The sequence below is a fragment of the Cupriavidus sp. 05N40 genome, from assembly GCF_056397305.1.
In genome coordinates, this window is sequence record NZ_JBFTND010000023.1 from 1 (window position 1) to 50,948 (window position 50,948).

The following is a 50,948-nucleotide window of genomic DNA, read 5'->3' on the forward strand; positions in this document are numbered from 1 at the left end:
CATGAATTGTGGCTTTTTGATATTTAGCGGTTTTCCGGTATGTGAGGCCGCCACTATAAGATCGGTTTGTCGTGCCAGGAATGCCGGAATCTGTAGGATATCGACGTGCTTTGCGACGACCTCGGCTTGCGCAGGTTCATGGATATCCGTAATTATGGGAACGGCGAATTCATCTTTTACCCTGTCAAATATGCGCATGCCCTCCAACAATCCCGGTCCGCGATAAGAGTGTATGGAGGAGCGGTTGGCCTTGTCGAATGACGCCTTGAAGACAAATGGGATTCCGATGGCAGTCGTGACCTTCATGAATCGCTCGCACGCAAAAAGCGTGCTGTCGAGATCCTCCAGAACGTTCAAGCCACCAATAAGGACAAGGGGAAGTTGGTTTGATAGGCGAATATCGGGCGAAATATCAATCTGCATGTTAAGTTCCTATTTCCAGTCGTCCGGGCATAGCGTTTGCCAATCTTGAAACGCACCGGCCAGGTCATACTTGAATGAGTAGCCCGAGGCAAGCAAGTATCCAGGCGTTATATAGTTAGGGCGGACGAGTTTGCGTACCCGAACAGGACTAAATGGCTGTTTCAGGCCGATCAAGCCGGCGAGCAAGCTGATGCTGTGAGATGCCAAAAGTAGAAGAGAAAATGGCACCTCCGGTACATGACGTTTAATTCCGGCAGTCAGGCACACAGCATTCACATAGTCACGAATTGCAGGCGCGGGTTCCATCGACATATTAAATAGCGCATATGCGTCTTTGCTGTCGATCTGTTGCTGATGTACCCACTGCATTGCGTCAACCAATTCTTTTACATAGACGCCGGCCTTCCGCGTTTCCTTATTCCCCATATAAAAGAAATAACGCCGCATGACGGCATGGATGAGCCGAGATACGTTCCCGCTTTCGCCAGGCCCGAAAACTACACCGGGGCGAACGATTGTTAGTACTCTTTGTGAGCGATCTTCGTTGAGCCACGAAAGATGAATTTTTTCGGCGACTAGCTTAGATCCGCCGTAGGCAGAAGCCGGGACCGGCAATGAATTCTCGTCACGTCGTTCATCGCTTACGCCGTAAGGTGCAATCGAACTTGTGAAAATAATATTCGTCGCATTGACTCGTCTAGCCCAATCGCACACGTTCTCCGCACCGAGGATATTGGTCTCGTAGTACTCATGCGGGAGGTGGCCGGGTTCGCGATGCACTGCAGCTAGATTCGCGACGAAGTCGACTCTCTCATCCGGTGCCCATGTGATTGGATGCCGCACGTCCCCAAGTAGCTCAATGGCACCGCTGGATCGCACCATTTCAAGTCGAAACTGATTTTGCTTTTCCTCGATACTTTCTCGGTCAAAAAGGTATACCTTGCGATATTTTTTGCTGGATGCGAGGCTGTATGCCAGAAATGCACCAATAAAACCATTTCCGCCGAAGATAACCGCGCAGTTGCCGTCCCCGATTTCCTCCATAATGAGTTTCTCCTAGTGAGCACCAACCCGGGAAGGCTGGATGTAAATTTGTTCGAGTTGGTGAAGGAACCTGCTTTGGGCAAAGCGCCCGCGAGCGGCCTGCTCCCCTTGGTGCGCGATCTGGGTACGCAGGTCAGTATTCAGATATAGACGTTCGAGTTGGCCAACGGCCTCACTTGCGCCAGAGAACAGAACCCCATTGACTTCATCGTCAACGACGTCCACGTTCCCCGGGCATCGATTTGCAAGAACGGGCAACCCGGATGCCATTGCCTCGATGACTGAGACAGGCATGCCTTCCCAAGCCGCGGTTGAGAGGTACACGTCTGCGGAATGAAGCATGTCGCGTACTTCTTGGCGAGTACGCCATCCAGTTACGCGAACACCTGCATCTGTGAGGGCTGCTTTGCTGGTGAGGTCGCCGTCTCCGATCCAAACAAATTCGAAGCCTCGGTGAGAAAGAAGTCTCGAAATGTCTGAGAAGAGGTCGAAACCCTTCTGACGGCGAATCCCACCTACGGTGACAACTGTGAGGCGCTTGTCTGGTCGGTGCGCTCGAAGCGGGGTGTCGGTGTTTGGCCTGGTAAAGAAGCCGACGTCAACAGCATTTTCAAGTATGAGCGCGGGAAGTCCCAACGAATCTTCAATGGCTAGCGCTTCGCTGCGCGAGCAGGCGATATAGGTTCCATGGCGTTTAGCAGCAATGGCTTCTAGCAGCGTAAAGATTCGCTTCTTGAGATCCGAAATATCGGTTCTCATAAAGGAGATACAGTGCGGGCTGTAAAATGATTTTAGATCTGATTTCCACCCAATTGTCGCTAGGCGACCCACGAACCCTGCGAAGGACGAATGCATGTGCAGCACATCTGGATTGAGTTCCTTCAGTTTCCTGCGAGCTTCGAGGATGCCGCCAGGAAGATCCCGTGGGCCCATCGGAAGGGCATGCAGGACGACATCGCGGTGAAACAGTGATTCGAGATCAGTTGGCGTTTCCGGTCGGGGGGAGTAGACGACGCTTACTTGGTGTCCGTTCGCGGCGAAGTAGTTGGCGGCAAGGCAAACCATCGACAAAGTACCTGTCGCAGTGGACTCGATGAGGTGCGTGATCTTCATAGACTTGCTTTTAACTCGACTGTAAGCTTCGGCTATCGCTAGATAATTCGAGGTTAATTGTTCAGGATTCTTATGGATGTAATGTAACTTGCAATCACAGTGTGTTTTGTCAGATTATTAATAGAATTCACTATCGTAGCGTTGCTTGCAATTCATCGGTGATTTCTGAATGATTCTTTTGATGTGAGTCAGCTGAGACTCTAAAGATAACGAAAAGTCCAAAAAGAAGAACCAGCGAGCCACCGATGGAGAATGCAAGCGACGTACCCAGCAACGTGAACTTACTTATCTTTGAAATTATCAATGCGCTGGCGAGGCTTATTGCACTAACCAGCTGGATTAGTAGGTCGATGCGCTGAGATTTTGTTGCCAGGAAGACCTGCGACAGCGGTATGTATATCAATTGAAGGGCCGTAGGACAGTGAGCAGCGGCGCCCCCTTTGCCACGGCAGAAACCGCGTCGCGGCGGAGTACGCCGCCAATGCTTTGTGCGATGAGTGATACTGGGAAGGCGCCGAAGCGATAGGCGGCGGCGAAATAACCAGCAGCTATGGCGTCAAACCAGCGTGGCACCAGGATCGAGAGTGCATAGAGAGAGACTGAAGCCAACAGGGTGGCGGGGAGTGTGTAGCTGGCGAAACGAAGATTTTCGTGGATGAAACGGTAGAAAGAAATCGTGTTTCGACACTTCCTATTGAAAAATAGGATGAGAAATACTGAGGCCGTCGAAAGAGTCAACGTGACAAACGCAAATTCATAAAAAGGGTTGATCTCGACAGAGCCAAATATTTTCGGCGCGGTGATCAGCGAAGCTAGAAGGAGCGCGTTAACAAGGACGCGGAGAAAAGCGATGGCTACGTAATGACGTAGGGAATTTAGATAGTGGGCGACGGCTTGTTGCGCAAAGAAAGACATTGCGAATACGACCACCGTGTACTTGCTGAAAAGAAAGTACAGTAATATCCCTAATGCGATTGTGCTCGCGCTGGCGAGTGTCAGAGCATGTCGAAGCGAGGTGAGCGAGATTGCACGGGAGTCGCTGACGCAGGCCAACTCGTATCGGAATGCCAATATGGTGCCGAGAAACATTCCGAGCGCCACGTCGCCGTTGAAGACGCCAAGCGCCTCTGGGCCGTAGGAGCGCGCGATCACCGCAACGCATGCGAAGAAGAGTAGCTGCGCGGTGACCGTCGAGCCCAGTGCGACGGCTGAGTCCTTGATGCGGAACATCCTACTGCTCACAACGTGCCAGGAAGGGCTGCGAACCGGAATCGACTAATACGCATTTTTTCCCGTCCAGCCTTTGAAAGCAGTGAAGAAGATTATCCGCAGGTCCATCCAGAATGACCAGTTTCGGATATAGAAGATGTCGTGCTCCACGCGCTTGGCCATCTTGTCCAGCGTGTCGGTCTCGCCGCGGTAGCCGTTGATCTGGGCCCAGCCGGTAATGCCGGGCTTGACCCGGTGACGCAGCATGTAGAAGTCCAGCTGCTCTTTGTAGAGGTTGTTGTGCGCCATGGCGTGCGGGCGGGGGCCTACCACGCTCATTTCGCCGCGCAGCACGTTGATGAACTGGGGCAGCTCGTCCAGGCTGGTGCGGCGCAGGAAGGCGCCGATGGGTGTGATGCGGTTGTCGCCCTTGGTGGCCTGGGTGACCACGCCGTGCTCGGCGTGTACCTGCATGCTGCGGAACTTGTAGACGTGGATCTCGCGGCCGTCCAGGCCCAGGCGTTCTTGCTTGAAAAAGACCGGGCCGGGCGAGCTGCGCTTGATCAGGATGCCGATCAGCAGGAACAGCGGCGAAAGGGCGATGAGGACCAGCGCGGCAAAGGCGCGGTCGAAGATGGCCTTGRCGGTGCCGCGCACGCCTAGCGATGGCGGGCGGTTCATTTCCACCGCGGGCATGCCCAGGAAGTTGCCGAGCTTGTGGTTGAGCAGGTCGAAGTCCAGCACGCTGGGCATCCACTTGATGTCGATGAAGTCGTTGCGCAGGGAGAAGGCGATTTCCTGCATCTGCAGGGATTCGCTCAGGGGCAGGGTGAGCCAGACTTCGTCAATGCCGTGCGAGCGTGAGAATTCGGCAATGTCGGCGGTGTCGGTGATGCGCGGGCGGCCTTCGGGCGTGGCTTCGCCTTCGGGGGCGTAGATGCCGCTGACCTTGTAGCCGGTGCGGTGGCTGACGGTGGCGCGGCGGTACATCTCCTGGCCGGTGCGGCCGTAGCCCACGATCAGCACGCGCTTGTGGTTGGCGCCGGCACTGCGCACGATGCCCAGCACGGAGCGGCTGGCCAGGTGGACGATGAACAGGCCAGCCAGGGAGAGGCCGTACCAGTAGGCCATCCACAGGCGCGAGAGTGCGTCTGCCTGATGAATGAAGTAGCACATCAGCAGGCTGATCAGCCAGACCAGCGTCCAGGCGGAGATCACGCGCGTGGCCATCGCGGCAAGGCTGCGGCCGCGCCAGGAGGCGTAGAGGTCGAACGCCGGCATGACGATGAAGGCCACCGCGCAGGCAAAGTACTGGATGAACTGGTGAACGGGCGCGGCTGGCCCGAGGTCAGGCGCGAAGCGTAGTGCGGCCGCCAGGTAGCCGGCGATCAAGATGGCCCCGATGTCGAACAGGCGCACCATCAGCGCTAGCTGATCGTGATGCCTGGCGAACATGTCGCGATAGACTCCCATGACTTCTCCCGAAGCGTTCGCGTAGCAGGTGCACCTTGTGCACCGTACTGTTCCTCCCCGCCGGTTAATTGGCTATGCGGGCGGCCGGTGTTGCCGGCGCCATGCACAGTGCCGCGGCGCTGGCCACGGCAAGACAAAGCAAAGTCGTGCGGACTGCTTCCGCGGCAGTCGGGTCCCATGGCATGGCTGCGCGATGGTGGCTGACCTTGCCACCTGCGGCGTCCTTTGCGGACTGCCCATTGGAATTGCAACGCTTGGTTTCTGCCCGCCGGCATAAGCCGCGCGGTGTACTTCGTCTTTACGATGGTGCGGATAATGCGGTGCAGCGAGAATCCCGGGTACCCTGCGTGAGAAGGGATAGAGTGGGGATCGTCGGCGCTTATTGCGCGCGGCGCTTGCGGGCTGCCGTATCGCGCGGCAAGGTTCGCCACGGTCTGCATTGACAGTGGGTCATATGATTTTTTTAAATAACCTGCGTCATCCGTTGCGCCTTATCTTTTATCCCTGCTTTGGTAGGGGGTGCTTGGATTGATGGAGCCGGGGAGAGGTGGCGTGGCGCGTGATTCGGCTGCTTACACCGGCTCTGCGGGATTGCGCGGGCGCGGTCATTGCCGGCCGGCGGCTCTTGCGAGGCTGAAAATTTTCCCATCCGACGAGGGGAAAAGTGAGACAGACGGTCAAGCGATGCGCGTGCGCCGGCCTATGCTGTGGGTCTGAACTGATCCACGCCTCGTACCCGTTGCAAGGCGACCAACCGTTGGAAAGATGGAAATGGATGGGAATGGCTTCACGCGTGAGCAGCTCGATAGTTACTTTGCGTCTTATGTGGGCATGGAGGGGGGCAATCTGGCGGGCGCAGTCTGGTTCTGCGATTACATGCCGATGACAGATGCGGAATCATTGCCGGTGACGTTGTCACCGCGCCGCACGGTGCCGGCCTGGGACGCGGATTTCCGTCTGCGCCACGCGCGGCAGATAGCTAAGTGGCAGACGCACCAGCGCATTGCCCGCATCATGGCCGCGGCCCGGGAGATGGTGTTGTTCGGGCGGGACGATAGCGGCGACTGGCAGCGTTACCTGGCGGAGTACCTTTACCGGCCGCGCGGTTGGGATTTCAAGCTGAGCTTGTTTCCCTTGTCGGTGCGGGCCGAGAACGGGCTGCCCTGGAAGCGGCTGCACGGCGCACAGGCGGAACTGAACCCCAAGGGCAAGTACCTGGCGCTTTGCCGCACCGGCACGCGCTTCCGCTTTATCGCGGCAATGCGCCGGCGCGCGCGGCCCAAGGTGGTGGTATGCCTTGGCGAGCGCCACGAAAGTGACTATCTCCACGCCTTCGGCATGCGCGGCCTGCCCTATACGGAGCACACGCTGCAGCCGGCCGACCAGGCAAGGGTCCTGCGGATCTACGCAGACCAGGGCACGCACCTGGTGATCTGCCCGGCCGTGGCGGGTGCCGCCGGGCTGGCTTCGGATGTCCTTCTGAATGCGATGGGCGGGTTCATCAGCCAGTGGCTGACGCTGGCCGACTTCCAGACGCGGCCAGACGCGCCTGGCCAGCCGGATCCGGCGGCTCTGCGCCTCGCGGCGTGATGCGGCCCTGCGGGTGCGCTGTGTGGCTCAGGCTTGCTGCCGGTGCAGCCACCGGCGGAATTCTTCGCCCTGGAGGGCCAGGGCGGCCTGCCTGAGCCCGGTGTTGCCGGCGTCGGTGGCGTAGGCACGCAGGTCGCTGGGCGACATGCCTAGCGTGCGGCGAAAGGCGCGGGTGAAATCAGACGCGCTGTTGAAGCCCAGGCCGTAGGCGATGTCGTTGACGGCAAGCCGCGGATACCGCACCAGCTCCAGGGCGGCGGCGCGCAGCCGGCTYTTGCGGATATACGCCTGCACACCACCCTCGTCCTCGAACAGCCGGTACAGGGTCGGGCGCGAGATTTCCATCTTTGCCAGCAGGTTTGCCGGGGACAGGCCGGCCTCGCCGGGATCGGCGTCGATCAGGCGGCGTGCGCGCGCCAGCATGGCGCTGCGGGCCGCGGACCTGGCGCTGCCTTCGAGCTTCGCGCCACGGCGAAACGCCGCGACCAGCAGTTCCACACCGATTTGCATGGCATCCGCGGCGGCTTCGGGCGCCATGCGGGGAAGCTCGCGTTCGAGCATCCTGGCATGGTCCACCGCCAGGCGGGTCAGCGGGGTATCGGTCTCGACAATGCGCCCGTGCGCGGCTTCGGCTTCAGCAAAGACGGTGTCCATCATGGCGCGGGGCACGAAGATCGAGAGCGCGCGCGTGGTGCCACGCTGCATCTGGATAGGCTGGCCGAGATCGGTGAGCAGGATCCCGCCGTGGCGCGGCACCGGGTTGCGTTGCATTCCCTCCACCTCGCCGGCGCTGCCTTCCACAAATACCTGTAGCACATGGTGTCGCATCGTATCGGTTGAGATACGTGCGAGGCTGCGCTGCAGCGTCACGCCGTCGCAACGGCTGTCGGTGAAGAGCATGTCGCCGACCAGATAGCGGTCGATGGCGCCGTGAAAGGGGGCGATCAGGCTGTCGCGGCTCACATGCAGGTCCATGACATGACCCACGCGCTGCCGCCAAGTGAGTATCTGGCCGCTTACATTGGGGTTCGCGCTGGCGTGCGCCGGCCCGCCGACTTCGAAACGGCTGTGCTGCAGGCGGCTGGCCTGCGGCGATGCGTTAGCGGAGGAAAGGGCGAGGGGCAGGGGGGACACGGTTGCCGCGCCGTCCTGAGAGAAGAGGAGCGGTGCGCCTGCCCTACTGTATAGAAGAATGGCCGTGCGCGCCGTGGCCGTACCCTACCGCTTTTATGGGATTGCTTTTCGCGCGCGAATTTGCCCTGTGCCGGCATCGGGCGTTACCCCGCTCAAGAAGGGAAACAAGAGTGCAACGAATCCCTCGAAAGGGGGGCGCGCATCGCTCGATTCTCGCGCAAAATCTCGGTCCGCCTAGTTAGTGTTTCGCGCAAACGCGATCAGGTTTCCTTAAGGCGGGGTTCGGCGGCACGCGGGTCATCATGACAAAGACGCCGGACAGCATCTTCCAAAGGGAAAGACTGATCCAGATTGGTTGCAGGAAGGTCAAATCCGTCGGGGCCGGTGTGGCGTCGGGCTGGCAGGTCTCCGATACGAAGCGGGATGAGAGGCGCGGGATTTCCAGCGCGTTGTCCATCCCCATTCAGCGGGTTGTCTCCAGGTTCTATTAGAGATTTGCCGATGCATTCGGGGCGTCTCGTTGCCTTTCGTACAGGTGTGTATTGCCTCTGCGTGTGGCATCTTTAACTCCACCAAGCGGTAGAGGCATGGAAATAGAGCAGAAGACAGTATTTTCGCGTGAGCAGTTGGACGCGTATTTCGCGTCGTACGTTGGTATGGAAGGGGGAAATCCGGGGGCAGCGGTGTGGTTTTGCGACAGCACGCCGCACCCGTGGGTCGAGTCGCTGGTAGCGCCGCTGGTGCCGCGCGAGCAGCCGGGCGCCTGGGATGCCGGATACCGCGACAAGCACCGCGCCAGCATGGAACGCTGGCAATCCCACCAGAAGATCGCAAGGATCATGGCGGCCGCGCGCGCACACACGTTTGGGAGCGCGCCGAGCGAGTGCGACTGGAAGCATTACTTCGACCATCTTCYCTACGCGCCGCGTGGCGCGGAGTTCAAGCTCAGCCTGTTCCCGCTGCCGGCCCATCTGATCGGGCAGACGCCGTGGTCGAAGGCGTTCCGCGGGCAGCCTGCGCTGGTGCCCAAGCAGCGCTACCTTGACCTGTGCCGCAGCGGCCAGCGCTTCGGCTTCATCGATGGCATCCGCCGGCACTGGAAGCCGAAGGTGGTGGTCTGCCTTGGTGAGCGTCATCTCGCGGACTACGTGCAGGCGTTTGCGCTGGAGGATGCGCGCGCTGCCGACTACATCCTGCAGCCCGCCGACCTGGCCAAGACACTGCGCGTGCTGGAGCGCGACGGTACCACCTGGATCATCTGCCCGGCACTGGCCGGCGCGTCGGGACTGACCTCGGATGTGTTGCTCGAGGCCATGGGGCGCTACGTGGCGGGATGGCTCAACCCGGATGATTTCCCGGCGCTGCAGGTACTGCAGCCGGTGTAGCTGCCGCATCTGCACTGTAGCGGGGCTCGGGCGTGTGCATGGGCACCGGCATGTGCTGGTGCTTGCCTGCGCGCGCCTGCGTGTTGCGCCAGAAGCGAGCGCAATGGCCCGGCCCGGGTGCATGGATGCAGGTGGCGCGGCCGCTGCGGCAGGGTCGCGCCATCACGCCACGCGGGCTCCCGGATAACGCCTTGCGTGCAAGCCAATGCTTTCCCCCGCCTAGTAGGGGTGACACGGTAGTTGGGATTGTTTATCTAGTGTGCTGGCAAGACGCAGCATCGGACCGTTGCTGCTGAATCCGCTTGCGAGAGCCAGCAAGGGTATCCGTGATGCGCAGCAGGAGAGGGCAGCGAAGGGCGCCGGCAACGGCGTGCTGCTGTCGTCCGGCGCGCTGGGCCACAGACCATCATCGAAGTATTGAAGTGTTGATTTCAGGAGCGAGAAGCGTGCAAACCAATTTCAGGAATATCTTTACCCTCGGCATCATGGCGTCTGCCGCGGTTGCGCTGGTAGCGTGCGGGGGCGGGTCGGATTCTTCGTCGCCATCCACGCCGGCAGCGGTTACCGTGAGCGGCAAGGCGGTCGACTTCTACCTGTCGGGCGCCACCGTGACCTTTGTCGATTGCGCAAACCAGACGGCAACGACCAGCGCAACCGGCGACTTCACCTTCCCGGCTGGCTGCAGCACGAGCGCGCTGAAAGTCTCCGGCGGTACCGACATCGGTACCAAGCAGCCGTTCACCGGCGTGCTGCAGGCGCCCGCTGTCACCTACAAGGCTGGCGTGACGCCGGTGGTCACGCCGCTGACCACGCTGGTGGCGCAGCTCGGGCCTACCCAGGCCGCCGCGCTGGCTACCAAGCTTGGCCTGTCCGGCAAGGACCTGGCCACGCTGGACCCGATGCAGGACGCAGCGGTGCTCAAGGCAGCCGTGGTGGTGCAGCAACTGATTGACCAGGTTGCCAAGACGCTGACGGGCCTGGCCAAGGGCGGCGGCACGCTGAGCGCGGCCGATGCCGCTGCGGCAGCTGCCAAGGCGGTGGCCACCGCGGTGAACGCCGCCTCGGGCACGGCTGACCTGGGCAGCGCCACGCTGGTGACGTCGGTGGTGACGTCCGCAGTGCAGAACGCCAAGGCAGGCCTGCCGGCAAACCTGCAGGCGAACATCGATACGGTGGCGGCAAACGTGGGCGCGCTGGCCGGCCCCGTCGTCGCAAACCAGGTCGCCAACGTGAGCGCCGCACTGGGCACCATCGTGCTGGGCACCGATCCGGCCGCGACGGTGGCGGCACTGCAGTCGGGCGGCTCGCTCAACGCGGTGATCGATAGCGCCAAGTCCACCACGACGAGCACCCTGATGTCGGCGGTCACGCCCGCGGCGCTGGTCGATGCATCCATCACGGCCAACCTGAAGACGCTCGGCAACGCCGTGGCCACGGGCAATGCCGGCGCGATCCAGAGCGCCGCGACCGCCCTCGGTGGCTCGGTGGTCTCCACCGTCATCACCACCGTGACCGATGCCGTCAAGCCGACCAACTTCATCCAGCTGGCGACCATGACCATCAACGGCCAGACGTTCCCGGTCGGCGATGCGGTCACGGTCACCGGCGGTGGCGCGCTCAGCTCGATCAAGGTGGCGGTGTCGCAGAGCGGCGATGCCTTCGCCGGTGGTGCGGCTGACGTGCGTGCCGGCCTGAGCTACACCTACAACGGCAGCACCGTGAACGTGATCATCGAGAAGGTGTCGCTGACCTTCAGCGGTTCGGCGCTGACCAATGTGCAGGTGCCTGCCAACACGACGTACTCGTTCAGCATCTCGGGTGCCACCTCGGCCAATGTCAGCCTGACCAATGCCGTGGCCGACAACCTGTTCGACAGCGCCAGCGGCGGYTCGCTGAACCTGCCGTTCACCACCTTCCTCGGCAAGCTCAAGAACGCCGGGGCGCTGAGCCAGACGCAGATCGATGCGCTCACGCCGAAGGCAACCACCACCTTCCCGGTGACGTTTGCCGTGGCGGGCCAGGGCGGCAAGTCGGTGAGCGTGGGTGCGCTGGTCGGCGGCAGCCCGCAGAAGACCTCGGTCCAGTCGGTGCAGACCGGCTCGGCAGTCGTCAGCGGCAACRGCATCAAGACCTCGGTCACGCTGAACCCCTGACCGGTGCGTAGCCAGGCCCTCCGCCCGCACGGGGAGGGCATGCCCGGTCATCCGTCGCGCGCCGGCAGGCGCCGCGGCGGATGACTGGCTTTTTTTTGCGTGCAGCGCGCCGGGCCACGACCCGGTGCGCGCCGTGCATGAGGCACGCTCCCCGGGCCTCGGAGTCTCTCTATGGTGTTGTATCCCACGCGCCGGCTCGGCAAGGCCGGCGCCCTGTTGCTGGGCTTGTCATGCGCGGGCGCGGCCAGCGCGGCGCCAGACGATGTGTTCATGCTGGCAGAGCCTGCCACCGGCGAATTCAATACCGTGCGTGTGGAGGCCAGCTATGACATGGTCAACCACACGGTCGATGTCTTCAACCTGCGCGAGAGCCAGGGCAGCGTGCCGGACAACGCCGGCGATTATCGCGGCGGGCGGCTCATGCTGGGCTACAAGTTCTCGCCGAAGTGGTCGGCCTCGGCGACCTACTGGCGGCGCGGTATCGATTACGGTCCGGACAACAACCAGATCGATAGCTGGATGCTGGCCTTGCATTACGATCCGCTGGCCGAACCCGGCGCGCGTGACCGCATCATGATGCGCTTCTCGCTGTGGGGCGACCGCGCCGGCAGCCTGGACCGCTCTTCCGCGCTCAAGGTCAGGAACGCCACCTTCAGCAGCATCACGGTCCAGGACGCCAACGATATCCAGGCCCAGGCAGACGTGATCTTTTCCGGCGAACTCACCGAGCGCAACCAGCTGACCGGCTTCTTTGGCCTGGGCGCCAGCCGCGTCACCATCGGCGGCATCAATACGCGCCTGCAGCAGGGCGGCTGCACGTTCAATGTCTCCATCGGCTCGGACAATATTGCCAACGGCGCGCTGGCCGCGCCATGCCGCGTGGGCAATACCAACCTGCAGTCGGCCTCCTTCTCCACGGACGCCGGGCAGTACGGTCTGAATTTCAATGACGATTTCAACTACGTGGCGGGCTACCTGAACCTGGGTGGCGCATGGCGCTGGAAGTACCAGAACTTCAGCGCGCGGCTGGGCTACCAGTTCCAGTATTTGCTGCGCAGCAACGTCGACAACCGCGCGAGCACTTATGGCTATTCGCCGATCCGCTCGAACCACACGCTGGGGCTGGAGCTGTCGTACGCGGTGGTGAAGAACGTGGAAGTGTTCCTGCGCGGGCAGGCGTCGCTGCACAACTTTGTGGGCACCATCCCGTTCCTCTATAACGCCGCAACGGCAGGAAAGCTCGACCGTTACTACGGCTACGGCTCGATTGGCTTGCGTGTGGGATTCTGATGCCGAGGGGGGAGCGCGCCGTGAGGCCGGCGTGGTATCGCGCGGGCGTTGCCGCCGGCGAAAAAGAGGGGTGCAGGTGCAGGGCGCCCCTGCACCCCTTGAGTGTTTAGCAAGGGRTCAGTCTTGCTGAGATACATTGTGGTCCTCGCTGCATTGCAGCAGTACCCTGCGTTAGAGGGTGGTCCTGCTAACGAGGGGAACTGAAATCGCCCGTAGCCGGCCGCGGACTGAAAGAATGGGGTCGGTGGTATTGCAGTTCGGAAGGTGAACGCGAAGAACAAGAAAAACGATAAAAACGATAAAAACAAGAAAAAACCACAAGAACAATAAAAACCAAAAACCAAGGCGAGATTGGCGTGGTCAGGGAATGGCAGTAAGGATTGGCTTCCGGGAGCTTGAATTGCATATCGCGTTAATCAGTAGCGAGGCGGGCGCCTGGCCGGCAGCACCGCCGCAATCCGCACCCGCAGCGGCAACGGAGGGCAGCCGCTACGATGCCATGGTCCAGCGCATGGCGCGGCTGCGGCAAAGGATGGCCCAGCCCACGCTTGCGCAGCCGGACGCGGACACGGACGCGCAAGGGCGCAGCCTGCAGAGCGACGAGCTGCTCGCGCTCTCCAGGGCCGATCTGGTCGGCGCGATCGAGCTGGGGCATATCTATCCGGTGTTCCAGCCGCAGATCAGTGCGCTGCACGGTGGCATCGTCGGGCTCGAGGTGCTGGCGCGCTGGTCGGACAAGGGCCGCGTGCACGCGCCGGACAAGTTCGTGGAAAACCTCGCCGGACATGGCGTGGAGAACCTGCTGCTGGATCATTTCCTGCGTGCCTGCGCGCGCGTGCAGGCGCGCTTCCCATGCTACTGCGGCCGCTTCTCGCTCAACGTCAACCCGTGCACGGCGGCCGCCGCCGGCTTTATCCCGGCCATGTTACGCATGAGCATGTCGCACGGCCTGGATATCGCGCGCGTGGTGCTCGAGCTCACGGAGCAGACGCGGTTGTCCCGCGAGGGCGAGATGCGCCTGCTGGAAAACCTCAGCGCATTGTCGGCGCGCGGCATGGTGATCTCGCAGGACGATTTCGGTGCCGGCTACGCTTCGCTGCAGGCACTGGGCCTGCTGCCCTTCAAGCAGGTCAAGATCGACAAGACCATGCTGCACCGGGCGCGCCATGCCGAACGCGCGCGGCGGCTGCTGTCGCTGTCGATGGAGCTGGCACGCGCGCTGGAACTGCAGACCGTGGCCGAAGGGGTGGAGAACGACGAGGATATGGCGCTGGCCAGGTCGCTTGGCGCGGACCTGTTGCAGGGCTATGCCATCTCGGCGCCGGTGCCGTTCGAGGGCCTGGACCAGCTGACGCTCTGATCCTGGATTCCGGCTGGCTCCGGTAATACGTGCGGATGGGCGGTGATGGGTGTGGATCGGCGGTGATAAGGCAGGACTGAGCCGCGAAACGCGTGCGGAGTGCGCAGCGCCAGACCCGTGGCGGCAGGTTTGACTGTCGTTATATACGCCGCTATATTTCGGTCACTGGACTACCGCATCTTCCGCATCGACTGCATCTACCGCATCCGGCAGCCTGTGGCCGCAGGTTGCTGATCGCTCTGATCGCGCAGATTGCCTGGCGTGCGGGGTCCGTCTTCACAAGGCCGTGCCGTGAACCAGTCCTTACTGATCCTCGATGCGTTTTCACTCTCCCCGGGTGAGCCGGCGGCGCGCGCGCTGGCCGGGGTGCTGGAAAGCGCCAACGCCGGCAAGCTGCCCCGCTTCGCGCAATGGCTTGGCCTGGCGGAAGCCGAATTCTGGGAGATGCTCGGGCACTGCTTTCCCGGCGCCCGGGAGGCGGGATGGGCACCCGAGTCCGCGCCCGTGGATGCCGCGGCGCTGCCCTGCGAGTTTCCCGACCTGGTGGAGATGCTCATTTCCTGCGGCGAGGCCGCCCGCCCCGAGATGCGCTGGGCTGCGCACGCGCTGGCCAGCGGCTGCTTCGGCGGCTCGCATCTGTGGCATGACATGGGGCTGTCCGGCAGGCACGACGTGTCGCGCCTGCTGCAGGAGTACTTTCCCTCTCTATACGCTGCCAACACCATGGACATGAAGTGGAAGAAGTTCTTCTACCATGCGCTATGCCTGCGGCTTGACCTGCATCCCTGTCCCGAACCGGCTTGCGCCGGCTGCGAGAACTATGCGGCGTGTCATGGGGCGCAGACGGTGGCGGTGGTCTGGCGTTAGTCCGGCGGTTTTCCGCTCCCCGGCCCCGCTCCCGTATGCGGGAGCGAAGGCGCGCGGAGAGGACCGGCGCCGCTACGAAGCGCTGACGCTCGCCGGGCGCTCAGCCAGGCCAGCGGCGCCAGCGCCCGCCGCACCGGCCTGCATCGACAGCGGCGCCTGCTGCCCCGGCGCCACATAAGCCGCCTCCAGCAGCGCCCGCGTATAGGCGTGCTGCGGCCGGTCGAAGATATCGGCCACGCTGCCCTGCTCGACGATACGCCCCTGGTGCATGACGACGATGCGGTCCGCCACCTCGGACACCGCGGCCAGGTTGTGCGAGACGAAGAAGCAGGCAAAGCCGTGCTGCGCCTGCAGTTGCCGGAACAGCGTCAGCACTTGCTTCTGGATCGTCATGTCCAGCGCCGAGACCGGTTCGTCCGCCACCACAAGCGCGGGCCGCCGGATCAACGCGCGGGCAATCGCCACGCGCTGGCGCTGGCCGCCCGAGAGCGCATGCGGAAAGCGCTCGCCCAATCCATCCAGGCCCACTTCGGCCAGCATGGCGTCGACCCGCTCGCGGCGCTGCGCGCGGGTCAGCGGCTCGCCGTGGTTGAGCGGCTCGGCCACGATCTCGCCGATGCGCTGGCGCGGATCGAGCGAGGAGTACGGATCCTGGAACACCATCTGGCAGGCCAGGCGGAATTCGCGCCGGGCGTGCCTGTCGCCCGCGCCGACCGGCTGCCCGCGGAACCGGATCTCGCCGCCCTCGAGCGGCAGCAGGCCGATCATGGCGCGCCCCAGCGTGGTCTTGCCCGAGCCCGAGCCGCCCACCACCGCCACCACCTCGCCCGGCCGGATCGCCAGCGAGACCTGGTCCACCGCCAGCTTGGCGGCGGTGCGCGAGAACAGGCGCTGGGTGCCGGGATAGCCGATCGAGACGTTGCGCGCCTCGATCACGGGCGGGGCGTCGGCCACGGCGGGGCGGTTGTCGTCGCGCTGCGGCAGCGCGGCGATCAGGCTGCGCGTATAGGCCTCGCGCGGATTGCGCAGCACGTCGCAGGCGGCGCCGGACTCGACCTGGTCGCCGCGCTTGAGCACCAGCACCGAATCCGCGTAGTGCGCCACCAGTTGCAGGTCGTGCGTGACCAGAAGCACGGCGGTGCCGCTGGTGCGGGTGAGGTCCGCCATGATCTGCATGACTTCGCGCTGGCTGAGCGCGTCCAGCGCGGTGGTGGGCTCGTCGGCGATCAGCAGGCGCGGCTTGAGCAGCATCACCGAGGCCAGCATGATGCGCTGGCGCATGCCGCCCGAGAACACATGCGGATAGGCCGCCATGCAGCCTTCCGGGTCGGCGATCTGCACGCGCGCCAGCATGTCCACGGCGCGCTCGCGCGCGGCCTGCGCCGGGATCTTCTCATGCAGCATCAGGCCTTCGCACAATTGCGCGCCGACCGTCATGGCGGGGTTGAGCGAGACCATCGGCTCCTGGAACACCATGCCCGCCACCTGCCCGCGCAGCGAGCGCATGGTCCGGTCCGGCACGGCGGCGATATCGTTGCCGGCAAGCGTGATGGTGCCGCCGGTGTGGCGCACCTGCGAAGGCAGCAGCCGCATCACGGCGCGCCCGGCCATGGTCTTGCCGCTGCCGGATTCGCCCACCAGCGCAAGCACCTCGCCCTGGGCGATATCGAAGGAGATGCCGTTGAGGATGCGCGCGCCGGCGGCGCTGCGCAGCGTCAGGCCGCGCACGCTCAGCAGCGGGGCGCCCTGGTCGCCGGCGGCGGCCGTGGGGCCGGGCGCCGGACGTTCGTCAGGCGTGGGGGGATTCATCCTGGAGTTCATCCTTGCTCCATGCGGGGGTCGAGCCAGTCGCGCAGTGCGTCGCCCAGCAGGTTGATGCCGAGCAGCGTCAGCGCGATGCACACGCCCGGGGCAATGCCCAGCCATGCGGCGGATTCGATATAGGGGCGCCCGGAGGACAGCATGTTGCCCCAGGTGGGCGCCGGCGGCGGCACGCCCAGGCCGAGGAAGCTGAGCGCGCTTTCGGCCAGCACGACCCAGCCGAACATCGACGTGCCCAGCACCATCAGCGGCGCGGCGCAGTTGGGCAGGATGTGGCGCAGCATGGTGGTCAGCTCGCTGTTGCCGATCACGCGCGAGGCCTCCACGTATTCCTTCTCGCGCAGCGACAGCACGGTGCCGCGCACCAGCCGCACCGCCGTGGGCGTGTAGGCCAGCCCCAGCGCCAGCACGATGCCGTATTTGTTGGCGCCGGTGATGACCATGATGCCGAGCGCCAGCAGGATGCCCGGGAAGGCGAGCAGCGCATCGTTCATCACCATCATCAGGCGGTCGGTCTTGCCGCGGAAATAGCCGGCCACCAGCCCCAGCAGCGTGCCCAGCAGCAGCGCCACCAGCACGGTCAGCGCGGCCACCATCAGGCTGGCGCCGGCGCCAGCCAGCAGGCGCGAGAGGATGTCGCGCCCGAACTCGTCGGTGCCCAGCCAGTGCAGGCCGGAAGGCGGCTTGAGCCGCATGCGCAGGTTCAGGCGCAGGGGGTTGTAGGGCGTCCAGACCACGGAGAGCAGCGCCATCGCCGTCACCGAGGCCACCAGCAGGCCGCCCACCAGTGCATTGGTGCGTAGTTTCATGATGTCGCGACCCGCGGATCGAACAGAGGATAGAAGAGGTCCACCACCAGGTTGACCAGCACGTAGATAGCCGCGGTAAACAGCAGGCAGCCCTGCACCACGGGGTAGTCGCGCGCGAAGATCGCGTCCACCAGCAACCGCCCCAGGCCGGGCAGCGTGAACACGGTTTCGAGCACCGCGATGCCGCCCAGCAGGTTGCCCAGCACCAGCCCGATCAAGGTCCAGGTGGGGGCGAAGGCGTTGGGCAGCACGTGGCGCAGCAGCACGCGCAGCTCCGACAGGCCCTTGGCGCGGGCGTGGGTCACGTACTCCAGGCGCAGCGTCTCGATCGCGCTGGAGCGCGCCATGCGGGTGAGCACGCCCATCTCGATCAGGGTCAGGGTCACCACGGGCAGCACCAGGAAGCTTGCGGCGGCTCGCCAGTCCTGGCTGAAGGTGACGTAGCCCACCACCGGCACCCAGCCCAGCTTGAGGCCGACGAACAGCAGCAACAGCAGGCCCAGCCAGAAGCTGGGGATCGACAGGAAGAAGGTGGCGCCGGCCACGATCACCGTATCGGTCAGCGAGTTCTGCTTCCACGCGGCGATCAGCCCGGCCGGCACGGCCAGCGCGGTGGCCGCGCCCACCGCCACCAGCACGATGGCGGCGCTGACCTGGAAGCGTTCGAGCAACAGCGGCAGCACGGCCTCGCCGCTGCTCAGCGAGTGGCCCAGGTCGCCGCTGGCCATATGCGAGAGCCACAGGCCGAACTGCAGCAGGATGGGTTTGTCGAGGCCGAACTGGGTGCGCAGGTCGGCAAGTTGCTCGGGCGTGCCGGCATCGCCCAGGATGAGCTGGGCCGGGTCGCCCGGGATCAGCCGCATCAGGACGAATACCAGCGCCGCCACCAGCAGCAGCGTGGGCAGCGTCCACAGCACGCGCCTGAGCAGGTAGAGCAGGAAGGACGAAGACAAGGGGTGGCTCCGGTTATTGACAGTGTGCAGTGAGGCGGGCCATCAAGCGCGCCGCCAGGCGCTCAGCGGCCCGCCATCGACACGCCCCAGGCACGCGGCTGGCCCAGAGGCCAGCCCTTGTAGCCCTTCACGTAATCGCGCGCGGCGCTGGTGCGCATTTCCGAGTAGAAGAACACTGCCGGCACGTCTTCGCGCAGGCGGGCGTCGAGGCCGTCGAACATGGCCTGGCGCTGCGTGCGGTCCGACAGGCTCATGCTGTTGTTGAGCAGGCGGATGGCGTCGGCGGTGTCCCACACCTTGCGCGGCTGCTTGTCCTTCGGGCCGATGATCATGTCGTAGGACAGCGACGCGTCCAGCCGCGCGGAATAGCTGAAGGCCATGGCCTGGTAGTCGCCGCGGTTATAGCGGTCGAGCAGGGTGGCCCAGTCCAGCACTTCCACGTCCACGCGCAGGCCGGCCTCGCTGGCCATGGCCTGGGTCAGCACCGCCATGTCGAACAGCGAGTTGTAGCGCTTGGTGGTCAGGATCTTGATGGGCTGGCCACGGTAGCCCGCTTCGGCCAGCAGCTTGCGCGCGGCTTCGATGTCGCGCCCCGGCATGCCGGCCTGCGCGCGGCCGTAGTAAGGGCTGGGGCGCGGGATGGCGGAGCGGCTGGGCTGCGAGCCGCCTTCGGTGATGGCACCGACCATCTCGGGCACATCCATCGACAGCGCCAGCGCGCGGCGGATGCGCACGTCCTTGAGCAGCGGGTCGCGGGTCTGGAACAGCAGGCCGTTGAGGCCCATGGTGGGCACGCTCTCCAGCACCAGGTCGCGGCGCTTGCGGTATTCGGGCAGGTCGTTGTCTTCCACGTCGAAGATCATGTCGACGCCGCCCGACAGAAGCGCGGCCTTGGCCGCCGCCACGTCGGGGATGACGATGAAGCGTACCTTGCCCACCTCGGCGGTCTTGTTGCCGGTGGCGCCGTCGCGCTTGCCGGGCAGCGCCGCGTAGGACGGGTTGCGCACCAGTTCCATGTACTGGCCGCGCTTCCACTCCGAGAACCTGAACGGCCCGGTGCCGACCGGCTCGCGCCACTTGCCGTCGGGGCCGACGGAGCTGCGGTGGTAGATGCCGGTGCCGCCGCAGTCGGGACGCGCGAGCGTCTGGAGGAACAGCGCGGAAGGGCGGTCCAGCGTGTAGACCACGGTAGACGCGTCCTTCGCTTCGACCTTCAGCACCTTGGCCTGGCCGCGCCCGTCGAACTCCGACAGGCAGCGCCAGTTGTTGCCCGGCGTCATGTAGCGGTTCCACGAATACACCACGTCGTCGGCCGTGACCGGCGCGCCGTTGTGGAATTTCAGCCCGGGGCGCAGCACGAAGGTGTAGGTGGTGCCGTCGGCCGAGGGTGTCACGCTCTGCGCCAGCAGCGGCCCCACGGTGGTGTCTTCGCGGAACGCGACCAGGCCTTCGAGCATGTGCGCGACCACCGCATCGCTGTTGGCGTCGCGGTTCACGCCCGGGTCGGTCGAGCGCACGTCGGCGTTCAGGCGGATGCGCAGGGTGTCCTGCGCGGGCTGGGCGTGCAGGCCCGGCGCGGCCAGCGCCAGGCATGCCGCCAGGGTGGATATGGCCGTCAGCAGCCGGGTCAGCGGCCGCGCGGCGGTGGTTCGTCTCGTCTCCATGGCTCCTCCGCGCCGCGTCAGGCCGCCACTGCCCGTGCGTGGGCCGGGGCGGCGGCGCCGCTCCGCTGGATCTCCATATCCAGGCGGAAGGTGGCGAAGGTGGGGTGCAGCGCCGGCAGCATCGAGACTTCCATCACGCCCAGTTCCGGCTCCATCACGATCATCGCCACGGTGGCCGACAGGTTGTTGCTCGAGTTCGGGCGCGGCGGGCGGCAAACCGAATACGGCGTCTCGAAGTCGTCGAACAGCGCGCGCTTGATGGTGTCCACGGTGATGTTGCCGATATGCGGCTGCACCAGCTGGCGCACGCGCTCGTCGCGGTACAGCGAATCCGGCATCTTCTGGATGCCCAGGTCGCGCAGCTTGGTCAGCGCCACCGGGCTCAGCCAGTGGTTGGCATGCACGAGCACGCCGCGCTCGGGCAGCACCTGGAAGGTTTCATCGGGCGCGCATTCGAAGTTGATGGCCACGCCGTCGGCGTGCGCCACCATCATATTGTTGGCGGCGGACTTGGCGGTCACGTACACCGACTGCATGGCAAAGGCCAGGCGCCGCTGCTCCAGCACCTTGCGGCGGATCAGCGCCAGCGGCACGCCCAGCGTGCGGTAATCCCGCTCGCACTCCAGGTAGTTGGCCGTGATCGAGATGCCGGCCGCGTTCATGCCCGAGCGCGCCAGCGCGCCGGCTTCGGTGAAGGTCAGGAAATCGGGGCCGTCGTCGCGCCTGACCTTCAGCACCACGGACGATTCCGCGCACTCCGCCTTCCAGTCCCAGTTCTGCGCGTGGATCACGCGGCCGCTGGCGGTGGCGCCGGGCAGCGCCAGCACGCCGGTGCAGCCGTCCGGGTCCAGCGGCACCGGCTGCTGGTTGCGCATGCGGTCGGCCAGCTTGAGCACTTCGGTGCGCGCGTTGAGCATCACCACGRCGGCGTACTCCACCTGCGCGCCTTCGGCGATGCCTTTCATTTCCTCGATATAGTTCGGGTCGAACGCGGCAATGGTGGGCTCGAAGGTGGCCACGATCTTGCGCAGCTCCGGCCAGCCCAGCTGGTTGCTCTCGAGTTGTCGCGCATAGTGCTCGATGCCGCGCTTGATGCGCACGACGGCCTGTTCGCCGTATTGCCGGCCACGCTCGCGCGGCGCGCCGCTGACTTCGATCAGCGGGCAGTGGGGAACGGTGTCATGGATGGCGGTTTGGTCCGGGGAAGCGGGATGGCTGGTCATGGGAGCGTTTTCGGCGTCAAATAATTGCGTAACTTGCGGAAAGTCTGCGTAAGGGTCTGCGGAAAGTCTGCGTAAAGGCCTGCATAAAGGCGGTAACGGCGCGCTGTCTTGATGGCGTCACGGCAGTGTGCCGTCAGGTGTGCTATAAATAGTGTATTTTGTGAGTACAAAAAAATCAATGGATACTTCACCGGAGATCCCCGAGTCGACTGGACGCGTGCGCCTGGCGCTGGGCTACCGCATTGCGCAGTGGATTCGCGACGAGTCGCTGCAGGCCGGCGACCGCCTCAACGAGCAGCGCCTGGCCGAGCACCTGGGCGTGTCGCGCACACCGATCCGCGCCGCGCTGGATCACCTGGAGGCGCAGGGTTTCGTGCAGCGGCGCCGCAACAAGGGGGTGGAACTGCTGGCGCATCCGCCGCTGGAGGCGCCGACAGAGGCGGCCGGCGAAGGCGGGGATGAATTGCTGGTGCGCATCGCGCACGACCGCCGGCGGGAGATCCTGCCCGACGAGGTTTCCGAGCGCGACCTGATGGAGCGCTACGGCGAGACGCGCGCCACCATCAAGCAGGCGCTGGTGCGCCTGGCCGACCTGGGCCTGGCCGAGCGCCGCCTGGGCTACCGCTGGAAATTCCAGGACTCGGCCTGGTACAACGAGGCGCGGCTGGAGAGCTACCGCTTCCGCATGGCGATCGAGCCGGCGGCCATCCTGGAGCCCGGGTTTGCGCTGTCGCCCGAATGGGCCGCGCGCATGCGCATCGAGCATTCCGCCTTTCTCACGCAGCCGTGGACCGAGGCCTCCAGCGTGGCCTTCTTCGAGACCAACGCGGCCTTCCACGAAGGGCTGGCGCTGGCCTCCGGCAACCGTTTCTACGCCGATGCAGTCCGGCGCATGAACCGGCTGCGGCGCCTGTCCAACTACGACTGGAAGCACGGCCACGGCCGCGTGGAAGTGAGCTGCCACGAGCACCTGGGCATTCTTGCCGCGCTCGAATCGGGCAACCGCGAAGGCGCGGCCGAACTGATGCGCAAGCACCTGGACGTCGCCAGCAGGCTGACGTCGGGCGTGCGCTCCGGCGAAGACTGAGCGCGTCAGGAGAGCTTGTAGCTCTGCAGGTGGATGCTGGTTTCCGTGGCGCTGATGCCCTTGATCAGCCGCACGCGTTCCAGCACGTTGGCCAGTCCTTCCAGGGTCGAGGCGCGCACCTCGGCCAGCAGGTCCCACCTGCCATTGGTGTCATGCAGCGCCGCGATGCCGGGCTCCCCCAGCAGCGTGGCGATCACCTCGCGCGTCTGGTTGCCGTCCACGGCAACGCTCATCCATGCGGCAATCGCATCCGGCCGCGCCTCGGGGCGCAGCTGCACCGTATAGCCCACGATCACCCCGGATTTTTCCAGCCGCGCCATGCGGTTGGTGATGGTCGTGCGCGCCACGCCGAGCCGGTGCGCGAGCAGGGCCACGCTGGCGCGGGCGTCGGCGCGCAGCAGCGCCAGCAGTTGGTGGTCGAAGGCGTCCATGTGGGTCCATATGGGTCGATGTGTCGAAACGAAAGTCGTTGTGGTCATTCTGATGCGATGATAGTATTTTGTTGACACAATAACCACTTCATTTTGGCTTTGCCGGCTGGAAGAATGGGTGTGTTCCGCATAGGCGCCAATACGCACCAAGGCGCACCCATGCGCGCCGACATGCACCCACCAATTCCACCGGAGACCCACATGACCTTGTTCCTTTCACCCAGCCACGTATCGCGCATCGTCGCCGAGCGCGGCCTCGGCCACGCCCTGCGCGGCATGGCCGCCTATATCCGCGAGGATTTCCTGCGCTGGCAGGACTTCGACAAATCCGCCCGTGTGGCCACGCATTCGGCGCTCGGCGTGATCGAACTGATGCCGATCGCCGATGCCCGCCTCTACAGCTTCAAGTACGTCAACGGCCACCCGGCCAACACCCGCGCCGGCCTGCCCACCGTGATGGCCTTCGGCGTGCTGGCCGACGTGGACACCGGTGAGCCGGTCCTGCTCAGCGAGCTGACCCTGACCACCGCGCTGCGCACTGCGGCCACGTCCGCGGTGGCCGCCAGCCAGCTCGCGCGGGCCGGCGCCACCACCATGGCGCTGGTCGGCAACGGTGCGCAGAGCGAGTTCCAGGCGCTGGCCTTCTATCACCTGCTGGGCATCCGGCGCATCCAGGCCTTTGACGTCGATCCCGCCGCCACCGCCAAGCTGCGCCGCAACCTGGCCGATGTGCCCGGGCTGGAAGTGCGCGCCTGCGCCAGCACGGCCGAAGCCGTGCGCGGCGCCGACATCGTCACCACGGTCACCGCCGACAAGGCGCTCGCCACCATCCTCACGCCCGGCATGATCGAGCCGGGCATGCACCTGAACGCCGTGGGCGGCGATTGCCCCGGCAAGACCGAGCTGCATCCGGACATCCTGCGTGGCGCCAGCGTGTTCGTCGAGTTCGAGCCGCAGAGCCGCATCGAGGGCGACGTGCAGCAGATGCCGGCCGATTTCCCCGTCACCGAGCTGTGGTCGGTGCTGGCCGGCCGCGTGCCGGGCCGGCGCGATGCGGGCGAGGTCACCGTGTTCGATTCGGTCGGTTTCGCGCTGGAAGATTACTCGGCGCTGCGCTACCTGCGCGACCAGGCCATCGCGCTGGGGCTGGGCGAGGACGCGGCGCTGATCCCGCGCCTGCCCGATCCCAAGGACCTGTTCGCGCAGCTCGCCAGCCCGTGCGTGCCGCCCGCACCGCCGCGGGCCGCGCCGCTCGCGCAGCCCGTCAACTAAGCCAGGCCCCCCGAGGGCAAGACCCACTAGCGAAGACACACACCATGCAAAGCCAGATCCATCCCCTGATCTCCCCTGCGCCCGGGCTTGCCCTGCAGCTCACCAGCCACCATTTCGGCGACGCTGCCGCCGGGCGCAAGATCTACCTGCAGGCCGGCCTGCACGCCGACGAGATCCCCGCCATGCTGGTGGCCGTCACGCTCAAGGCGCGCCTGCGCGAGCTGGAGGCGCAGGGCCGGCTGCGCGCGCAGGTGGTGCTGGTCAGCGCCGCCAATCCGCTCGGGCTTGGCCAGGCGGTGCTGGGCAGTTTCATCGGCCGCTTCGACCTGGCCAGTGGCAATAACTTCAACCGCGGCTTCCCGATGCTGTTCAAGGACATTGCGGCGGCGGTGGAGGGCAAGCTCACGCAGGACAGCGCGCACAATCTGCGTACCATCCGCGCGGCCTGGCGCGAAGCGCTGCTGGCGCGCCCCGCCGTCAATGCCTTCAAGTCTTTGCAACACGCGCTGATGCTGCTGGCGCACGATGCGGACGTCGTGCTCGACCTGCACTGCTCGCGCGAGGCCGCCATGCATGTCTACACCGGCGATGCGATCTGGCCGGAGGTCGAGCCGCTGGCGCGCTATCTCGGCGCCACCGCCAGCCTGCTGGCGCTCGATTCCGGCGCGCACTCCTTCGACGAAGCGCACAGCTACACCTGGTGGCAGTTGCAGCAGGAATTCGGCAAGCGCTTTCCCATTCCCCACGGCAGCATCGCCGTGACCGTGGAGCACCGCGGCCAGCGCGACGTGACCGATGCCCTGGCGCAGCAGGACACGCAGGCGCTGCTCGACTACCTGACCCATATCGGCGCGATCGACGGCGACGCGCCGCCCTTGCCGCCGCTGCTCCAGCCGGCAACGCCGCTGGCCGGCAGCGAGCAGTTCGTGGCGCCCGCGGCGGGCCTGCTGGTCTATCGCGCGCCGATGGGCGCGCAGGTGAAGGCGGGGCAGCCCCTGTTCGATATCGTCGATCCGGTGGAGGGCACGCGCGAGACCATCGTCAGCCATACCGACGGTGTCTTCTACATGGGCCGCGAGGTGCGCTACGTGAAGCCGGGCGACCAGATCGGCCGGGTCTCCGGCGCGCGGGCATTCCGCGTGGGGAACCTGCTGGGGCCGTGAGGGCGTGCCTGTCTGCCGGGCTACCGGCGGGGGTGGCGCTACACTGCTGCCTGGCTCGCCGGCAGCTGGTGCCGGCCGACTTCTCGCGCGCACGCGCAGGTATCCGGATGCAAGGCACTGTTCCCGATCATTTCGATCATTTGGCACAACCCGATACCGCGGCCGCGCTGGCCGCGGTCGCGGCTCTAGAACGCCAGGCCGGCCGCACGGTCACCGATGCCGGCGGCTGCCGCGTGGTGTGGCGCCGCTTCGGCCAGGGGCGTCCGCTGATCCTGCTGCATGGCGGGCACGGCAGCTGGCTGCACTGGGTGCGCAATATCGAGGCACTGGCCGCGCGGCGCACCGTATGGGCCCCCGACATGCCGGGCTTCGGCGAATCGGGGGACATTGCCAGCGAGCTGCCCCTCATTGCCGGCACGCTGGCCGCCGCCGCCGCGCAATTGCCCGGCTGCGCGGACGGCTTCGACCTTGCCGGCTTTTCCTTTGGCGGGCTGGTCGCCGCCAACGTCGCTGCCAACGTCACGGCCTCGGCCGGCGCGGTGGGCCGGCTGGCCTTGCTGGGTTCGGCCGGGCACGCTGGCGTGCGGCGCCAGCAGCAGGCGCTGGTGGACTGGCGCAAGGCGCCGGACGAGCGCGCGCTGGCGCAAGCCATGTGCCACAATCTCGCCGCCTTCATGATTGCCGACCCCGCGCGTATCGACGCCATGGCGCTGCATGCGCATACCGAGTCTTGCAGGCATACGCGCTTTCGCAGCAAGCCGATCTCGCGCGCGGGCGGCTTGCGCGAGGCGCTCGACCGCTTTGGCGGCGACGTGCTGCTCGCCTGGGGCGAGCACGACGTGACCGCCGAACCGATGGCGGCGGCGCAGGCCATGGCGCAGGGCGACGCGCGGCGGCAGGTGCGCATCGTGCCCGGCGCCGGCCACTGGGTCCAGTACGAAGCGCACGAGCAAGTCAATGCGCTGCTGGACGGCTGGCTGGCATAAGCCGGCCTATCCTCATATCGTCCGACACGCCTCGGTGCCCGCCGGCGCGGCCTGCCTGGCTGGACGCACACGACGGGCGCCCGTAGCGCCCGGCATCGAGGCTGAGCGGCCGGCAATCCGGCCGGACCGGCGATTCTTCCGCTGGCATCAAGAGTGTTTTCCCGTTCGGGCATTTCTTTCCGGCAGGCGGAAGGCTAACGTGCACAAAGATGTTGCGCGGACGCAGGCCTGTCTGCAGGCGCAGCGCAAAGTGCGAAATAAAACACATTGGTGCGGGCGCGGTCCCGACCCATGCGGAGGAAGACAAGATCATGTCCATATCGTTTGTCTATGCAAGCCAGCCCACGCGCGTGCTGTTCGGAGCCGGCAAGCTGGACCAGCTCGCCGCCGAACTCGGGCGGCTAGGCGCCACCCGCGCGCTGGTCCTGTGCACGCCGAACCAGGTGGCGGAGGCCACGCGCGTGTCGGAACAGCTCGGGCCCTTGTCGGCCGGCGTCTACGACGGCGCGGTCATGCATGTGCCGCTGGAATCGGCCCGCGCCGCCATTGCGCACGCGCAGGCGGTCGGCGCCGATTGCATGGTCGCGCTGGGCGGTGGGTCCACCACCGGCCTGGGCAAGGCGGTGGCGCTGACCTCCGGCCTGCCCATCGTGGCGATCCCCACCACCTATGCCGGCTCGGAGATGACGTCGATCTACGGCATCACCGACGCCGGCCTGAAGAAGACCGGACGCGATGCGCGCGTGCTGCCGCGCACCGTGATCTACGATCCCGTGCTGACGACCGGCCTGCCGGTGGCGCTGAGCGTGACCAGCGGCCTGAACGCGATCGCCCATGCCGCCGAAGGCCTTTATGCGGAGGATGCCAATCCGGTCACGTCCCTGATGGCCGAGGAGGGCATCCGCGCGCTGGCCAGCGGCATTGCGCGTATCTTCGAAGCCCCGGCCGATCTCGATGCGCGCGCCGACTGCCTCTACGGCGCCTGGCTGTGCGGCACGGTGCTGGGCAGCGTGGGCATGGCGCTGCATCACAAGCTGTGCCACACGCTCGGCGGCAGCTTCAACCTGCCGCATGCCGAGACCCATACCGTGGTGCTGCCACACGCCATTGCCTATAACGCCAGTGCGGCGCCCGAAGCCATGGCGCGCATCCGCCGCGCCTTGGGCAGCGGCAACACTTCGGCGGCACGCGCCCTGTACGACCTCGCAGCGCGGCACGGTGCGCCGACCGCGCTGCGCGACATCGGCATGCGCGCCGAAGACCTGGACCGCGCCGCCGATATCGCGCTGGCCAACCCTTACTGGAATCCGCGCCCGATCGAGCGCGCGCCGATCCGCGAATTGCTGCAGGCGGCCTTCGAGGGCGCACGCCCCGACTGAGGCGCGCAGGCGAACCAGCACGGCGCAACACAGCGCCATACAACACAGCACGACACACACTGGAGACAGCAATGCAAATCGGCTTTATCGGAACCGGCAAGATGGGTTTGCCCATGGCGCGCCACCTGGYCGCGGCCGGACATGAGGTCACCGGCTTCGACCTGGCGCCCGCCGTGCTGGACGCAGCGCGCCAGGCCGGCCTGAAGACGGCCGCGTCGCTGGCGCAGGCATGCGGCGGCAAGGACATCCTGTTCAGCTCGCTGCCGCACGACGCGGCGTTCGAGGCGGTCGGCGCGCAGGTGGCGGAACTGGCGGCGCCGGGCACGCTGTACATCGATACCAGCACGGTGTCGCCGCAGGCGTCCGCGCGCGTGGCGGCGCTGCTTGCGCAACGCGATGTCCGGTACCTGCGCGTGACAGTGTCCGGCAACAACAAGATGGCCGAAGCCGCCCAGCTCACCGCGCTGGTGTCCGGTCCAGAGGCCGCCTATGAACAGGCCAGGCCCCTGCTGGCGGCGCTCGGGCCGGCCCAGTTCTACCTGGGCGAGGCGGAACAGGCGCGCCTGATGAAGCTGGTGGTGAACCTGATGATCGGCCTGACCTCCGGCATGCTGGCCGAAGCGCTGACGCTGGGCGCCAAGGGCGGCCTGAAGTGGCAGGACATGTGGTCGGTGATCACCGCCAGTGCGGTGGCCGCGCCCATCGTCAAGGCCAAGTCAGCGCAGTTGGTGGAGCATGACTACACGCCCACCTTCACGGTGGACCAGATGCTCAAGGACGTAGGGCTGATCCTGGATGCCGGTGCGGATCTGCGCGTGCCCTTGTCGCTGACCGCGCTGCTCGGCCAGATGCTGCAGGGCGCTGCGGCGCAGGGCATGGCTGGTGATGACTACGCGGCGGTGATCAAGGCTGCGCGGTTGGGGGCGGGGTTGACGGTGGAGGGATAAGGGGGGGTGGATTTTGGTCTTTAGGTGTTTGATATGATGTGATTTGATTCAAGGGATTTGGATTCAAAGTCAACTTCAAGGATTAAAATCTTCAAAGCTTCAAATTAAAAGTCAACTTCAAAGTCAACGGCTTTCGCTCCCCCGGAGCGACCTACTTTCTTTTTTCCGAAAAGAAAGTAGGCAAAGAAAGCGGACTGCCTGGCCGGCAGGGGCAGAAACATTGGGATTTCTGGTGTTTCTGGTTTCGTCGTGGGGTTCTTGGTTCTGCTTGCATCCTGCCGTTACCGGTTTTGGCGGTCGCTATCCTGCGGGTGGCGTTCGATTCGTGGTGGCGCTACATGATGGCGGCAGCCCAGGTGGTTCAATCTGCTGCCGCGACCGGGGCGGATGGGGACGTCATAGGAGCGGCACTGGTTTCGTGGTGGGCGCGGTGGCCCCTGTTTGAGCTCGGTGCCTCATAGCTCCCGTGCCTAATAGCGCCAGCTTCAGAAATAAGCGGTGGGCGCGGTGGCCCCTGTTTGAGTTMGGTGCCTCATAGCTCCGTGCCTAATAGCGTCAGCTTCAGAAATAAGCGGTGGCCGGCTTGAAGTAACCCGGCACACCCGCGCCCCGGTCCACCGCGCCCACCACGAAACCACGAGAGTGCTATGTCGTGGCCGCTCAAGCCGGTAACGGCAGATGGCAGAACTGGCAGTGTGCTCGCCATCATAGGTCTGACCCCGAAACCACTGCAGCCAGCAAGATCGCGGCCGCCCRCCCCGGTAACGGCAGGATGCAAGCAGAACCAAAAACCCCACGACGAAACCAGMAACACRAGAAATCCCAACGTTTCTGCCCCTGCCGGCCAGGCAGCCCGCTTTCTTTGCCTACTTTCTTTTCGGGGAAAAGAAAGTAGGTCGCTCCGGGGGAGCGAAAGCCTTTGACGTTGAATTTGACTTTGAAGTTGAAATTGAAGTTGAAGTTGAAGTTGACTTTAAGATCTTGATGTGTACGTTTTATAGGGAGGTTCTACAGACCGCCGGAAAAACAAAAAATCCTCAAGAAGTCCACTTCCTCTCATAATCCATCCGCTCGAAGTGCGCCACCAAAAAATCAATAAACAACCGCACCTTCGCAGCCAGATAGCGCCGGCTCTGAAACGCAATATTAATGGTAAGACGAGGCAAATCCCAGTCATCCAGCACCGGAATCAGCCTCCCCGCCACGATATCGTCGTAGATGATGTACTTGGGCTGCACCAGGATGCCCAGGCCTTCCATCGCCGCGGCGCGAATCACCTGCCCGTCGTTGGATTCGAGCTTGCTGCGCACCGTCACGCCCCTTTCCTCGCCGCCGCGCGTGAAGTTCAGCTCGTGCGGACGGTTGGCGTACGAATAGATCAGCATCTGGTGGCGCAGCAGGTCTTCTACCTCGCGCGGCGCGCCCATGCGGTCCAGGTAACGCGGTGAGGCCGCCAGCACGCGCCTGGTCTCGGCCAGCCGGCGCACCGTCAGGCCGGAATCGGGCTCGAACTCGCGCGTGCGGATGGCGAGGTCGATGCCGCTGTCCATGATGTCGTAGTAGCGGTTGGCGGTGAGGATATTGACGTCCACCTTCGGGTAGAGCCGGGTGAATTCCGGCAGCAGCGGCGCCAGGTGCTTCATCGAGAACGACATCGAGGCCGTGATCGTCAGCGTGCCGCCCGGCTCCAGCACATTGGCGTTGACGGCCGCCTCCGCTTCCTTGATTTCCGCCAGCACGCCCTTGCAGCGGCGGAAGAATTCGTGCCCCACGTCGGTCAGGTAGAGGCGCCGCGTATTGCGCTCGATCAGGCGCGCCGACAGGCGCTGCTCCAGCGAGGCCAGGTAGCGGCTGGCCGCCGCATTGGAGATATCCAGGCTGTCGGCAGCCTTGGTGATGCTGCCCAGTTCGGCGGTCTGCACGAACAGTTCGAGTTCGGTCCAGCGGTCCATCTTCGTCTCCCCTTTGTCTTTGACCCGGTGCGGACGCTGCGGCCAGGCGCCGCATGATTCTCTCGCCTGGCGGAAAGAAGATTTCCTTATCCGTCGTTTTTTTCCGTTTGCCGGGAGTATAGAGTTTGTTCCAGCGCATGTCAGCCCGCGCGGTCCCTGCAAAGGCCACCCGCTGACACGTAGCCCGCCATACACAGAGCGGCACGCTGGCGACCCTGGTTGCCGGCAGTGCCGCCGCTTACGGAGACCGACCCATGCCCGCCATCCAGCCTCTTCCTGCCTGCCTGTCCGGCACCGCCAGCATTGCCCGCCGTTCGCGCTGAGGAGGACGCAGCCATGTCACGCATCCTGTTCCGCGGCGCCACCCTGGTCACCATGGAACCCGCGCTCGGCGAGCTTGCCGGCGACCTGCTGGTCGAAGGCGATCGCATCGCCGCCATCGCGCCGCGCATCGACGCCGTGAGCGCGGACAACGCCGAGATCATCGACGCCCGCGGCTTTATCGTCGCGCCCGGCTTTGTCAACGCACACATGCATACGTGGCAGACCGCCCTGCGCGGCGTGGCCGCGGGCTGGACGCTCACCGGATACTTCCGCCAGATGCATGCGGGGCTGGCCACGCGCTTCACGCCGGCCGACATCGGCATCGCCACGCTGGTGGGCGCCTGGAACCAGCTCGACTGCGGTACCACCACGCTGGTGGACTGGTGCCACAACAATCCCACGCCGGCGCACAGCGATGCCGCCGTGGATGCGCTGGAACAGTCGGGCATCCGCGCGGCCTTCCTGCACGGCTCGCCCAAGCCCGATCCCAAGCCCGGCGCGCTGCCGTTCTGGGAGATGCCGCATCCGCGCGGCGAGGTGGAGCGCCTGGCGAAGCGCCTGCAGGGCTCGCACCTGCTCAGCCTCGGGCTGGCGATCCTGGGCCCGCATTACTCGACGCTGGAAGTGGCGCTGCACGATTTCGCGCTGGCGCGCGAGTTCGGCCTGCTGGCCAGCATGCACCAGGGCGGCGGCAGCGCGCGCACGCCGGATGGCTGGGAGCGGCTGGAGCAGGCCGGCCTGCTGGGCTCCCATATCAATATCGTGCACGGCAACAACCTGACCGACGACCAGCTTGCGCGCTTCGCGGGCCTGGGCATGAGCTTCTCGCTCACACCGGAGAACGAGCTGACGCAGGGCCACGGCTTCCCGATCACCGGCAGGCTCACCCGGCTGGGCGTGATGCCGTCGCTGGGCGTGGACCTGGAGTCGGGACTGTCGGGCGAGATGTTCGTCGCCGCGCGCATCGCGCTGGGCGTGCAGCGCGCGCTGGACCATGCCGCCTACCGGCAGGCGCACGGCGAGATCGCCCCTGCGCACGCGGTGAGTTGCCGCGACGCGCTGGCATGGGTCACCGTGGCCGGGGCACGCATGCTGGGCATGGAGGACCGGATCGGCTCGCTGGCCGTCGGCAAGCAGGCCGACCTGGTGCTGATCGATGCGCGCCGGCTCAACATGATGCCGCTGCACGATCCCGTCAGCGCCATCGTCATGCAGGCCAGCCTGGCCAATATCGACAGCGTGTTCGTGGCCGGCCGCGCGCGCAAGCGCCACGGGCGCCTGCTGGTGGACGGGCTGCCCGGCAAGCTCGACGCGCTGCGCGAGTCGGGCGAGCGGCTGGTGGCGACGATGGCCGGGTAGAGGGGCCGGAGGAGAGGCGGCGCATCAACCGGCGCAGGCCTTCTCCCCGCAGGGATTCGAAATAATCAAAAGGAGGAGACCATGCATGCAACACCAGACGAGCGCGACCGCGCGCTCGCCGAACTGCGGCAGATGCTGGGCGAGCGCTGCTCGACCGCGCTGGCCGCGCGCGAGCATCACGGCCGCAGCGAGGCGTACCACGCGGTGAAGCTGCCGGACGCCGTGGTGTTTCCGGAAACCACCGAGGAAGTCCGGCGCATCGTTGCCGTGGCCGGCCGCGCGCGCGTGCCGCTGGTGCCGTTTGGCGCGGGCACGTCGCTCGAAGGCAATGCCTCGGCGCCGCAGGGCGGCATCTGCATCGACATGATGCGCATGAACCGTGTGCTGGCCGTCAACCAGGGCGACATGGACTGCCGCGTGCAGCCCGGCGTCACGCGCAAGCAGCTCAACGCGGAGCTGCACGGCAGCGGCCTGTTCTTTCCCATCGATCCTGGCGCGGATGCATCCATCGGCGGCATGTCGTCGACGCGGGCCTCGGGGACCATGGCGGTGCGCTACGGCACCATGCGCGAGAGCGTGCTGTCGCTCGAGGCCGTGATGCCGGACGCCAGCGTGGTGCGCACGCGCCGCCGCGCGCGCAAGTCCGCCGCCGGCTATGACCTCACGCACCTGCTGGTGGGCAGCGAGGGCACGCTGGCCGTGCTCACCGAGATCACGCTGCGGCTGCATCCGCTGCCGGAGGCCGTGTCCGCCGCGGTGTGCCCGTTCGGCACGCTGGAAGACGCCGTCGATTGCGTGATCGAGACCATGCAGGCGGGCGTGCCGGTGGCGCGCATCGAGCTGCTCGACAGCGTGATGATGCATGGCGTCAACCTGCACTCCCACCTCGACTACCCGGAAAAGCCCACGCTGTTCTTCGAGTTCCACGGCAGCGAGTCCGCGGTGCGCGAGCAGGCGGAGCAGGTGCAGGCCATCGCCGCGGGCCACGGCGCGGATGCCTTCCAGTGGGCCACGCGGCCCGAGGACCGCAGCCGCCTGTGGCACGCACGCGAGAACACGCTCTACGCGGGCATGGCGCTGCGCCCCGGCGCGCGCGCCATGATCACCGATGTGTGCGTGCCGATCTCGGAGCTGGCGCGCTGCCTGCTGGAGACCCGGCAGGATATCGACGCCTCCGGCCTGACGGTGCCCATCGTCGGCCACGTGGGCGACGGCAACTTCCACCTGCTGATCCTGGTCAACCCCGACGACCCCGCCGAGATCGCGCGCGCGATGCGGCTGCAGGACGCCATGGTGGAGCGCGCGCTGCGCCTGGACGGCACCTGCACCGGCGAGCACGGCATCGGCACCGGCAAGATGCATTTCCTGGAAGCCGAACTGGGCGGCGCGGTGGATGTCATGCGAAGCGTGAAGCAGGCCATCGACCCGCACAACATCATGAACCCCGGCAAGATCTTCAGGACCGAATCATGAACGCCATCACAGAAGTCACGCCGCTGCTGGAGATGCGCGGCATCTGCAAGAGCTTCCCCGGTGTCAAGGCGCTCGATGACGTGTCCTTCGCCATCTACCCCGGCGAGGTGCACATGCTGCTGGGCGAGAACGGCGCCGGCAAGTCGTCGCTGATGAAGGTCCTGTGCGGCGTTTACCTGGCCGACGCCGGCGAGTTCCACCATGAAGGCAAGCCGGTCGCCGTCGGCGGCCCGGCCGACACCATGCGCATGGGCATCGCGGTGATCTTCCAGGAGTTCTCGCTGGTGCCTTACCTGGACATCGCGCAGAACATCTTCCTGGGGCGCGAGCCGCGCGGGCGCTTCCCGGGCTCGGTCGACCACGCGAAGATGCACGCCGAAGCGCGCCGCATCCTCGACATCCTGGGCATGGAGGTCAGCACGCATACGCCGGTGCACAAGCTGGGCGTGGCGCAGCAGCAGATGGTGGAGATCGCCAAGGCGCTGTCGCAGAACGCGCGCATCCTGGTGCTGGACGAACCCACCGCCGCGCTGTCGGACCGCGAGACCGAGAAGCTGTTCGCGGTGATCGAACGGCTCAAGGCGGACGGCGTGTCGATGATCTATATCTCGCATCGCATGGCTGAAGTCTTTGCGCTGGGCGACCGCATCACCATCCTGCGCGACGGCCGCAAGGTCGGTGCCTGCCTGCCGGGCGACGCCACCCCGGACGAACTGGTGGCACGCATGGTGGGCCGCAAGGTGGACATGAGCTACAGCCGCGAGCGCAGCGCGCAGCTGGGCGAGGTGGCGCTCGACGTACGCAACGTCAGCGCCGCGACCGGCATTGCCGATATCAACCTGCAGGTGCGGGCCGGAGAAATCGTGGGGCTGGCGGGGCTGGTTGGCTCGGGCCGCAGCGAGGTCGCGCGCGCCGTGTTCGGCGCCGATCCCATCCAGGCTGGCGAGGTCAGCATCTTCGGCCGGCGCATGAATGGCGGGCCGGACCGCGCGCGCGAACTGGGCGCCGCGCTGATCCCCGAGAGCCGCAAGACCGAAGGACTGGCGCTGATCCGCACGGTGCGCGACAACATGCTGCTGGCCGGGCTGCGCCGGGCGTTTCCCTCGCGCTGGTACCGCGCCGAGCGCGCGCGCGAACTGGCCGAGCGCGAGATCGCGCGGCTGCGCATCGCCACGCCCAACGGCGACCAGCTCGCGCAGTTTCTCTCCGGCGGCAACCAGCAGAAGATCGTGATCGGCAAATGGCTGGTGGCCGAGGCGAAGCTGTTTATCTTCGACGAACCCACGCGCGGGATCGACGTGGGGGCGAAGGCGGAGATCTTTGCCCTGATCGACAGCCTGGTCAAGCAGGGCGCCGGCGTCCTGCTGATCAGCTCGGAGCTGCCGGAAATCATCAATGTCTGCGACCGCGCCTATGTGATGCGCGGCGGCCGCATCGCCGGCGAAGTCGCCCATGGCGAGATGACCGAAGAACGGATTCTGCAATTGGGGATGAACGATGCCTGATACACATGCACTGACAAGGCCGCTGGGCCAGCCGCGCAGCAATCCGCTGGGCAGGATGCCCGGCTCGGTATGGGTGCTGGGGCTGCTCGCGCTGGCCTTCAGCCTGACGGGCTCGGGCTTCCTGAGCGTGGAGAACCTGCTCAATATCGGCACGCAGTCCACCATCTTGCTGCTGATCGCGCTGCCGATGACGCTGATCATCATGACCGAGGGGCTGGACCTGTCGATGGGCGCCGTGCTCACGCTGTGCGGCGTGGTGCTGGCGATGGTGATGGTGGCAACGCAATCCCTGCCGCTGGCGCTGGGCGCCGCGCTGCTGACCGGGCTGGCGTTCGGGCTGCTCAACGGCGCGCTGGTGTCCTGGCTGGAGATCCCGCCCTTCGTGGCCACGCTCGGCACGCTGGGCGCCGCGCAGGGGCTGGCGCTGGTGGCCACCGACGGCCAGAGCGTGGTCGGCATCGGCGACACCATCCCGCTGATCTACTCCGGCGAGTGGCTGGGCATTCCGTTCCCGCTGTGGATCGGCGTGGCGTTCTACGGCCTGTTCCACTGGCTGCTGTACCGCACGCGCTTCGGCGCCTATGTGTTCGCCCTCGGCGGCAACCGCGAGGCGCTCAAGTTCTCCGGCGTGCGCATCAACGTGTACCTGATCGCCGTCTACGTGCTGGGTGGCCTGATGGCCGGCGTGGCGGCGCTGCTGCTGACCGCGCGCATGAACGCAGGGCATCCCACCGCGGCCATCGGCATGGAGTTCGACGCCATCGCCGCGGTGGCGGTGGGCGGCACCACCTTCGACCGCGGCAACGGCTGGCTGCCGGGCACGGTGCTGGGCGTGCTGGCGGTGGGCGTGCTGCGCAACGGCCTGAACCTGGTCGGCGTGCAGTCGTCGGTGCAGGTGGCGGCCATCGGCCTGCTGGTGCTGGTGGTGCTGCTGATCGAATCGTTCAAGGGAAGGGGGAAAGCATGAACACGGCCACTCTGATTCCGCCGCTGTCGGCGGACGCCCGCTCGTTCGCCTACCGGCTGTTCGCGCTCGGGCTGCTGTGCCTGGCGCTGGCGCTGGCGTCCGATGCGTTCCTGACGCTGGGCAATATCCTCAACGTGCTGCGCCAGGCCAGCCTGCTGTTCCTGCTGGCCTCGGGCCTGACGCTGGTGATCCTGACCGGCGGGCTGGACTTGTCGGTGGGGGCCAACGTGGCCATGTCGGCCTGCGTGGCGGCCACGGTGATGAAGGCGACCGGCTCCACCATGCTGGGCGTGGGCGCGGGCCTGGGCACCGGCGCGCTGATCGGCCTGGCCAACGGCCTGCTGGTGGCGCTGCTGCGCATTCCGCCCTTCATCGCCACCTACGGCATGTTGTGGGTGCTGCACGGCGTGACCTACTGGTTCATGGCCGGCGAGACCATCCACGGCTTCCCGCCGGAGTTCCGCGCCATCGGCAGCGGCTACCTGCTCGGCGTGCCGGTGCCGGTCTACCTGATGCTGCTGTTCCTGCTGGCGGGCACCGCCATGTCGCAAAAGACCACCTACGGGCAGGAGATCTATGCCATCGGCGCCAACCCCGTGGCCGCGCGCCTGTCGGGCGTGCCGGTGATCAAGCGCCTGGTGCTGGTCTACCTGGTCAGCGGCGCCATGGCCGGCATTGCCAGCCTGGTGTTCCTGGCGCGGCTGAACTCGGCCGAAGGCGACATCGGCGAATCGCTCACGCTGCCGGCCATCGCCGCGGTGCTGATCGGCGGCACCTCGCTGTTCGGCGGGGTGGGGCGGGTATCGGGCACGCTGGTCGGCGCCATCATCCTCACGCTGGTGCTCAACGGCATGAACCTGCTCACCGTCAGCGCCAACTGGCAGCCGCTGGTGACGGGCGTGATCGTGGTGCTGGCGGTGTTCCTGGACACGCTGTCGCGCAAGCGCATCGGCGTCAGGTCATAAGGCCGGCCCGCGGGTCTTCCGGTTCACGGCGGTGCAGGCGCGGTACGCCAGGCAGGACGACGCAGGCAAGACGCAGGCAAGACGGTTCACACAAGACGGTTCACACAAGACGATTCGCAACAGACAACAGCCAGACAACAGCTAGATAAYAGACGACAGGAGACATGATGAACGCACCCAAGCTCAAGCAACTCGCCGGCATGCTGGCCCTGGCCGCCACCGCCACGCTGGCCCTGCCGGCCCACGCCGACGGCGAGCGCATCGCGGTATTCACCAAGAACCAGACCAACCCCTTCTTCCAGGTGCTGCGCCAGGGGGCCGACGCCGCGGCCAAGAGCATGAACGCGCGCCTGACCCACTACATCCCCACCAAGCCGGACAGCATTCCGGAGCAGATGAGCCAGATCGAGGACGTGATCGTCAAGAAGACCGACGCCATCGTCTTCGTGCCGGTGGACTACAAGGCGATGGGCCCGGGCGTGAAGAAGATGAACGCAGCCAATATCCCGGTGGTCAACGTCACCGACAAGAGCGACGTGGGCAACTTCGTGTCCTTCGTCGGCGCCAGCGACTATGACCTCGGCCTGAAGACCGCCACCCACCTGTTCAAGGCCATGGGCGGCAAGGGCAACGTGGTGCTGCTCGAAGGCATCAAGGGCTCGCTCACCAATATCGACCGCGTGCGCGGCCTGCACGACGCGCTCAAGGCGTTCCCCGGCGTGAAGCTGGTGGCGTCGCAGCCGGCCAACTACCAGCGCCTGCAGGCCCTGCAGGTGATGGAGAACCTGATGCAGTCCTACCCGCAGATCGACGGCATCTTTGCCGCCAACGACGCCATGGCCATCGGCGCCATCGAGGCGCTGCAGGGCGCCAACCGCAAGGCGCTGGTGTCCGGCATCAACGGCACCAAGGAGGCCGTGGACGCGATCAAGGCCGGCACCCTGCTGGCCACCGGYGACTACAATGGTTTTGCCCAGGGCTGCCTGGGCACCATGGCCGCCATCCGCAAGCTGCGCGGCATGCCGGTGACGCCGAGCATCGTGCTGCCGGCCACCGTGATCGACAAGACCAACTACCAGGCGCTCGACGTGCCCGTGGAAAAACGGACCTGCCCGCGCTGAGAAGACGCCGCCAAGACCTGAGCGCGGCGACCCGATCATCTTCAATCACTGAACCGACATCATGCGTAATCTCGACGAAGAGACCATCACCCAGGCGGTACTGGCGCGGCACGCCGACATGCCCAACGGCCGCCTCAAGCAGATCATGACCAGCCTGGTCCAGCATCTGCATGCCTTTGCCCGCGAAGTGCAGCTCACCGAAGAGGAGTGGGCGCAGGGCATCCAGTTCCTGACCGAGGTGGGGCAGACCTGCACCGGCACCCGCCAGGAATTCATCCTGCTGTCCGATACGCTGGGCCTGTCCACCCTGGTGACCGCGCAGAACCACAAGAAGCCGCGCGGGTGCACCGAGGCCACCGTGTTCGGCCCGTTCTACGTGGACGGCGCGCCCGAATACGAACTCGGCGGCGATGTCGGCAACGGCATGGCCGGCGACCCCTGCTACGTCAGCGGGCACGTCAAGGGCATTGGCGGCGAAGCCGTGCCGGGCGCCCGCATGGAGGTGTGGCAGGCGGATTCCGAGGGCTTCTACGATGTGCAACAGCCGGGGCTCGAGCAGCACCAGGGCCGCGGCGCACTGATGGCCGACGCCGAAGGCGGCTACCGCTTCAAGTCGATCCTGGCGGAGTGCTACCCGATCCCGCACGACGGTCCCGTGGGCCACATGCTCGACGCCATGGGGCGCCATCCCTGGCGTCCCGCGCACCTGCACTTCATGATCTCGGCGCCGGGCTACGAGACGCTGATCACGCATGTGTTCCGCGACGGCGACGCGTACCTGGATTCCGATGCCGTATTCGGCGTGCGCAGTTCGCTGATCGCCGACTGGGTGCGGCACGAGTCCGGCACCACGCCGGATGGCAAGGTGTCGGCCGCGCCGTTCTATACGCTTGATTTCGATTTCATCCTCAACCCGTCCGCGCCTGCCGCGCCGGCGCAATCCGCATCCAACCGGAGGTAAGCCACATGCTGTTTGTATTCCATCTTCTCGACAAGCCGGGCACCGGCGAGCTGCGCGCCAAGGTCCGTCCCGATCACAAGGTCTACCTGGGCGCCAAGGCCGACAGCATTGCCTTTGCCGGCCCGCTGCTCGGCGACGATGGCGAAACCATGGTCGGCAGCCTGCTGGTGATCGATTTCCCCTCGCACGCCGATGCAAAGGCCTGGCTGGCGGCGGAGCCGTTCACGCGCGCCGGCGTGTACGGGCAGTCGGCGGTGCACGCGTTCGCCAACCTGTGGCCGCAGAAGGCCGGCTTCCCGCCGGCCTGAGCGGCGCGTCGGGAAGCAAGCTGAGCCAAAGCTGAACCAAGACAAGGGGGAAACGTGTCCATCGTCAAACACATCGTGATGTGGAACCTGCGCGGCGAGACCGAGCGGGACAAGCGCGACGCCGTGGCCCGGCTCAAGCTCGCCTTTGAAGGGCTGCGCGGCCGCATTCCGGGCCTGCGGCATCTGGAAGTGGGAGTGGATTCGAGCGGGGTCAACTATGCCTGCGACGTAGTGCTCTACTCGGAGTTCGAGTCGCAGAGCGCGCTGGAAGGCTATGCCACGCACCCGGAGCACCTGCGGGTGAAGGAAGAACTCGGCGACCTGCGCATCGCGCGGCACCAGGTGGATTACGAGGCAGCCGCCTGAGCTGCCTGAGCAACCTGAGCAACAAGACGGCTCCCGCCCCGGGCGCGCGAGTCTGCGCCCCGGGGTCGGGTTTCAGCCCTGCGCCCCCCAGGCGCGCGCGGCCACCGGCGGAAACACGCACCACGAACCATCACCGTGGCGGAAGAAGAACAGCATGTCGGYGGCGCGCTGCACGCAGACATAAGGCACGTGCCCGGCGTGCGTCCTGCCGAAGCGTGCCACGCGCAGGGGAAGGCCCTCGGCGGGGGCGATCCACTTGGCCACGATCGAATGCAGGGTAGTGATGTCCGGGCGCATTTTGTTCTCCGCTTCGTTGCTCTTCGCCGTTTCGCTTCTTCGCTTGGCGGCGTGCTTGCCGGCTGCCGGGAGCCCGGGCTTGCTGCCGGGGGCATCGCGGTAATTCCTTGATTCCATGCTAGGCGCGGGGGCGGCGCGACGGCGTCGGCGCGGTGGAAAACACGTATCGGCGGTGGATGAATCTGGCGTAGGGAAACGGCTTACAAAGGCGACTGGGCCGCGGGATCGCGGCCCGGGCGCGTGGTCCCGGCGAGCGTTGGTTCGTCTTCCGGCATGCGCCGGCCCGCCGGGGCGGATCCGGACAGGCAAGGCGCATGTCTCGCGTCATGCGCATGGGGCAGGGCCCACGGGCGCGCCGGCGCTCAGGCCGCTCGCGTGGCCACGCAGAACAGGCTCAGCGCCGCCTCGCGCGAGGCCGGGTCGATGCCGGACAAGCGCTGTGCCACGCGTAGCTTGAGCGGCGGCCGGCCGATGTTGCCGTCGAGCACGTCCTTGCCCACCCGGTAACTGTGCGGGTAGATCTCCACCTTGAAGCCACGTGGCTCGAGCGTGCCACGCAGCAGGCGCTCGCTGACGCCGTCGCCGGGCCGGTGGTGCAGCTCCGTGGCCAGCGCCCGGCGCTGCTCGTCATCGGCTGCGCGGTGGCCACCGCGCCCGAGCCAGCGGTACAGCGGCAAGCGCAGGCGCCACATCAGCAAGGCGGCGCCGTTGAAATCCCAGGCCGATTGCTGCGGGTCGTGGTCCAGCACCAGTACCCCGCCGGGACGGACCAGGCGCGCGGATTCCGCCAGCACGCCTTCCATGTCGTCGCAGTGGTGCAGCGAGCCGTTGATGGCCACGATGTCCGCGATCGCTGTCCTGAGCGGCAGGCCGTGCGCATCGGCCAGCAGCGGCGCATAACCCACGCGCGCGGCCATTGCCAGGCTGCCCGGCGCGATATCCACGCCGATGGCCTCGCGCGGCTGGCCGCCCAGCGTGGCAAGCAGGTTGCCGGGGCCGCAGCCGATGTCGACCAGGATCTTGTCGTCGAGCGTGCCGATGGCCGCATGCCAGCGTTCGCGCAGTTCAGGGTAGCGGTGTACGTTCTGCAGCCACTCATCCATCCACAGCGGGTGGCTGAAATAGTGCGCGTTGGCGCGCATGCCGGTGGTATAGCGCGCGATGGCTGCCTTCGGCAAGCGCGCGCCGCGCAAGACCGTGCCGGCCTGGAGATAGGGCTGCAGGCGCGCGTGATAGGCCGCGGTTTCTTCGGTGGTGGGGCCGCCGCGGCGAGGGCCGGGCTGCATGCCGTGCGGCTCCCGCTGGCGGGACGGCTCCGGCGGCGCACGCCGCAACAGGCTGGAGAAAGGTGCTGAGGACAGAGAGGGCAGGACGCGCATCGGGGCTCCGGGTGAAGGTGGCAAGCTGTGCGGCAGCGCTGCCCGCTGCGGGCAACGGCAGGGCCGCGGATTCAACCGCTCGCGGGCGCCGGATAACCCCTTGCCCACTTGGAAATTCGGGAACGTTGCCGCGCGAAGCCGGCGCGCATGCCGCGCCCGCTTCTGGCAACCGGAATCAAGGCTGAAGTCCTGCCACGTCCAGGGGTCCAGTGGCCGAATGCTCCAATGGTCCGGCGGCGGGCAGGTGATGGTGCGGATGAATGCAGCAACGGCATCACCGGCACGACGGTGCGGAAGTGCGCCTTTCATTCCGCCATGGAAATCTAGCAGCTTTTGCCCAGATGCCGGAGCGGCCGCTTCACGAAGCCATGTGCGCCGGCGCACAGACTGGCCGGCATGGCGGACCCCACCCGCCACCGAAAATTACCCGCCTTTGTAATTCTTCCCGCGGCGCGCCCCTTGGCACGTCCCCTGGAGCGCGGCACGCCGCGGGCAGTGCGCGGATGCGTGCTGGCATGTTCGTTGCGCCCGGTTTCGGAACGAATCCCATCCAGGAGACCAAGATGAACCAACTCAATCCCGGCGGCCTCGCCGGTGGCGCCGGCGCGGCCATTGTCGGCAACGGTATCGGTGATGGACCCGGGCCCGAGGTCATGGCGGCCGCGACGCTGGACGGCAACAAGGTCTATTCGTCCGATGGCGAGCATGTCGGCAAGATCTCGGACATCATGCTCGACGTGCGCGGCGGGCGCATTGCCTACGCCGTGCTGACCAGCGGCGGCTTCCTCGGCATGGGCGACACGCTGCACGCCATCCCGTGGGGCGCCCTTACGCTCGACACCGACGAGAAGTGTTTCCGTATCGGCGTCACCGCGGAACGCATCAAGGATGCGCCCGGCTTCGACAAGGACAGCTGGCCTGCGATGGCGGATCCGCAGTGGGGCACCACGCTGCATGAATACTACGGGCGCTCGCCTTACTGGATCGGCGGCAGTGGGCCGCTCTGAGGCAAGCCGTTAAGGCATGGCTTTAAGGCAAGCCTCTGGCGCAAGCCGGTAGCCGGTCCTTCGCGTTTCCGCCTGCCGCGTTGCAGGGGAGAGAAGGCCCCGGGGGTGCCCCCGGGGCCTTCGCTTGTGTATCCCGCGGACGGCCCCGTCGGGCCCACCGCACCCGAACGTCGCGTCCGTGCGAGAATCCTCCGGTCCGGCCGCAGCTCGGCGGCGGGATTTGCCGGACGGTGCGGCGTATTGCCGTTCCCGATCACAATCCGTTCGCGACGGCCGCCGCATCCGGCGGAACCGATCGCGGCACCAGATGGAGACAGGAATTTCCCATGGGCATCACAGAACTTCTTGCGCAGCCGATTGGCAACCTGGCGGACTGCGTGCGGCTGCACGCCGCCGAGCGGCCCGGCCACACGGCGGTGATCGACAACCGCCGCTCGCTCACCTACGCGGAATTCGATGCGCTGGCCGACCGGGTCGCCGCCGCCCTGCAGCGTGACGGCTTGCGGCCCGGCGCGGCGCTGGCCATCTGCGCGGCGGCGTCGGCGGAGTACGCGGCGCTGCTGATCGGCGGCCTGCGCGCGGGCGTGGCGCTGGTGCCGCTGGCGCCGTCGTCCACGCCGGCCAGCCTGGCCGGCATGGTGGCTGACTCCGATGCCCGGGTGCTGTTCGTGGACGCGGATGTCCTGCGCGAGCTCGCGCCGGTGAAGGACGGCATCGGGGTGCCGCTGGTGGGCCTGGCCGGTGCGCCGGCCGGCCAGTCGTTCGAGGCCTGGCTCGCGCCCGAGGGCAGCCGGCCGCAGGAGCACCCGCTGGACCCGGAGCAGGTGTTCAACATCATCTACTCGTCCGGCACCACCGGCACGCCCAAGGGCATCGTGCATGCCCACGCGCTGCGCTGGAACCAGATTCGCCGCGTGCAGGAAAGCGGTGGCTACGGCCCCGACGCCGTCACGCTGATCTCCACGCCGCTCTATTCCAACACCACCCTGGTGAGCTTCATTCCCACGCTGGCGCTGGGCGGCACCGCGGTGCTGATGCCGAAGTTCGATGCGCAGCGCTACCTGGAGCTGGCCGCGCGGCACCGCGTCACGCACAGCATGCTGGTGCCGGTGCAATACCAGCGCTTGATGGCGCGCCCCGACTTCGACAGCTACGACCTGTCCTCGTACCGCATGAAGTTCTCCACCAGCGCGCCGCTGAGCGCGGCGCTCAAGGCCGATGTGCTCAAGCGCTGGCCGGGCGGCCTGGTCGAGTACTACGGCATGACCGAGGGCGGCGGCAGCTGCGTGCTGGCCGCGCACGAATTCCCGGACAAGCTCCATACCGTGGGCCGCCCCATGGAAGGCCACGATATCCGCCTGATCGACGACGACGGCAAGGAAGTCGCGGTGGGCGAGATCGGCGAAGTGGTCGGCAGTTCCAACGCCATCATGGCCGGTTACCACAAGCAGCCCGAGAAGACCGCCGCCGCCCACTGGCACGACGCCGCGGGCAAGCTGTTCATCCGCACGGGGGACGTCGGCCGTTTCGACCAGGACGGCTTCCTCACGCTGATGGACCGCAAGAAGGACATGATCATCAGCGGCGGCTTCAACATCTATCCCAGCGATCTCGAAGGCATCCTGCAGAAGCACCCCGCCGTGGCCGACTGCGCGGTCGTGGGCGTGCCCTCGCAACGCTGGGGCGAGACACCGGTGGCCTTCGTGGTGCTGCGCGACGGCGCGGCAGCCCCCGCGGCATCGGCCGGGGCGCTGATGGACTGGACCAACGATCAGGTCGGCAAGACCCAGCGCCTGGCCGTGGTGGAACTGGTGGACGTGCTGCCGCGCAGCGCGATCGGCAAGGTGCTCAAGCGTGAACTGCGCGACGGGTTCCGGCCGGGGCAGGCGCTGGACTGAGGCGGCCCGGGGCAGGCGGCGGGCGCACCGCTCGCCCCCTGCCGTCTGCCGTCTGCCGCCAACCGCTATCGCGGCGCGATCATGTCGATGAAATCCTGCATATAGCCGCGCACGTACTGGTCGGCCCGCAGGCTGACTGCCGCCATCGACGGCGGGAACAGGTCCGCGGTATCGATTACCGCGAGATCGGTGTCGCGCCGCGGCTCCACCGCCATCTGCTGGACCACGGCCACGCCCAGGCCGGCGGCGACATAGGCCTTGATCACATTGGCGTCGGTCGCGCGCACCACCACGCGCGGCGACAGCCCCCGGCGCTGGAACTCGCGCATCACCACCCATCCCGAATTGAAGTGCTCGTCGTAGGTCACCAGCGGGTAGCGCGCGATGTCTTCGATGGTCACGCGCGCCAGCTTCAGCAGCGCATGGCGGCGCGGCACGATCAGGCAGCGCGGGATGGGGTAGGCCTCGACCGAGATGATGCCCTCCGGCGTGACGTCCGGCAGCGTGGAGATGCCCAGGTCCACCGCGTTCTCGCTGACCCACTGCAGGATCTGCGCGGGGTGGCCCTGCAGCAGTTCCAGGTTGACCGCCGGGTACGCGGTGCTGAAGCGGCGGATGGCGTCGAGCAGGCCATAGCGCGCATGGATGTGCGTGGTGCCCACGCGCAGCGTGCCGCTGCCGCCGCCCGCCTGCCCGGCGCCGGCCAGCCCGTTCAGCGCGCGGGTGTCGTTGAGCACGCGCCGCGACAGCGCCGCCGCTTCCTGTCCCGCATCGGTCAGGCTCACCAGCCGGTTGCCACGGCGCACGAACAGCTCCACGCCAATCTCGCTCTCCAGTGAGCGGATCAGCTTGCTGACTGCCGGCTGGGTGGTGTGCAGGGCGTCCGCGGCGCGGGAGACGCTGAGCTGGCTGGCAATGACTGCCTGCAGGCAACGTAGTTGTTGGAGGGTCATATCATGCCATTTTGGCAATGATTGTCTACGAACATGTCATTTTACAGAAAGAAGCCGGCGGCCGAGAATGGCTGTAACCCCTCAGGCGAAAAAGGCTTCCGCGATGACCAGCAGTGTGTTCGACCAGTCCCTCCAGCAGCACATGTGGAGCACCGATGAGATGCGGGCCGTGTTCTCGGAGGAGAACCGCGTGCAGAAGTGGTTCGATTTCGAAGCCGCGCTGGCGGCCGCGCAGGCGGAACTCGGCATCATCCCCGCCGCGGCGGCCGCCGAGATCGGCGCCCGGGCGCGGGTGGCGGACATCGACCTGCCCGCGCTCGCTGCCGAAACCCGCCGCGTAAAGCACCCGCTGGTGCCGGCGGTGCGCGCCCTGCAGCGGCAATGCGCCGGCGGGCTGGGCGAGTTCGTGCATTTCGGGCCGACTTCCCAGGACGTCTACGACACCGGCATGATGCTTCAGGTGCGGCAGGCCCACGGCATCCTGATGCGCGACCTGGGCGCCGTGTCGCGCGAGCTGTACCGCCTTGCCGACGAGCACAAGCACACGCCGATGGCCGGGCGCACGCATGCCGTGCAGGCCTTGCCGATCACCTTCGGCCACAAATGCGCGATCTGGCTGTCGGAACTCGGCCGCCACCACGAGCGCATGCGCGGCCTGGAGCAGCGCACCTTCGTGGGCCAGATGGTGGGCGCGGTCGGCACGCAGGCCTCGTTCGGCGAGCAGGCCGGCGAGCTGGAGACGCGGCTGATGGCGCGCCTCGGACTGGGCGTGGCGCCGATCAGTTGGCAGCCCGCGCGCGACCGCCTGGGCGAGTACGTGAGCGTGCTCGGCCTGATCGGCGCCACGCTGGGCAAGATCGCCAACGAGATCATGAACCTCGAGGGCGACGAGATCGGCGAGCTGGCCGAGCCGTTCAGCGAAGGCAAGGTCGGCTCGTCCACCATGCCGCACAAGCGCAATCCCGCCGTGGTGGAGACCGTGGTGACGCTCAGCCGCGCTATCCGCTACAGCGTGGCGATGATGCACGACGCCCAGATGGCCGAGCATGAGCGCGACGTGGCGGCCGTGCGCATGGAATGGAAGGCCGTGCCCGAGGGCTGCATGATGGCGGCGGCCATGCTGCAGATGATGCACTACGCGCTGTCCGGCCTCACCGTGAACGCCGCGCGTATGCGCGCCAACCTCGACCTGCTCGGCGGCTTCCTGATGTCCGAGCGCGTGATGTTCGCGCTGGCCGACAAGGTCGGCAAGCAGAGCGCGCACGAACTGGTCTACGCCGCCGCCATGCTGGGCATGGAAAGCGGCATCACCTTCGAGCAGGCACTGTCGCGCGATCCGGCCATCCGGGCGGCGCTCGAACCGGCGGCGCTCAATGCGCTGCTCGATCCCGCCACCTATGTCGGGCTTGCCCCGCAGATCGTGGAGCGCTTCCTTGGCGAGACCCGGGCAAGCGGCTGGCTGGACTGAAGGCGACCATGCCTGCAAAGACAGCAGTCAACAGATAACAGATAACAGAAAACAGACAGGAGACACAGTCATGAACCGAATTGCCAGGTTACTGGGGCGCGCAGGCGCGCTGGCGCTGCTCTGCATGGGCGCCGCCGCGGCGGCGCCAGCGCAGGCCGACACCTATCCGAACCGCCCCGTGCGCGTGGTGGTGCCCTATCCGGTGGGCGGGGGCGGCGATACCGTCGCGCGGCCGCTGACCTTGTACATGTCCGAGCGCATGGGCCAGCGCATCATCGTGGACAACCATGGCGGCGCCAACGGCAATATCGGCATGGACATGGTCGCCAAGGCGCCTGCCGACGGCTATACGCTGGCGCTTGCGCTGACCTCGCAGCTCGCCGTCAACCAGAGCCTGTACCGCAAACTGCCCTACGACCCGATCAAGGATTTCGAGCCGGTCTCGCTGCTGGCCTCCGCGCCGTACTTCCTGGTCGTGCATCCCTCCGTGCCGGCGAAGAACCTGGCGGAATTCATCAAGCTGGTCAAGGCGAATCCCGGCAAGTACACCTACGGCTCGTCCGGCAACGGCAGCGGCCCGCACCTGTCGATGGAGCTCCTGAAATCCATGGCCGGGCTCGACATGGTCCATGTGCCGTTCAAGGGCACGGGGCCCGCCATGCCGGCGCTGCTGGCCGGGCAGGTCAGCGCGATGTTCGCCAGCTACGGCGTCGCGTCGCAGCAGATCAAGGCCGGCAAGCTGCGCGTGCTCGCGGTGTCGACGGCGCAGCGCGCGGCTTCGATGCCCAACGTGCCCACCATCGCCGAGGCGGGCGTGCCCGGCTACGAATCCAACGTCTGGTACGCGCTGCTGGCGCCGCGCCCCATCGTCGACAAGCTCAGCGGCGAGATCGCGGCCCTGATCAAGAACTCCGACCTGCGCAAGCGCTTCATGTTCGACGGCATCGTGCCGGTGGGCTCCACCCCCGAGGCCCTGGGCGCCTACATCCAGTCAGAGAGCGTCAAGTGGTCTGCCATCGTCAAGCGCTCGGGCGCCACCATCGACTGAGCCTGGCCCGCACGCCCATCCAACCGCAAGACCACAGGAATCCGCAACCATGAAGATCGAACGCGTAGAGGCCATTGCCGTCCGCATCCCGCTCAACAAGGTGTTCTCCGGCAGCTCGTACAAGGTCGACAGCCGCGCCACCGTGATCACCCGCATCCATACCAGCTCGGGGCTGGTCAGCGAGGTGTACAACGGCGACCCCCGCGAACACGGCCCCGAGATCGCCCGCATGATCGAGCAGGACATGGCGCCGCTGCTGGTCGGCGAGTCCGTGCATGCCTGCGAACGCATCTGGGAGAAGCTGTTCCGCCTGACCATCAAGGCGCCGGACCGGCCGCTGGTCATGAACGCGATCGCCTGCGTGGATTCGGCCGTCTGGGATCTGGCCGGCAAGGCGCTCGGCGTCAATGTGTGCCGCCTGATGGGCGGCTACCGCCAGGAAATCCCCATCATCGCCATCGCCGGCTACTACCTGCCGGGCAAGACGCCTGCCGACCTGGCCGGCGAGATGGCGTGGCTGAGGTCGGTCGGCATGGCCGGCTGCAAGGTGAAAGTGGGCGGGGCAACGCCCGAGGAAGACGCCGAGCGGGTGAAGTACGCACGCGAAGGCGGCGGCCCGGACTTCCTGCTCGCGGTGGATGCCAACCGCGGCTGGAGCGTGGCGGAGGCAACGCGCTTCGCCCGCCTGGTCGAGCCGTACGACATCGCATGGTTCGAGGAACCCTGCCACTGGCATGACGATGTGCGCGGCATGGCGGCGGTGCGCCAGGCCACCTCGATCCCCATCAACGCAGGCCAGAGCGAAGTCAGCGCGGCCGGCGTGCGCCGCCTGCTGGACGCCGGCGCGGTGGACATCGTCAATTTCGACGCCTCGGAAGGCGGCGGCATCACCGAATGGCGCCGCGCCGCCGCGGCCTGCGCGCTGGCCGGCGTGCGCATGGCGCACCACGAAGAGCCGCAGATCGCCTCGCACATGCTGGGCGCCATGCCGCACGGGATCTGCGTCGAGTGCTTCCCCGACCCGGACCGCGATCCGATCTTCCCCGGCATGTGGGCCAACCCGCCGCGCATCAAGGACGGCATCATGGCGATCCCGCAAGGCCCGGGCTTCGGCATCGAGCTGGACTGGGACATGGTGAAGCGATACCGGGTGAACTGAGCGACTGCAGTTGCAACTGCAACTGCAACTGCAACTGCAGGGCACGGCGTGCCGGGGCGTCCCGATATGTCTTGCCGGCCGGCCCGCGCGCGCCTCGGGGCAGGCTTTCCGTGCTCTTTCCTTGCGCCTTCTCTGCCCCTTCCGGCGTCGTTCCCGCGCACCGTCCCCGACCCTCCCGCTTCACCCTTGCGCCCAACCGTGATACTGTATAAATATACAGTAATCGGAAATCTCGCCTTGTCCCTCGGGGTAAGGCCGCAAGCGTCACATGACACCCCATCTTCAGACCGACTCGCCCGGCTTGCCGGGCGTTTCTTCCTTGGCGCCGGCACCCGCGGGGGGCCGCCAGGAGGCGCTGGATGCGCTCGAGCGGCGCTATCCCGGCCTGTGGCGCGCGGGGCAGCTCGGCCGGGCGGGGCAGGCGGGTAGCGTGCCGGCGGTGGAGACTGGACATGCCGCGCTGTCGGCTGAGTTGCCGGGCGGCGGCTGGCCGCTGGGGGCGCTGACGGAGCTGCTGCTGGCCGAGCCCGGCGTGGGCGAGCTGCGCCTGCTGCGGCCGGCCCTGGTGGCGCTGGCGGCGGGGCAGCGCCGCCTGGCGCTGGTGGGGCCGCCGCACCTGCCCAATGCAACGTGCCTGGCCAGCTGGGGTTTGCCGGCCCGGCAGGTGTTCTGGATGCGCGCGCCGGCCGGCGCGGGCAAGGCCGCGGCGCAGGCCGATGTGTTGTGGGCGGCGGAGCAGGTGCTGCGCAGCCAGGCCTTCGGCGCGGTGGTGGTATGGCTGCCCGCGGCGCGTCCCGAGGCGCTGCGCCGCCTRCAGGTGCTGGCGCAGGCCGGCGACGCGGCGGTATGGGCGTGCCGGCCGGCCGGCGTGCTGCACGAGTCGTCGCCGGCGGTGCTGCGGCTGCTGCTGGCGCCGGCGCCGGGCAATGCGATGTCGATCACCTTTCACAAGCGGCGCGGGCCGGTGCGCGAGCAGCCGCTGGTGCTGCCGCTCGACGAGATGATGGCGGTGCCGGGCCGTCCGTGCGCGCCGCGGACCTTGCCTGCGGAGGTTGCGCCATCGCCGGTTTCCCAGGCTATTGCGGGAGAGCAAGCCCATGTCGTACTGGATCGCGGTGCATCTGCCGCGCCTGTCGCTGGACGCGCTGCAGCCGAACTGGCCTGAGCCTGCCGCGGCCGCTGCCGTTCCCGGCCTGCTGCATCACAGCGTGCCGGTGGCGGTGGTGGAGCGCGAGCGCGTGGTGCTGGCCAACGGGCCGGCGGCGGCGCTGGGCGTGCAGGCCGGCATGCGGCGCGGCGGGGTGCAGGCCTTGTCGGCGCAGGTGGTGCAGCTCGAGCGCGAGCCGGCGGCGGAGGCGCAGCTGATGACGGCGCTGGCGCTGGCGCTGTTGCATTTCTCGCCGCATGTGGCCTTGCACCCGGACCCCGACGCGGCCACGGTGATGATCGATGCCGGCGCCAGCGTGCGGCTGTTCGGCGGGCATCGCACGCTGTGCCGCGCCGTGTATGCGCGGGTGCGCCGGCTGGGGGCGTTCCTGCAGCTTGGCTGCGCGCCGAGCGCCTTCGGCGCGGCGTGGCTGGCGGCGCAGCCGTTCAGGCGCGACCGGCGCGGCGCCATGGTGCGCCCGGCGCGGCGCGCGCTGCAGCCGGCGCGCATGGCAC

44 protein-coding genes and 1 pseudogene are annotated in these 50,948 nt (G+C 66.6%); 28 read left to right on the forward strand and 17 right to left on the reverse strand.

The genetic code is table 11. The annotated features are described in order from the left end of the window. The 5 genes and pseudogenes from AC1DO7_RS07685 to AC1DO7_RS07705 form a co-directional block, all read right to left on the reverse strand. Nucleotides 1-423: pseudogene (locus tag AC1DO7_RS07685) on the reverse strand (3-deoxy-8-phosphooctulonate synthase); the annotation flags it as partial. A gap of 9 nt (nucleotides 424-432) precedes the next feature. Beyond that, nucleotides 433-1,467 carry an NAD-dependent epimerase/dehydratase family protein gene (locus AC1DO7_RS07690; RefSeq protein WP_441614172.1) on the reverse strand — a complete coding sequence of 345 codons (1,035 nt, stop codon included), beginning with the start codon at nucleotides 1,465-1,467 and terminating at the stop codon, nucleotides 433-435. A gap of 12 nt (nucleotides 1,468-1,479) precedes the next feature. Beyond that, the gene (locus tag AC1DO7_RS07695; RefSeq protein ID WP_441614173.1) at nucleotides 1,480-2,580 is read right to left on the reverse strand and encodes a glycosyltransferase; all 1,101 of its coding nucleotides are present in this window, start codon (nucleotides 2,578-2,580) and stop codon (nucleotides 1,480-1,482) included. A gap of 399 nt (nucleotides 2,581-2,979) precedes the next feature. Next, entirely contained in the window at nucleotides 2,980-3,810 is an 831-nt protein-coding gene (locus tag AC1DO7_RS07700) for a hypothetical protein (RefSeq protein ID WP_477115962.1), read from the reverse strand. Nucleotides 3,811-3,855: 45 nt separating this feature from the next. Further along, entirely contained in the window at nucleotides 3,856-5,262 is a 1,407-nt protein-coding gene (locus AC1DO7_RS07705) for an undecaprenyl-phosphate glucose phosphotransferase (RefSeq protein ID WP_477115963.1), read from the reverse strand. A 771-nt stretch (nucleotides 5,263-6,033) separates the two neighbouring features. On the opposite strand from AC1DO7_RS07705, the gene AC1DO7_RS07710 reads away from it, so the two are divergent. After that, nucleotides 6,034-6,852, forward strand: a complete 819-nt coding sequence (locus tag AC1DO7_RS07710) for a transcriptional regulator (protein ID WP_441614176.1) — start codon at nucleotides 6,034-6,036, stop codon at nucleotides 6,850-6,852. 27 nt (nucleotides 6,853-6,879) lie between these two features. Here AC1DO7_RS07710 and AC1DO7_RS07715 read toward each other — a convergent pair whose 3' ends face one another. Both AC1DO7_RS07715 and AC1DO7_RS07720 read right to left on the reverse strand, forming a co-directional pair. Next, nucleotides 6,880-7,986, reverse strand: coding sequence for a helix-turn-helix domain-containing protein (locus AC1DO7_RS07715; protein WP_441614177.1), 1,107 nt, complete (start codon nucleotides 7,984-7,986; stop codon nucleotides 6,880-6,882). A gap of 238 nt (nucleotides 7,987-8,224) precedes the next feature. Beyond that, the gene (locus AC1DO7_RS07720) at nucleotides 8,225-8,443 is read right to left on the reverse strand and encodes a hypothetical protein (protein ID WP_441614178.1); all 219 of its coding nucleotides are present in this window, start codon (nucleotides 8,441-8,443) and stop codon (nucleotides 8,225-8,227) included. Between the two features lie 136 nt (nucleotides 8,444-8,579). On the opposite strand from AC1DO7_RS07720, the gene AC1DO7_RS07725 reads away from it, so the two are divergent. The 5 genes from AC1DO7_RS07725 (at nucleotide 8,580) to AC1DO7_RS07745 (ending at nucleotide 15,041) form a co-directional block, all read left to right on the forward strand. Further along, nucleotides 8,580-9,371: an XpsR family transcriptional regulator gene (locus AC1DO7_RS07725; protein ID WP_477115969.1), complete on the forward strand. Its 792-nt coding sequence runs from the start codon at nucleotides 8,580-8,582 to the stop codon at nucleotides 9,369-9,371. Between the two features lie 446 nt (nucleotides 9,372-9,817). Further along, nucleotides 9,818-11,524 carry a hypothetical protein gene (locus AC1DO7_RS07730; RefSeq protein WP_477115964.1) on the forward strand — a complete coding sequence of 569 codons (1,707 nt, stop codon included), beginning with the start codon at nucleotides 9,818-9,820 and terminating at the stop codon, nucleotides 11,522-11,524. A gap of 171 nt (nucleotides 11,525-11,695) precedes the next feature. Continuing rightward, nucleotides 11,696-12,814: a hypothetical protein gene (locus AC1DO7_RS07735; RefSeq protein WP_441643223.1), complete on the forward strand. Its 1,119-nt coding sequence runs from the start codon at nucleotides 11,696-11,698 to the stop codon at nucleotides 12,812-12,814. Between the two features lie 400 nt (nucleotides 12,815-13,214). Beyond that, complete coding sequence (locus AC1DO7_RS07740) at nucleotides 13,215-14,174, forward strand: EAL domain-containing protein (protein ID WP_441614181.1); 960 nt, start codon at nucleotides 13,215-13,217, stop codon at nucleotides 14,172-14,174. Nucleotides 14,175-14,465: 291 nt separating this feature from the next. Continuing rightward, nucleotides 14,466-15,041: a nitrogen fixation protein NifQ gene (locus tag AC1DO7_RS07745; RefSeq protein ID WP_441614182.1), complete on the forward strand. Its 576-nt coding sequence runs from the start codon at nucleotides 14,466-14,468 to the stop codon at nucleotides 15,039-15,041. Between the two features lie 72 nt (nucleotides 15,042-15,113). On the opposite strand, the gene AC1DO7_RS07750 is transcribed toward AC1DO7_RS07745, so the two are convergent. The 5 genes from AC1DO7_RS07750 to AC1DO7_RS07770 form a co-directional block, all read right to left on the reverse strand. Next, entirely contained in the window at nucleotides 15,114-16,862 is a 1,749-nt protein-coding gene (locus tag AC1DO7_RS07750) for a dipeptide ABC transporter ATP-binding protein (RefSeq protein WP_441614183.1), read from the reverse strand. Further along, nucleotides 16,859-17,671, reverse strand: a complete 813-nt coding sequence (locus AC1DO7_RS07755) for an ABC transporter permease (protein ID WP_441643224.1) — start codon at nucleotides 17,669-17,671, stop codon at nucleotides 16,859-16,861. The genes AC1DO7_RS07750 and AC1DO7_RS07755 overlap by 4 nt, the downstream gene beginning before the upstream one ends. Next, the gene (locus tag AC1DO7_RS07760; RefSeq protein ID WP_441614185.1) at nucleotides 17,668-18,624 is read right to left on the reverse strand and encodes an ABC transporter permease; all 957 of its coding nucleotides are present in this window, start codon (nucleotides 18,622-18,624) and stop codon (nucleotides 17,668-17,670) included. Before AC1DO7_RS07760 ends, AC1DO7_RS07755 begins: the two co-directional genes overlap by 4 nt. Nucleotides 18,625-18,686: 62 nt before the next feature. Next, nucleotides 18,687-20,288, reverse strand: a complete 1,602-nt coding sequence (locus tag AC1DO7_RS07765) for an ABC transporter substrate-binding protein (protein WP_441614186.1) — start codon at nucleotides 20,286-20,288, stop codon at nucleotides 18,687-18,689. Nucleotides 20,289-20,305: 17 nt separating this feature from the next. After that, the gene (locus tag AC1DO7_RS07770) at nucleotides 20,306-21,511 is read right to left on the reverse strand and encodes a C45 family autoproteolytic acyltransferase/hydolase (RefSeq protein WP_477115965.1); all 1,206 of its coding nucleotides are present in this window, start codon (nucleotides 21,509-21,511) and stop codon (nucleotides 20,306-20,308) included. A gap of 178 nt (nucleotides 21,512-21,689) precedes the next feature. Between AC1DO7_RS07770 and AC1DO7_RS07775 the strand changes: the two genes are divergently transcribed. After that, on the forward strand, nucleotides 21,690-22,598 hold the full coding sequence (locus AC1DO7_RS07775) for a GntR family transcriptional regulator (protein WP_441614188.1): 909 nt from the start codon (nucleotides 21,690-21,692) through the stop codon (nucleotides 22,596-22,598). A gap of 5 nt (nucleotides 22,599-22,603) precedes the next feature. Here AC1DO7_RS07775 and AC1DO7_RS07780 read toward each other — a convergent pair whose 3' ends face one another. Next, a complete protein-coding gene (locus AC1DO7_RS07780) occupies nucleotides 22,604-23,029 on the reverse strand; it encodes an Lrp/AsnC family transcriptional regulator (protein ID WP_441614189.1) in 426 nt (141 codons plus the stop codon). A gap of 201 nt (nucleotides 23,030-23,230) precedes the next feature. On the opposite strand from AC1DO7_RS07780, the gene AC1DO7_RS07785 reads away from it, so the two are divergent. The 5 genes from AC1DO7_RS07785 to AC1DO7_RS07805 all read left to right on the forward strand — a co-directional run bounded on the left by AC1DO7_RS07785 (nucleotide 23,231) and on the right by AC1DO7_RS07805 (nucleotide 28,776). Continuing rightward, complete coding sequence (locus AC1DO7_RS07785; protein ID WP_441614190.1) at nucleotides 23,231-24,301, forward strand: ornithine cyclodeaminase; 1,071 nt, start codon at nucleotides 23,231-23,233, stop codon at nucleotides 24,299-24,301. A 44-nt stretch (nucleotides 24,302-24,345) separates the two neighbouring features. Then, nucleotides 24,346-25,464, forward strand: coding sequence for a succinylglutamate desuccinylase/aspartoacylase family protein (locus AC1DO7_RS07790; RefSeq protein WP_441614191.1), 1,119 nt, complete (start codon nucleotides 24,346-24,348; stop codon nucleotides 25,462-25,464). A gap of 107 nt (nucleotides 25,465-25,571) precedes the next feature. Then, nucleotides 25,572-26,450, forward strand: coding sequence for an alpha/beta fold hydrolase (locus AC1DO7_RS07795; protein WP_441614192.1), 879 nt, complete (start codon nucleotides 25,572-25,574; stop codon nucleotides 26,448-26,450). 311 nt (nucleotides 26,451-26,761) lie between these two features. Beyond that, nucleotides 26,762-27,829, forward strand: a complete 1,068-nt coding sequence (locus AC1DO7_RS07800) for a maleylacetate reductase (protein WP_441614193.1) — start codon at nucleotides 26,762-26,764, stop codon at nucleotides 27,827-27,829. A gap of 71 nt (nucleotides 27,830-27,900) precedes the next feature. Further along, nucleotides 27,901-28,776 (forward strand): NAD(P)-dependent oxidoreductase, encoded by an 876-nt coding sequence (locus AC1DO7_RS07805; protein ID WP_477115966.1) that lies wholly within the window; start codon nucleotides 27,901-27,903, stop codon nucleotides 28,774-28,776. A gap of 1,037 nt (nucleotides 28,777-29,813) precedes the next feature. Here the strand turns inward: AC1DO7_RS07805 and AC1DO7_RS07810 are convergent. Then, complete coding sequence (locus tag AC1DO7_RS07810; protein ID WP_441614195.1) at nucleotides 29,814-30,728, reverse strand: LysR family transcriptional regulator; 915 nt, start codon at nucleotides 30,726-30,728, stop codon at nucleotides 29,814-29,816. A 336-nt stretch (nucleotides 30,729-31,064) separates the two neighbouring features. Here AC1DO7_RS07810 and AC1DO7_RS07815 point away from each other — a divergent pair, with 336 nt between their 5' ends. The 9 genes from AC1DO7_RS07815 to AC1DO7_RS07855 all read left to right on the forward strand — a co-directional run bounded on the left by AC1DO7_RS07815 (nucleotide 31,065) and on the right by AC1DO7_RS07855 (nucleotide 40,077). Continuing rightward, nucleotides 31,065-32,411, forward strand: coding sequence for an amidohydrolase family protein (locus AC1DO7_RS07815; RefSeq protein WP_441614196.1), 1,347 nt, complete (start codon nucleotides 31,065-31,067; stop codon nucleotides 32,409-32,411). Between the two features lie 81 nt (nucleotides 32,412-32,492). Next, nucleotides 32,493-33,884, forward strand: a complete 1,392-nt coding sequence (locus AC1DO7_RS07820) for an FAD-linked oxidase C-terminal domain-containing protein (protein WP_441614197.1) — start codon at nucleotides 32,493-32,495, stop codon at nucleotides 33,882-33,884. Beyond that, nucleotides 33,881-35,389 (forward strand): sugar ABC transporter ATP-binding protein, encoded by a 1,509-nt coding sequence (locus AC1DO7_RS07825; RefSeq protein ID WP_441643227.1) that lies wholly within the window; start codon nucleotides 33,881-33,883, stop codon nucleotides 35,387-35,389. The genes AC1DO7_RS07820 and AC1DO7_RS07825 overlap by 4 nt, the downstream gene beginning before the upstream one ends. Beyond that, complete coding sequence (locus tag AC1DO7_RS07830) at nucleotides 35,382-36,356, forward strand: ABC transporter permease (protein WP_441614199.1); 975 nt, start codon at nucleotides 35,382-35,384, stop codon at nucleotides 36,354-36,356. The genes AC1DO7_RS07825 and AC1DO7_RS07830 overlap by 8 nt, the downstream gene beginning before the upstream one ends. Beyond that, nucleotides 36,353-37,321, forward strand: coding sequence for an ABC transporter permease (locus AC1DO7_RS07835; RefSeq protein WP_441614200.1), 969 nt, complete (start codon nucleotides 36,353-36,355; stop codon nucleotides 37,319-37,321). The genes AC1DO7_RS07830 and AC1DO7_RS07835 overlap by 4 nt, the downstream gene beginning before the upstream one ends. Nucleotides 37,322-37,485: 164 nt before the next feature. Then, the gene (locus AC1DO7_RS07840) at nucleotides 37,486-38,442 is read left to right on the forward strand and encodes a sugar ABC transporter substrate-binding protein (protein WP_441614201.1); all 957 of its coding nucleotides are present in this window, start codon (nucleotides 37,486-37,488) and stop codon (nucleotides 38,440-38,442) included. Nucleotides 38,443-38,503: 61 nt separating this feature from the next. Then, entirely contained in the window at nucleotides 38,504-39,403 is a 900-nt protein-coding gene (locus AC1DO7_RS07845; RefSeq protein WP_441614202.1) for an intradiol ring-cleavage dioxygenase, read from the forward strand. Nucleotides 39,404-39,408: 5 nt separating this feature from the next. Next, nucleotides 39,409-39,711 (forward strand): YciI family protein, encoded by a 303-nt coding sequence (locus AC1DO7_RS07850; protein ID WP_441614203.1) that lies wholly within the window; start codon nucleotides 39,409-39,411, stop codon nucleotides 39,709-39,711. A gap of 54 nt (nucleotides 39,712-39,765) precedes the next feature. Continuing rightward, nucleotides 39,766-40,077, forward strand: a complete 312-nt coding sequence (locus AC1DO7_RS07855; RefSeq protein ID WP_441614204.1) for a Dabb family protein — start codon at nucleotides 39,766-39,768, stop codon at nucleotides 40,075-40,077. A gap of 72 nt (nucleotides 40,078-40,149) precedes the next feature. Here the strand turns inward: AC1DO7_RS07855 and AC1DO7_RS07860 are convergent, their stop codons facing one another. Further along, entirely contained in the window at nucleotides 40,150-40,374 is a 225-nt protein-coding gene (locus AC1DO7_RS07860; RefSeq protein ID WP_477115967.1) for a hypothetical protein, read from the reverse strand. 362 nt (nucleotides 40,375-40,736) lie between these two features. Further along, the gene (locus AC1DO7_RS07865) at nucleotides 40,737-41,660 is read right to left on the reverse strand and encodes a class I SAM-dependent methyltransferase (RefSeq protein ID WP_441649686.1); all 924 of its coding nucleotides are present in this window, start codon (nucleotides 41,658-41,660) and stop codon (nucleotides 40,737-40,739) included. A gap of 656 nt (nucleotides 41,661-42,316) precedes the next feature. On the opposite strand from AC1DO7_RS07865, the gene AC1DO7_RS07870 reads away from it, so the two are divergent. Together AC1DO7_RS07870 and AC1DO7_RS07875 are read left to right on the forward strand one after the other, a co-directional pair. Beyond that, a complete protein-coding gene (locus tag AC1DO7_RS07870; RefSeq protein WP_441614207.1) occupies nucleotides 42,317-42,760 on the forward strand; it encodes a PRC-barrel domain-containing protein in 444 nt (147 codons plus the stop codon). A gap of 326 nt (nucleotides 42,761-43,086) precedes the next feature. Then, nucleotides 43,087-44,658, forward strand: coding sequence for a class I adenylate-forming enzyme family protein (locus AC1DO7_RS07875; RefSeq protein WP_441614208.1), 1,572 nt, complete (start codon nucleotides 43,087-43,089; stop codon nucleotides 44,656-44,658). Between the two features lie 65 nt (nucleotides 44,659-44,723). Here the strand turns inward: AC1DO7_RS07875 and AC1DO7_RS07880 are convergent, their stop codons facing one another. Continuing rightward, nucleotides 44,724-45,611: a LysR substrate-binding domain-containing protein gene (locus tag AC1DO7_RS07880; RefSeq protein WP_441614209.1), complete on the reverse strand. Its 888-nt coding sequence runs from the start codon at nucleotides 45,609-45,611 to the stop codon at nucleotides 44,724-44,726. Nucleotides 45,612-45,714: 103 nt separating this feature from the next. Between AC1DO7_RS07880 and purB the strand changes: the two genes are divergently transcribed. From purB to AC1DO7_RS07905, 5 genes are all read left to right on the forward strand, one after another. Continuing rightward, the gene (gene purB / locus AC1DO7_RS07885; protein WP_441614210.1) at nucleotides 45,715-47,079 is read left to right on the forward strand and encodes an adenylosuccinate lyase; all 1,365 of its coding nucleotides are present in this window, start codon (nucleotides 45,715-45,717) and stop codon (nucleotides 47,077-47,079) included. 70 nt (nucleotides 47,080-47,149) lie between these two features. Further along, entirely contained in the window at nucleotides 47,150-48,127 is a 978-nt protein-coding gene (locus AC1DO7_RS07890; RefSeq protein ID WP_441614211.1) for a tripartite tricarboxylate transporter substrate binding protein, read from the forward strand. Between the two features lie 49 nt (nucleotides 48,128-48,176). After that, nucleotides 48,177-49,286 carry a mandelate racemase/muconate lactonizing enzyme family protein gene (locus AC1DO7_RS07895; RefSeq protein WP_441614212.1) on the forward strand — a complete coding sequence of 370 codons (1,110 nt, stop codon included), beginning with the start codon at nucleotides 48,177-48,179 and terminating at the stop codon, nucleotides 49,284-49,286. Between the two features lie 268 nt (nucleotides 49,287-49,554). Further along, nucleotides 49,555-50,451: a translesion DNA synthesis-associated protein ImuA gene (gene imuA, locus AC1DO7_RS07900; protein WP_441614213.1), complete on the forward strand. Its 897-nt coding sequence runs from the start codon at nucleotides 49,555-49,557 to the stop codon at nucleotides 50,449-50,451. Continuing rightward, a partial coding sequence (locus tag AC1DO7_RS07905; RefSeq protein ID WP_477115968.1) for a Y-family DNA polymerase occupies nucleotides 50,384-50,948 on the forward strand: 565 nt, incomplete at its 3' end. The genes imuA and AC1DO7_RS07905, both read left to right, overlap by 68 nt.

Excerpts from the sequence above, each read along its gene's own strand:
- AC1DO7_RS07690 (WP_441614172.1), bottom strand. The coding sequence starts at position 1,467 with ATGGAGGAAATCGGGGACGGCAACTGCGCGGTTATCTTCGGCGGAAAT.
- AC1DO7_RS07880 (WP_441614209.1), bottom strand. The coding sequence starts at position 45,611 with ATGACCCTCCAACAACTACGTTGCCTGCAGGCAGTCATTGCCAGCCAG.
- AC1DO7_RS07785 (WP_441614190.1), top strand. The coding sequence starts at position 23,231 with ATGACCTTGTTCCTTTCACCCAGCCACGTATCGCGCATCGTCGCCGAG.
- AC1DO7_RS07765 (WP_441614186.1), bottom strand. The coding sequence starts at position 20,288 with ATGGAGACGAGACGAACCACCGCCGCGCGGCCGCTGACCCGGCTGCTG.
- AC1DO7_RS07810 (WP_441614195.1), bottom strand. The coding sequence starts at position 30,728 with ATGGACCGCTGGACCGAACTCGAACTGTTCGTGCAGACCGCCGAACTG.
- AC1DO7_RS07850 (WP_441614203.1), top strand. The coding sequence starts at position 39,409 with ATGCTGTTTGTATTCCATCTTCTCGACAAGCCGGGCACCGGCGAGCTG.
- AC1DO7_RS07820 (WP_441614197.1), top strand. The coding sequence starts at position 32,493 with ATGCATGCAACACCAGACGAGCGCGACCGCGCGCTCGCCGAACTGCGG.
- AC1DO7_RS07865 (WP_441649686.1), bottom strand. The coding sequence starts at position 41,660 with ATGCAGCCCGGCCCTCGCCGCGGCGGCCCCACCACCGAAGAAACCGCG.
- AC1DO7_RS07795 (WP_441614192.1), top strand. The coding sequence starts at position 25,572 with ATGCAAGGCACTGTTCCCGATCATTTCGATCATTTGGCACAACCCGAT.
- AC1DO7_RS07830 (WP_441614199.1), top strand. The coding sequence starts at position 35,382 with ATGCCTGATACACATGCACTGACAAGGCCGCTGGGCCAGCCGCGCAGC.
- AC1DO7_RS07895 (WP_441614212.1), top strand. The coding sequence starts at position 48,177 with ATGAAGATCGAACGCGTAGAGGCCATTGCCGTCCGCATCCCGCTCAAC.
- AC1DO7_RS07755 (WP_441643224.1), bottom strand. The coding sequence starts at position 17,671 with ATGAAACTACGCACCAATGCACTGGTGGGCGGCCTGCTGGTGGCCTCG.
- AC1DO7_RS07835 (WP_441614200.1), top strand. The coding sequence starts at position 36,353 with ATGAACACGGCCACTCTGATTCCGCCGCTGTCGGCGGACGCCCGCTCG.
- AC1DO7_RS07695 (WP_441614173.1), bottom strand. The coding sequence starts at position 2,580 with ATGAAGATCACGCACCTCATCGAGTCCACTGCGACAGGTACTTTGTCG.
- AC1DO7_RS07875 (WP_441614208.1), top strand. The coding sequence starts at position 43,087 with ATGGGCATCACAGAACTTCTTGCGCAGCCGATTGGCAACCTGGCGGAC.
- AC1DO7_RS07780 (WP_441614189.1), bottom strand. The coding sequence starts at position 23,029 with ATGGACGCCTTCGACCACCAACTGCTGGCGCTGCTGCGCGCCGACGCC.
- AC1DO7_RS07870 (WP_441614207.1), top strand. The coding sequence starts at position 42,317 with ATGAACCAACTCAATCCCGGCGGCCTCGCCGGTGGCGCCGGCGCGGCC.
- AC1DO7_RS07790 (WP_441614191.1), top strand. The coding sequence starts at position 24,346 with ATGCAAAGCCAGATCCATCCCCTGATCTCCCCTGCGCCCGGGCTTGCC.
- AC1DO7_RS07720 (WP_441614178.1), bottom strand. The coding sequence starts at position 8,443 with ATGGACAACGCGCTGGAAATCCCGCGCCTCTCATCCCGCTTCGTATCG.
- AC1DO7_RS07815 (WP_441614196.1), top strand. The coding sequence starts at position 31,065 with ATGTCACGCATCCTGTTCCGCGGCGCCACCCTGGTCACCATGGAACCC.
- AC1DO7_RS07735 (WP_441643223.1), top strand. The coding sequence starts at position 11,696 with ATGGTGTTGTATCCCACGCGCCGGCTCGGCAAGGCCGGCGCCCTGTTG.
- AC1DO7_RS07750 (WP_441614183.1), bottom strand. The coding sequence starts at position 16,862 with ATGAACTCCAGGATGAATCCCCCCACGCCTGACGAACGTCCGGCGCCC.
- AC1DO7_RS07775 (WP_441614188.1), top strand. The coding sequence starts at position 21,690 with ATGGATACTTCACCGGAGATCCCCGAGTCGACTGGACGCGTGCGCCTG.
- AC1DO7_RS07710 (WP_441614176.1), top strand. The coding sequence starts at position 6,034 with ATGGATGGGAATGGCTTCACGCGTGAGCAGCTCGATAGTTACTTTGCG.
- AC1DO7_RS07825 (WP_441643227.1), top strand. The coding sequence starts at position 33,881 with ATGAACGCCATCACAGAAGTCACGCCGCTGCTGGAGATGCGCGGCATC.
- AC1DO7_RS07890 (WP_441614211.1), top strand. The coding sequence starts at position 47,150 with ATGAACCGAATTGCCAGGTTACTGGGGCGCGCAGGCGCGCTGGCGCTG.
- AC1DO7_RS07845 (WP_441614202.1), top strand. The coding sequence starts at position 38,504 with ATGCGTAATCTCGACGAAGAGACCATCACCCAGGCGGTACTGGCGCGG.
- AC1DO7_RS07700 (WP_477115962.1), bottom strand. The coding sequence starts at position 3,810 with ATGTTCCGCATCAAGGACTCAGCCGTCGCACTGGGCTCGACGGTCACC.
- purB (WP_441614210.1), top strand. The coding sequence starts at position 45,715 with ATGACCAGCAGTGTGTTCGACCAGTCCCTCCAGCAGCACATGTGGAGC.
- AC1DO7_RS07800 (WP_441614193.1), top strand. The coding sequence starts at position 26,762 with ATGTCCATATCGTTTGTCTATGCAAGCCAGCCCACGCGCGTGCTGTTC.